The 57,671-nt window shown below is 67.3% G+C and carries 44 protein-coding genes and 1 pseudogene (2 of these 45 cut by a window edge); 9 read left to right on the forward strand and 36 right to left on the reverse strand.

Translation table 11 applies throughout. The features are described 5' to 3' along the window. Window positions 1–756, reverse strand: the beginning of a protein-coding gene (locus HBF32_RS05280; protein WP_205287705.1) for a GH92 family glycosyl hydrolase. Its footprint begins 2,607 nt before the window's first position; the window shows 756 of its 3,363 coding nt (coding positions 1–756); the start codon lies at window positions 754–756; the stop codon falls past the left edge of the window. Between the two features lie 130 nt (window positions 757–886). Between HBF32_RS05280 and HBF32_RS05285 the strand changes: the two genes are divergently transcribed. Together HBF32_RS05285 and HBF32_RS05290 are read left to right on the forward strand one after the other, a co-directional pair. Beyond that, window positions 887–1,222, forward strand: a complete 336-nt coding sequence (locus HBF32_RS05285; RefSeq protein ID WP_166698663.1) for an ArsR/SmtB family transcription factor — start codon at window positions 887–889, stop codon at window positions 1,220–1,222. Next, the gene (locus tag HBF32_RS05290) at window positions 1,215–1,673 is read left to right on the forward strand and encodes an SRPBCC family protein (protein WP_166698665.1); all 459 of its coding nucleotides are present in this window, start codon (window positions 1,215–1,217) and stop codon (window positions 1,671–1,673) included. The genes HBF32_RS05285 and HBF32_RS05290 overlap by 8 nt, the downstream gene beginning before the upstream one ends. A 1-nt stretch (window position 1,674) precedes the next feature. On the opposite strand, the gene HBF32_RS05295 is transcribed toward HBF32_RS05290, so the two are convergent. The 5 genes and pseudogenes from HBF32_RS05295 to HBF32_RS05310 form a co-directional block, all read right to left on the reverse strand. Beyond that, on the reverse strand, window positions 1,675–3,978 hold the full coding sequence (locus HBF32_RS05295; RefSeq protein ID WP_338039738.1) for a DNA internalization-related competence protein ComEC/Rec2: 2,304 nt from the start codon (window positions 3,976–3,978) through the stop codon (window positions 1,675–1,677). Between the two features lie 121 nt (window positions 3,979–4,099). Continuing rightward, on the reverse strand, window positions 4,100–4,675 hold the full coding sequence (locus HBF32_RS05300; RefSeq protein WP_193570329.1) for a hypothetical protein: 576 nt from the start codon (window positions 4,673–4,675) through the stop codon (window positions 4,100–4,102). A gap of 109 nt (window positions 4,676–4,784) precedes the next feature. After that, complete coding sequence (locus tag HBF32_RS19605; protein WP_338039805.1) at window positions 4,785–5,213, reverse strand: hypothetical protein; 429 nt, start codon at window positions 5,211–5,213, stop codon at window positions 4,785–4,787. Between the two features lie 102 nt (window positions 5,214–5,315). Then, window positions 5,316–5,714: pseudogene (locus HBF32_RS19610) on the reverse strand (histone H1-like repetitive region-containing protein); the annotation flags it as partial. A gap of 104 nt (window positions 5,715–5,818) precedes the next feature. Further along, window positions 5,819–6,424 carry a rhomboid family intramembrane serine protease gene (locus HBF32_RS05310; RefSeq protein WP_166698669.1) on the reverse strand — a complete coding sequence of 202 codons (606 nt, stop codon included), beginning with the start codon at window positions 6,422–6,424 and terminating at the stop codon, window positions 5,819–5,821. Window positions 6,425–6,549: 125 nt separating this feature from the next. Between HBF32_RS05310 and HBF32_RS05315 the strand changes: the two genes are divergently transcribed. After that, window positions 6,550–7,425, forward strand: coding sequence for a PhzF family phenazine biosynthesis protein (locus HBF32_RS05315; protein ID WP_166698670.1), 876 nt, complete (start codon window positions 6,550–6,552; stop codon window positions 7,423–7,425). A gap of 40 nt (window positions 7,426–7,465) precedes the next feature. After that, complete coding sequence (locus HBF32_RS05320; RefSeq protein ID WP_166698671.1) at window positions 7,466–7,921, forward strand: YaiI/YqxD family protein; 456 nt, start codon at window positions 7,466–7,468, stop codon at window positions 7,919–7,921. Between the two features lie 81 nt (window positions 7,922–8,002). On the opposite strand, the gene HBF32_RS05325 is transcribed toward HBF32_RS05320, so the two are convergent. From HBF32_RS05325 to HBF32_RS05340, 4 genes are all read right to left on the reverse strand, one after another. Then, a complete protein-coding gene (locus HBF32_RS05325; protein WP_166698672.1) occupies window positions 8,003–8,860 on the reverse strand; it encodes a dimethylarginine dimethylaminohydrolase family protein in 858 nt (285 codons plus the stop codon). Between the two features lie 62 nt (window positions 8,861–8,922). Further along, on the reverse strand, window positions 8,923–9,204 hold the full coding sequence (locus HBF32_RS05330) for a prefoldin domain-containing protein (protein ID WP_166698673.1): 282 nt from the start codon (window positions 9,202–9,204) through the stop codon (window positions 8,923–8,925). Window positions 9,205–9,395: 191 nt separating this feature from the next. Next, on the reverse strand, window positions 9,396–10,283 hold the full coding sequence (locus HBF32_RS05335; RefSeq protein ID WP_166698674.1) for an NAD(P)-dependent oxidoreductase: 888 nt from the start codon (window positions 10,281–10,283) through the stop codon (window positions 9,396–9,398). A gap of 14 nt (window positions 10,284–10,297) precedes the next feature. Further along, on the reverse strand, window positions 10,298–11,473 hold the full coding sequence (locus HBF32_RS05340; protein ID WP_166698675.1) for a BaiN/RdsA family NAD(P)/FAD-dependent oxidoreductase: 1,176 nt from the start codon (window positions 11,471–11,473) through the stop codon (window positions 10,298–10,300). 131 nt (window positions 11,474–11,604) lie between these two features. Between HBF32_RS05340 and HBF32_RS05345 the strand changes: the two genes are divergently transcribed. Continuing rightward, window positions 11,605–12,087 carry a YajQ family cyclic di-GMP-binding protein gene (locus tag HBF32_RS05345; RefSeq protein WP_166698676.1) on the forward strand — a complete coding sequence of 161 codons (483 nt, stop codon included), beginning with the start codon at window positions 11,605–11,607 and terminating at the stop codon, window positions 12,085–12,087. A gap of 100 nt (window positions 12,088–12,187) precedes the next feature. Here the strand turns inward: HBF32_RS05345 and HBF32_RS05350 are convergent, their stop codons facing one another. The 4 genes from HBF32_RS05350 to HBF32_RS05365 all read right to left on the reverse strand — a co-directional run bounded on the left by HBF32_RS05350 (window position 12,188) and on the right by HBF32_RS05365 (window position 19,596). Continuing rightward, window positions 12,188–15,154: a diguanylate cyclase gene (locus HBF32_RS05350; RefSeq protein WP_338039739.1), complete on the reverse strand. Its 2,967-nt coding sequence runs from the start codon at window positions 15,152–15,154 to the stop codon at window positions 12,188–12,190. Window positions 15,155–15,272: 118 nt separating this feature from the next. Then, window positions 15,273–16,820 (reverse strand): EAL domain-containing protein, encoded by a 1,548-nt coding sequence (locus HBF32_RS05355; protein ID WP_166698678.1) that lies wholly within the window; start codon window positions 16,818–16,820, stop codon window positions 15,273–15,275. 286 nt (window positions 16,821–17,106) lie between these two features. Further along, on the reverse strand, window positions 17,107–19,152 hold the full coding sequence (locus HBF32_RS05360) for a S9 family peptidase (protein ID WP_166698679.1): 2,046 nt from the start codon (window positions 19,150–19,152) through the stop codon (window positions 17,107–17,109). A gap of 153 nt (window positions 19,153–19,305) precedes the next feature. Further along, window positions 19,306–19,596, reverse strand: coding sequence for a GNAT family N-acetyltransferase (locus tag HBF32_RS05365; RefSeq protein ID WP_166698680.1), 291 nt, complete (start codon window positions 19,594–19,596; stop codon window positions 19,306–19,308). Between the two features lie 201 nt (window positions 19,597–19,797). Here HBF32_RS05365 and HBF32_RS05370 point away from each other — a divergent pair, with 201 nt between their 5' ends. Both HBF32_RS05370 and HBF32_RS05375 read left to right on the forward strand, forming a co-directional pair. Then, a complete protein-coding gene (locus HBF32_RS05370) occupies window positions 19,798–20,718 on the forward strand; it encodes a CorA family divalent cation transporter (protein WP_166698681.1) in 921 nt (306 codons plus the stop codon). A 261-nt stretch (window positions 20,719–20,979) separates the two neighbouring features. Continuing rightward, on the forward strand, window positions 20,980–22,050 hold the full coding sequence (locus HBF32_RS05375) for a GGDEF domain-containing protein (RefSeq protein ID WP_166698682.1): 1,071 nt from the start codon (window positions 20,980–20,982) through the stop codon (window positions 22,048–22,050). 92 nt (window positions 22,051–22,142) lie between these two features. Here HBF32_RS05375 and HBF32_RS05380 read toward each other — a convergent pair whose 3' ends face one another. The 5 genes from HBF32_RS05380 to HBF32_RS05400 are packed head-to-tail and all read right to left on the reverse strand — an operon-like array spanning window position 22,143 to window position 26,703. Next, window positions 22,143–22,769: an alpha-ketoglutarate-dependent dioxygenase AlkB family protein gene (locus tag HBF32_RS05380; RefSeq protein ID WP_166698683.1), complete on the reverse strand. Its 627-nt coding sequence runs from the start codon at window positions 22,767–22,769 to the stop codon at window positions 22,143–22,145. 7 nt (window positions 22,770–22,776) lie between these two features. After that, entirely contained in the window at window positions 22,777–23,307 is a 531-nt protein-coding gene (gene sodC / locus HBF32_RS05385; protein ID WP_166698684.1) for a superoxide dismutase family protein, read from the reverse strand. A 52-nt stretch (window positions 23,308–23,359) separates the two neighbouring features. Then, a complete protein-coding gene (locus HBF32_RS05390) occupies window positions 23,360–24,058 on the reverse strand; it encodes a pseudouridine synthase (RefSeq protein WP_166698685.1) in 699 nt (232 codons plus the stop codon). Next, window positions 24,055–25,113, reverse strand: coding sequence for a class I SAM-dependent methyltransferase (locus tag HBF32_RS05395; protein ID WP_166698686.1), 1,059 nt, complete (start codon window positions 25,111–25,113; stop codon window positions 24,055–24,057). Before HBF32_RS05395 ends, HBF32_RS05390 begins: the two co-directional genes overlap by 4 nt. Window positions 25,114–25,149: 36 nt before the next feature. Then, window positions 25,150–26,703 carry a protein adenylyltransferase SelO gene (locus HBF32_RS05400; protein WP_166698687.1) on the reverse strand — a complete coding sequence of 518 codons (1,554 nt, stop codon included), beginning with the start codon at window positions 26,701–26,703 and terminating at the stop codon, window positions 25,150–25,152. Between the two features lie 67 nt (window positions 26,704–26,770). Here HBF32_RS05400 and HBF32_RS05405 point away from each other — a divergent pair, with 67 nt between their 5' ends. Further along, the gene (locus HBF32_RS05405) at window positions 26,771–27,394 is read left to right on the forward strand and encodes a hypothetical protein (RefSeq protein ID WP_166698688.1); all 624 of its coding nucleotides are present in this window, start codon (window positions 26,771–26,773) and stop codon (window positions 27,392–27,394) included. Here the strand turns inward: HBF32_RS05405 and HBF32_RS19615 are convergent. The 16 genes from HBF32_RS19615 to HBF32_RS05485 form a co-directional block, all read right to left on the reverse strand. Then, a complete protein-coding gene (locus HBF32_RS19615) occupies window positions 27,379–29,055 on the reverse strand; it encodes an EAL domain-containing protein (RefSeq protein WP_166698689.1) in 1,677 nt (558 codons plus the stop codon). The two genes, HBF32_RS05405 and HBF32_RS19615, sit on opposite strands and share 16 nt — an antisense overlap. A 78-nt stretch (window positions 29,056–29,133) precedes the next feature. Further along, entirely contained in the window at window positions 29,134–30,081 is a 948-nt protein-coding gene (locus HBF32_RS05415) for a type II secretion system minor pseudopilin (protein WP_166698690.1), read from the reverse strand. Beyond that, entirely contained in the window at window positions 30,078–30,725 is a 648-nt protein-coding gene (locus HBF32_RS05420) for a prepilin-type N-terminal cleavage/methylation domain-containing protein (protein ID WP_166698691.1), read from the reverse strand. Before HBF32_RS05420 ends, HBF32_RS05415 begins: the two co-directional genes overlap by 4 nt. After that, window positions 30,722–31,129: a hypothetical protein gene (locus tag HBF32_RS05425; protein WP_166698692.1), complete on the reverse strand. Its 408-nt coding sequence runs from the start codon at window positions 31,127–31,129 to the stop codon at window positions 30,722–30,724. The genes HBF32_RS05420 and HBF32_RS05425 overlap by 4 nt, the downstream gene beginning before the upstream one ends. 153 nt (window positions 31,130–31,282) lie before the next feature. Continuing rightward, window positions 31,283–32,557: a PstS family phosphate ABC transporter substrate-binding protein gene (locus HBF32_RS05430; protein WP_205287706.1), complete on the reverse strand. Its 1,275-nt coding sequence runs from the start codon at window positions 32,555–32,557 to the stop codon at window positions 31,283–31,285. A 250-nt stretch (window positions 32,558–32,807) separates the two neighbouring features. Beyond that, the gene (locus HBF32_RS05435; protein ID WP_166698694.1) at window positions 32,808–45,644 is read right to left on the reverse strand and encodes a filamentous haemagglutinin family protein; all 12,837 of its coding nucleotides are present in this window, start codon (window positions 45,642–45,644) and stop codon (window positions 32,808–32,810) included. A gap of 58 nt (window positions 45,645–45,702) precedes the next feature. Then, on the reverse strand, window positions 45,703–46,224 hold the full coding sequence (locus HBF32_RS05440; protein ID WP_166698695.1) for a hypothetical protein: 522 nt from the start codon (window positions 46,222–46,224) through the stop codon (window positions 45,703–45,705). A 72-nt stretch (window positions 46,225–46,296) separates the two neighbouring features. Further along, window positions 46,297–46,923 (reverse strand): DNA repair protein, encoded by a 627-nt coding sequence (locus tag HBF32_RS05445; protein WP_166698696.1) that lies wholly within the window; start codon window positions 46,921–46,923, stop codon window positions 46,297–46,299. Window positions 46,924–46,932: 9 nt separating this feature from the next. Then, window positions 46,933–48,639 (reverse strand): putative porin, encoded by a 1,707-nt coding sequence (locus tag HBF32_RS05450; RefSeq protein WP_205287707.1) that lies wholly within the window; start codon window positions 48,637–48,639, stop codon window positions 46,933–46,935. Window positions 48,640–48,674: 35 nt separating this feature from the next. Continuing rightward, on the reverse strand, window positions 48,675–49,355 hold the full coding sequence (locus HBF32_RS05455) for an energy transducer TonB family protein (protein ID WP_205287708.1): 681 nt from the start codon (window positions 49,353–49,355) through the stop codon (window positions 48,675–48,677). Between the two features lie 4 nt (window positions 49,356–49,359). After that, window positions 49,360–49,767: an ExbD/TolR family protein gene (locus tag HBF32_RS05460; RefSeq protein WP_166698697.1), complete on the reverse strand. Its 408-nt coding sequence runs from the start codon at window positions 49,765–49,767 to the stop codon at window positions 49,360–49,362. Window positions 49,768–49,778: 11 nt separating this feature from the next. Continuing rightward, entirely contained in the window at window positions 49,779–51,554 is a 1,776-nt protein-coding gene (locus tag HBF32_RS05465) for a DUF2341 domain-containing protein (RefSeq protein ID WP_205287709.1), read from the reverse strand. 39 nt (window positions 51,555–51,593) lie between these two features. Further along, window positions 51,594–53,204: a ShlB/FhaC/HecB family hemolysin secretion/activation protein gene (locus HBF32_RS05470; protein ID WP_205287710.1), complete on the reverse strand. Its 1,611-nt coding sequence runs from the start codon at window positions 53,202–53,204 to the stop codon at window positions 51,594–51,596. A gap of 136 nt (window positions 53,205–53,340) precedes the next feature. Then, complete coding sequence (locus tag HBF32_RS05475; protein WP_240147919.1) at window positions 53,341–54,306, reverse strand: FecR family protein; 966 nt, start codon at window positions 54,304–54,306, stop codon at window positions 53,341–53,343. A 5-nt stretch (window positions 54,307–54,311) separates the two neighbouring features. Then, window positions 54,312–54,920 (reverse strand): RNA polymerase sigma factor, encoded by a 609-nt coding sequence (locus tag HBF32_RS05480; protein ID WP_166698699.1) that lies wholly within the window; start codon window positions 54,918–54,920, stop codon window positions 54,312–54,314. Beyond that, window positions 54,908–55,603: an STN domain-containing protein gene (locus HBF32_RS05485; protein WP_166698700.1), complete on the reverse strand. Its 696-nt coding sequence runs from the start codon at window positions 55,601–55,603 to the stop codon at window positions 54,908–54,910. Before HBF32_RS05485 ends, HBF32_RS05480 begins: the two co-directional genes overlap by 13 nt. Before the next feature lie 187 nt (window positions 55,604–55,790). On the opposite strand from HBF32_RS05485, the gene HBF32_RS05490 reads away from it, so the two are divergent. Continuing rightward, window positions 55,791–56,138: a hypothetical protein gene (locus HBF32_RS05490; RefSeq protein ID WP_166698701.1), complete on the forward strand. Its 348-nt coding sequence runs from the start codon at window positions 55,791–55,793 to the stop codon at window positions 56,136–56,138. A gap of 13 nt (window positions 56,139–56,151) precedes the next feature. On the opposite strand, the gene gspD is transcribed toward HBF32_RS05490, so the two are convergent. Further along, a protein-coding gene (gene gspD, locus HBF32_RS05495) for a type II secretion system secretin GspD (protein ID WP_166698702.1) crosses the window boundary here: on the reverse strand, window positions 56,152–57,671 show its 3' portion. The gene runs 808 nt beyond the window's last position; only the last 1,520 of its 2,328 coding nucleotides appear in the window; its start codon lies beyond the right edge, outside the window; the stop codon is at window positions 56,152–56,154.

Consider the following 57,671-nt stretch of genomic DNA (forward strand, 5'->3'; position numbering starts at 1 on the left):
GTGCGGCATCGCCACCGCGGGGAAATTGTTGCCGCGCGAGAAATTGGCGTTCGCGTTCGAGCCGCGGCGCGTGTCGACAAAGTCGGTGGGATGCGTGCTCGCCATGTCCTTCACCACACCGACGCGCACGTCGTCGATATAGCCCTCGAAGCGCTTGCCCGCGGGCGCGTCGGCGACGAGTTCGATGGAACGCACGCGGCGTCCCTTGGCGACGGCCGCGAGGTCCACGCTCACGTAGTTCCACTGGTCCGGATAGAGCACGCGCCCTTCGCCCTGCCCCTTTGCCGTGGCGGGCACACGATGCTGGTCGCGTGCGCCGCTCGCCGACAGGCGCGAGCCGTCGTCGAACACGACGTCGACGCTTACGTAGTTGGCGGGATTGGCGAGGTCGTCCTTGTTCGAACGCGGGAAGACCAGCCAGGAAAGGGTCGTGCCGTCGGTCACGCTCAGGTCGGTGTCGAACAGCTTCGCCGTCGTCGCACGACCGGTGGCGGTCCCCGCGTAGCGCAGCGAATGGGTGCCGGTAAAGCCGACGTTCGCCTTCGCGGTGAGCACCGCCTCGGGCGGCGGACCGCCAACCACGCGCACCTCCAGGCCACCGGCGGCGCTCCCGGCGAGCAGCGGCGGATCGCCTTGCTCGAAGGAACTGTCGAAACGCTGGGTAGCCGCAAGGGCCGCTCCAGAGACGAGGATGGATGACATCGCCAACGCGAGCCCCGTCTTTTTCCACACCGGCATCGATCCCGTCACGCTCATCCCCTCGTTTGCGGAAACGGCATTTAAATCGTTCTAAATTCAGGATGTCAAATGCACCGCAGCACCGCTTGACATGCAACTATTTACTTGCCTATGCTACATGCAAGTATTTACTTGCGCGTCTTCGACCATGCCCGCACGCCCGGACGACACCGATCTCCTCTTCAAGGCACTGGCCGATCCCGGCCGGCGCAGGCTCCTCGACCTGTTGCATGCGCACGACGGCCGCACGCTCAACGAACTGTGCGAACACATGGACATGAGCCGGCAAGGCGTGACGCAGCACCTGGACCTGCTGGTCGCGGCGAACCTCGTCGTCACCGTGCGGCGCGGCCGCGAAAAGCTGCACTTCCTCAATCCCGTGCCGCTGCAGGACATCTACCGGCGCTGGATCGCCAAGTTCGAAACGCCACGCCTGAAAGCGCTGGACGACCTCAAACGACGACTGGAGAACGACGATGGCTAGATCCACCTTTGTCTACGTGACCTACATCCGCAGCACGCCGGAGAAAGTCTGGTCTGCGCTCACCGACGAAGACTTCCAGAAGCAGTACTGGTTCGGCATGCGCTGTGAAAGCGAATGGACGCCCGGCGCCGCGTGGCGGATGATGTCCCCCGACGGGGTCGTCTACGACGCGGGCAGCATCGTCGAATCCGAACCTCCGCGGCGCCTCGTCATCCGTTGGCAGCACCAGAACTTCCCGGAACTCAAGGCCGAAGGCGATTCGCTCTGCACGATGGAAGTGGAAGCCACCGGGAGCGCGGTCAAGCTCACGATCACCCACGCCATCGAGCGCGAGCCGTCGAAACTGATCGACGCCGTGTCGGGTGGCTGGCCGGCGATCCTGTCCAATCTCAAGTCCCTGCTCGAGACCGGGCAGGTCGTGCTGGACCGACCTGCCGGTCCCAAATCCTGAATCATTCGCGCCAGTAGCGGTACGACGGACGACGCCATTCGCGCGTGACCGCCGGCGGAGACGCCGCGGGAAAGTCGATGCGTATCGCACCGCTGCGTGCCGTCACATGGACGTCCGTGCCCATGGCGGCATGCCGGTCGACGATGGACGGATGCGGATGGCCGAAGCGATTCCGCCAGCCGGCCGATGCGATCGAAAGCGTCGGCCGCACCGCCGCCAGCCAGGAAGGATCGGACGAATGACGGCTACCGTGGTGGGCCATCGTCGTCACCGTCGGAAGCGGTGAGACGAGATCCACGGCATCCATGCGCCGTTCCGCCTGCTTGCCGATGTCCCCGGTAAGCAGGAGACGCCCCGCGCTGCCCTCGACGACGAGGACACAGGAGCGATCGTTCGATGCCGTTTTCCTTCCGCGATCCTCGGGCAGCGCGACGACACGGAAGGAAACACCATCCCACGACCAGGATGCGCCGGCGATGCAAGGCGACGCGGCGAAGCCGAGGCGATGGGGCTCGCCCGACCATCGGGAGGCTTCCGGGTAGCGCCGCGCTACCGAGGCGGCGCCACCGGCGTGATCGTTGTCCCCGTGACTGATCACGAGCCGGTCGACGGGCGCGATGCCGAGCGCCGCGATCGCGGGCAGCACGATACCGGCCCCCGCGTCGCTTCCGCCCGCGTACCTGGGTCCGGCGTCGTATACCAGCGTATGGGAGTGCGTGCGAACCAGCACCGCCAGCCCCTGCCCGACGTCCAGCACCCAGGCGCGAAAGGCGCCGGGCATGGGTGCTTCCCGCGGTGGCATGCCGAGTGGCAGGAAAAGCCATAGGCCATAACCGCGCAGGGGGACGCCGCGTGGCGCGAACAGCCATGCCGCACCGCATGTCGCCAGGAGCGTCGTCGCCAGTCCGCCCTCCGCGACGCCGAGGTTCGCCAACGGCCACGCCGCCATGCTTTCGAGCAGCCGCCACAGCCGGCCCAGCACCCACGCGGACGGCACAAGGAACAGATCGGCCAGGAACGGCAGGCCGAGCGCTGCGCAGCCCGACAGCGTGAGCGGCACCACCACGAAACTCACCAGCGGTGCCGCGAGCAGGTTCGCGAAGAATCCGACCAGCGACGCGCTGCCGAAGAACCACAGGCACAGGGGAAGCAAGGCGATGCTCATCGCCGCCTGCGCACGCACAAGCTCTCCCAGCCAGCCGCGCCACCCCGCGGAGCGCGGAGCGACACACAGCGTCAGGAATCCCACGCCCGCGAAGGAGAGCCAGAAACCGGGAGAGAGCACCGCGAGGGGGTCCACCACGAGCACGCCGAGCACGGCGGCGGAAAGCAAGGTGGCGCCGCCTGCCGTGCGCCTGCCGATGGCGGCGAACACCACGACCGCGATCATGAGCAGGCTGCGCACCGTCGGCAGGCCCATGCCTGCCAGCAGGCCATACGTTCCCGCCACCCCCAGTCCGAGCGCGGCCTGGGCGATCTGGCGAGGCAACCTGAGCGCCAGCCATGGCAGCAGGCCGTAGAGAAGCCGGGCGAGCACGACGCCGCCTCCGGCCGCGACACCGATATGGAATCCGGAAATCGCCAGGAGATGGGAGACACCCGTCGCCCTTGCCGTGTCCCAGTCGGCCGGATCGAAACCGCGCGTGTCGCCCACGGCGAGCGCCTTGACGATGCGCGCGTCGCGTTCGCCGAGGCGCGCGTCGAGCGTCTTCGCGATGCGGTGGCGCCAGCCGTCGACACAGGTGGAGGTGGACAACCGCTCGCTGGCGGAAGCGTCGCGCACATAGCCCGTCGCCACGATGCGACGCTGCAACGCGCCACGTTCCGTATCGGCCGGCCCCGGATTCAGCACGCCACGAGGCCGGCGCAGGCGCACGGTGAGCCGCCAGCGCTCGCACGGTCGCGGCGCCACGGCGCTGCGGTACCAGGTCAGTCGCAGGCGTCCGCGCGGTACGCCGCCGTCGCCTCGCCGCCCCTCCGGCTCGAACACGAACGCGGTATCGGCGCCGCTGCGCCGTGGCAGGTCGACGACGCGTCCCGTGACGACGACATCCTCGCCGTTGCGCGACGCCGGCCACCGCGCCTGCATCGCGCAGGCGCCGTGCGTCGCTGCCCATGCCGCGAACAAGGCCATCGCGGCGAACCACCGGATGACGGAGCGCTTCCCCCGCCACAGGACGACGGCAGCGATCGCGCATGCCGACGCGGATACCATCGGCGAAGGCAGCGATGCCAGCCCCTGCACCACCGTGCAGCCGACGAGGGCGGCGACGGCGACGGAAACGAGCGAAAAAGGAACGCGCACGAAGAGCGCCGCACGATGTGACGATAACGACGCTCAGCCTATGCGCAAGCGGCGCTCGCGCGGTTCGCGACGGCGTGTCGGCGCAGGGAGCCGTTTACGACGGGTCGACGCCGATGCGGCCTCAGTCGGTGGTGCTGCGGAACCGGCTGCGATCCCGTCCGGTGCCGGCCTGACGCACGCTGGGCGCCGCGCGCGGCGTGGCCGTGGGTGCCGGACGGTGATCGCCACCCCGGTCGCCGCCGCCATGCCAGCCACCGGACGGCCGGTTGCCGCCGCCCTGCCAGTTGCCGGGGCGGTGATCGTCGCGATCCGGGCGGTTGTCGCCGCGCCAGCCGCCGCGGCCGCCGTCGCCATGCCAGTTGCCGCCGGAATGGCGGTCGTTATCGTGGCGGTCGTGCCAGTCGCCCCGCGGCGGTGGACGGCCATGCCAGTCACCGCCGCGACGGTCATAGCGCCGGCCGTCGTATCGGTCGTACCAGACGGTACCGACGCTCAGGCTCGAATAGCAGCAGGCCGGGCCGTAATCGTAGTAGCGATACCCTGGCGAATAGGCACCCGGGGATACCACGGTCTCTTCCCCGTAGTAGGCGTCCGCGCCGGTGCCGTTGCGGACGTAGCCGTAATCCGGGTCGTAATAGCATCCGGCGAGCGGCAGGCAGGCGGCCACCGCCAGGAGAAGCGAGTGCGCTCGACGCATGGGGAAATTCTCCGTGGGGACGATTCGACACTGCGCTTGTCCGATTGAACGGCCGCTAAAAAGAAAAGGCCGCCCGAGGCGGCCCTTTCCTTTCATTCAGTTTTCACGCTCAACCCTTGGCTTTCTGCTGGTCGCCACGCTCGTGCGCCATGTTCGGCTGGCTGGCTTCCGGCGACGGAGCCTTCGGGGCGGGATGGGACCCGCTGCCCGGCACCGCGTCCGGCGTACCGGCGGCATGCTGGTCGCCGGTGGGCCAATTCGGCCCCTGGCGATCGCGTTCGCGCTTTGCATCCAGCAGGGCCTGGATGTGCGCGACGGCTTCTTCCTGGGTGATGTGCTGTACCGGCGGCTCGTTGCCGGTATCGGACGTCGCGGCCCGTACCGGCTTCGGCTTCTTCGCCACCGGCGCGGTCCTGGGCTTCGTTGCCGGCCTGCTGGCGACCGGCGCGGCGACGGGCTTCTTCGCCGGTGCCGCGGCGACCTTGCGTGCCGGTGCCTTGCGCGTGGCGGTCGTGCCGGCCGTCTTGCGCGAGGCCACCTTGGACGCGGGGGCCTTCTTCGCCGCAGTCTTGCGAACCGGGGCCTTCCGGGTCGCCGTCTTTCGCGTGGAGGCCTTCTTTGCCGTAGCGCGCTTCACGGCCGCCTTCTTCGCGGTCGTCTTCCGGACAGCCGCCTTCTTCGCAGGGCTGCGCTTCGCGGCGGTTTTTTTCGCGGCGACCCGTTTCGCCGCCGCTTTCCGTACCGGCTTCCGTGCGGCAGCCTTCTTCGCCGAGGACTTCTTCACGGAGGCCCTCTTCGCGACCGGGCGCGCGCTCTTGCGTGCGGTCTTCCTTGCGGTTTTCTTCGCCGCGACCTTCCTGGTCGCCGCCTTCTTCGTCGAAGCCTTCTTCGTCGAAGCCCTCTTCGAGGCGGTCTTCTTCGTTGCCGTCTTTCGTGCCGCGGACTTCTTCGCGGCGGACTTTCGGGTCGTAGCCATGCGCTCATTCCTCCTGCGGTAGTAGCCGACGCGAACCGCCCCCCAGGGGAAACTCGCGTGCATGCCGGACGACAATCTAGGCTCGGCTTTTCGTTCCGGTCGTACGCATGATGTAACAGCTGCCGTCCGAAGTCACATATAAATCGTTCGGAATAGTCAGGTTGCCATCAGAAAAGTCGCGGCTGCGACAGCGACGCGATGAAGTTCAGCAACACGCCGGGGCGCAACGCGATGGTGAAGAGCACGCCATAGAGCGCGCCCCACAAGTGCGCGCTGTGATTGACGTTGTCGCCACCGCGCTTGTCCATGTAGACCGAGTACACGACGAACAGCACGCCATAGAGGATGGCCGGCATGGGCACGACGATGAGGTAGATCTTCGCCCACGGCGCCAGCAGGATGAATGCGAACAGGATCGCCGAGACCGCCCCGGAAGCGCCCAGGCTGCGATATCCCGCGTTGCGCCGGTTGGCCAGGTACGAGGGCAGGATCGAGAACACCAGCGCGCCGATGTAGAAGGTGAGGAAACCCAGCGGCCCCATCTCCATCGTGAAGAACTGTTCCATGATCCGGCCGGCGAAATACAGCGAGATCATGTTGAAGAACAGGTGGCCGCCGTCGGCATGGACCAACCCGTAGGTCACGAGCCGGTAATACTCGCGGCTGCGACTGAGGGCGGGAGGCCAGAGGATGAGGTCGTCCATCAGGCGATGGTTGCGGAAAGCGACGATCGAGACCACACAGGTCGCGAGGATGATGAGCAGCGTGATCATGCCTTGAAACAGCGTCCTTACACATCGAGCCAGCGCGCATCTTGGCGTTATCCCGGGACGTTGTCGAATGCCGTCCGTCCTCCGCGCGGCTATCATGTCGGCTTCCCTGTCCCCCGGTTCCACCGATGTCCCCCATCCGTTACAAGCAGCTCGACGTCTTCGCCGCCCGTCATGGCGGCGGCAATCCCCTCGGCGTGGTGGTCGACGCAGAGGGCTGGTCCGATGCGCGCATGCAGCGCTTCGCCCACTGGACCAACCTGGTCGAAACCACCTTCCTGATGCCCCCGCGCGCCGCGGGCGCCGGTTACCTGGCGCGCATCTTCACCCCCACCAAAGAGATCCCGTTCGCGGGGCACCCGACCATCGGCAGCGCGCACGCGGCCCTCGACGCCGGCCTGGTGACGCCCGATGCCGCCGGCATCGTGTGGCAGGAATGCGGCGCGGGCGTGCTGCCCATCCGCGTGGAAGGCAGCGGCCAGGCGCGCGAACTGTTCGTGCAGGCGCCCAAGGCGCGCATCGTCGGCGATGCCTCCTGCGCCGGCGAGACCCTTTCCGCGGTGCTCTACGGCGTGAGGTTGGGCGCGCTCGCTCCAGCCTGTGTCGAGGGCGGCCGCCGGTGGTGGATCGCCGAGTTCGCCGACGAGGCCGAGCTGCGTGGCTGGCATCCGGACCACGCGGCGATCCGCGCCCTCGCCATCGCCACCGATACGCTCGGCCTCTGCGTGTTCGCGCGCTCCGCGGAAGGCCTGGCCGTGCGTGCCTTCCCCGCGGGGGTCGGCATCGTCGAAGACCCCGCCTCCGGCGCCGCGAACGGCCTGATCGCCGCCTATCTCGCGGAGCGCGATACCACCGGCACGCTCGCAAAAGGTTACGTCGTGAGCCAGGGCCGCGAAGTAGGCCACGATGCGCGCATCATCATCCGCATCGACGGCGGCGCCGTATGGGTCGGGGGGCGGACGAACACCATCATCGACGGCTCGGTGGACTGGCGGGACCTCTAGGGGTCCTCCGATCGTTAATCTCATCGCGAGGTCCCCAAGCATGCGGATCTGGGTCGACGCCGACGCCTGCCCCAACGTCATCAAGGACATCCTCTTCCGCGCCGCCGAGCGCGAGCAGGTCGAGGTGACCCTGGTGGCGAACCAGTGGATCCGCACGCCGCCCTCGCGCTTCGTCCGCGCCATCCAGGTGCCCGGCGGCTTCGACGTGGCCGACGACGAGATCGTCCGCCGCCTGGAAGCGGGCGACCTGGTGGTGACCCAGGATATTCCGCTCGCCTCCTTCGCCATCGAGAAAGGCGCCCTCGCGCTGCATCCGCGAGGCGAGATGTTCACGAAGGACACCATCGCGGCACGGCTCTCGATGCGCAATTTCATGGAGGAGCTGCGCGGTGCCGGCGTGGATACCGGCGGGCCGGCGGCGATGCATCCGCGCGACCGGCAGGCGTTTGCCAATGAGCTGGACAAGTGGCTGGCCCGGCGGAAGAAGCTCTTGTAGGAGCCGCTATAGCGGCGAGAGCACTCTTGCGGCCTCGTGGCGAGCTTTCCTCGCCGCTATAGCGGCTCCTACAGCTTGCGGCTAGGCGCCGGGGATCTCGTCCAGGCGCAGGGTGAGGCACTTGGCGGCACCGCCGGACTTGATGAACTCGTCCAGCGCCACTTCCACCACCATGAAACCGGCAGCTTCCAGCCGCTCGCGCAATGCCCCGCTGGCCCGGTTGAGGATCACGACACGGCCGAGGTTAACGGCGTTGCAGGCGAAATCGAGCGCATCGCGCTCGCGCACGGGGATGCGCAGTCCCGGCGGCACATGCGTCTCGATCAAGGCGAGCGCAGGGGGATCGAACGCGCCGGGAAAATACAGGAGATACCCGTTCGCCAACGGGCAGAAGCAGGTGTCCAGGTGGTAGAAGCGCGGGTCGGAAAGCTTGACCGGCAGCACTTCGATATCGAGCAGGCGGGCCAGTTCCGGGGCGGCCTCGGCATCCGAGCGGTGACCGTGGCCCATCCACAGGCGCCGGGCGACCCCGCGATCGAACAGCGCATCGCCCGCACCTTCGAAGAACATGCCCTCGGGCAGGTCCACGATGTCGAAGCCGTGGCGGGCGAACCAGTCGCGGTCGTGGGCCTCTTCGCCCTGCCGTTCGGCGTAGCGAAAACGGCTCGGTACGAAGGCGTTACCGAAGACCAGGCCCGCGTTGGCGGTGAACGACATGTCCGGCAGGCCTTCCGCCGGCGGCTGCAGGGCCACGTCGGCGTGCCGGGAGACCGTATCGCGCAGTGCGTCCCACTGGCGGCGGGCGCGCTCGCTGGTGGTGTCATGGACGTGGTCGGTCATCCATGGATTGATGACGTAGCTGACCTCGAAGAACGTGGGTGCGCACATCAACAGCCGGGGCACGGTGCGCTCGATCATCGGGGACGTCGTTTCTGCCATGGACGGCGTGCGCCTGTATGAGATGACGAGGCCCGATCATGGCAGAAACCCGCGACATTCCGTCAGTGCAGCCTGTCACAGATATGGCTGACGGTCTCGGCGGAAAAATGCAGCTCCTTCAGGGCTTCCTCGAGCGATTCGCGCGAGTTCGCTTCGCTTTCGACCTGTTCGCCGGCGCTGCTCGGCGACACGTGCACGAAGGTTCTCCCGTCCTGGTAGGCGATGCCCTCATCGTGGACGTTCTGCTTCGTGAGCACCTTGAACGTCCCGTCGCCCGACTCCCTCACCGTGATCGAGCGGCCTTCGTGCTGGCCCTCGTACACTGTTTTCCAGCTTGCCGTCATAGCGTCCGCCCTCGTGTCGCACACAGCGTGCGGCCCGATTGTGGCCGATGCCGGGGACTAGCGATTGTGAAGAAGCGCCTCACGACCGCCGCCGATCCCTGCAGAAGCCGCTATAGCGGCGAGAGGAGTCTCGCCGCGGCGCCGCGAGGTTTTCTCGCCGCTATAGCGGCTCCTACAGAAACCGGCCGGCTTTAGACGAGGCCAGCCCTTTGCGCGGCCACTTTCGCCAGCGCCGACCAGTCCAGGTCGCCCTCTCCTGCCGCGAGGGCCTCCAGCAGCGTGTCGTGCAACACGCTGGCGAAGGGCATGGGCACCCGCTCCGCCTCGGCGGCCGCGCGAGCCAGACCGATGTCCTTGAATCCCAGGCTCATCTTGAAGCCGGCGGGAGCGTAGTTCTCCTCCGCGATCAGGCCGCCATAGGTCTTGAATACCGGCGAGGCGAACAGCGAGCCGGACATCACCTCGAGGAAATCCTTCGCCGGCACGCCATGCGCACGGACGAGCGCGGAGGCTTCGGCCATGCTCTCTATCGCCGCACCGATGAGGAAGTTGCCGCCGATCTTGACGATGTTGGCGCGCGCCGGGTCGTCGCCCATCGGCCACACCTTTCCGGCCAGCGGTTGGAGCAAGGGCAGCACTTTCGCCATCGCCTCCGGCTTGCCCGCGGCGACGATGTTGAGTTCGCCTGCGGCGGCCACGGCCGGGCGGCCGAAGACCGGGGCGGCGACGTAGCCCACCCCGCGCCGGTCGTGCGCCTCGGCCAGTTCCCGCGCCAGCGCTACCGAAATGGTCGCGTGGTTCACGTGCACAGCGCCCTTGGGCAAGGCATCGAGCACGCCGCCGTCGAGGATCGCATCGCGTACGGCGGCGTCGTTCGCCAGCATGCTGTGCAGCACCTCGACACCCGCGGCGGCGGCGCTCGCGCTCTCCGCCACGGTGGCGCCCTGCGCCGCCAGCGGCCGCGCCGCCTCCGGCGAGCGGTTCCAGACCGTGACCGCATGGCCGGCCTCCACCAGGTTCGCGGCCATGCCGGCGCCCATGCTGCCCAGACCGATGAAACCGATACGTACGCTACCCATCGCTCGCTCCACGTTCAGACGGCCAGCCCGGCGGCATGGCCGGAGGCCCAGGCCCATTGGAAGTTGTAGCCACCGAGGTGGCCGGTCACGTCAAGCACCTCGCCCACGAAGTAGAGGCCTTGCTGGCGACGGGACATCATCGTCGACGACGACACCTCGTCGGTGTCGACGCCGCCGAGGGTGACCTCGGCGGTGCGATAGCCTTCGGTGCCGCTGGCGACCACCGGCCAGTCGGACAACTGTGCGCCGATGCCGTTCAATTCGGCGTCACGGTACTGGCGCATCGGCCTGTTCGGCAGCCAGACCTCGCAGAGTCGCTCCGCCAGGCGGCGCGGCAGCAGGCCGGAGAGCACCGTCTTGAGCTCCGCCGCGGGGCGTTCGGCACGACCCTCGCGCAGCGCTTCCGCGGCGTCGCGGCCTGGCAGCAGATCGATGCGCAAGTCGGTGCCAGGCTCCCAGTGCGAGGAAATCTGCAGGATGGCCGGGCCGCTGAGCCCGCGATGCGTGAACAGCATGGCGTCGCGGAACGCGTGACCGTTCGCCCGCGCCTCCACCGGCAGGGCGACGCCGGAAAGACCCTCGAACCGCTCCTGATGCTTTCCGCTCAGGGTCAACGGCACGAGGCCCGCGCGCACCGGCAGCACGGCATGCCCGAACTGGCGTGCCACCTCGTAGCCGAATCCGCTGGCGCCGAGGCTGGGAATCGACAGGCCCCCGGTCGCCACGACCAGCGAGGCCGCGCGCACATGGCCCAGCGGCGTATCGCAGGCGAATCCGCCGGCCGCGGCGCGAAGGTGCGAGACCGCGCAACCGGTTTCCACGCGAACGCCGGCGGCCGCGCATTCGTCCAGCAGCATGCGCACGATCAGCTTCGACGATTCGTCGCAGAACAGCTGGCCCGGCGACTTCTCGTGCCACGCGATACGGTGCCGGTCGACCATCGCGATGAAGTCCCACGGCGTGTAGCGTGCCAGCGCGGACTTGCAGAAGTGCGGATTGGCGGAAAGGAAGTTCGCCGGGGAGGTGGCCGTGTTGGTGAAATTGCAGCGGCCACCGCCGGACATCAGGATCTTCTTGCCCGCCCGGTTGGCATGGTCCACGACCAGGACCCGGCGTCCGCGGCCGCCCGCGACGATGGCCGTCATCAGGCCCGCCGCGCCGGCCCCGATCACGAGGAGGTCGTATTCCATGCTCATTCCTGGTGCAAACCCACATAATACCTGTGGGAGCCGCTATAGCGGCGAGAAGCCAACGGAGCGGTGAAGCATTGCTATTGTCCCCCGCTACACTGTTTACCGCCCCCTTCAAAAGGACCTAGCAAATGCCCTCCTTCGACATCGTCTCGGAAGTCGACACGCACGAACTCACCAATGCCGTGGACCAGGCCAATCGCGAGGTCACCACCCGCTTCGACCTGCGCGGCACCTCGGCCAAGTACGAGCTCGACGAGAACGTCATCACCCAGAAGGCCGACAACGAATTCCAGCTGAAGCAGCTGCTCGACATCCTTCGCGGCCGCCTCTCCGCCCGCGGCATCGACGTGCGCGCCATGGACGAGGGCAAGGTGGAGACCAACCTTGCCGAGGCGCGGCAGAAGATCACCATCAAGCAGGGCATCGAGCAGCCCGTGGCGAAGAAGATCATCGCGAAGATCAAGGAGGCCAAGCTCAAGGTGGAGGCCCAGATCAACGGCGAGAAGATCCGCGTGACCGGGAAGAAACGCGACGACCTGCAGACGGCCATCGCGATGCTGCGCAAGGCGGACGTCGAGGTGCCGCTGCAGTTCGAGAACTTCCGCGACTGATGCGCGACTCTGTAGGAGCCGCCATGGCGGCGAGAAGCCAACGGAGCGACGAAGCGGTGAGGCAGGCGCCCTCGCCGCTATAGCGGCTCCTACAGCGCGGTTACAGTCCCGCGATGCGGGTGCGGTTGCGCCCGTCGTTCTTTGCCTCGTAGAGGGCGTCGTCCGCGCGGCCCAGCAGGGAGTTGAGCGATTCCGGCGCACGCCACATGGCCACGCCGGCGCTCACGGTGATGCGGATGCGGTAATCGCCGTGCACCATCACCATCGCGCCGAGGGCATGACGCACGCGCTCGGTGATGTCGAGGGCATGCTCGGCCAGCGCGCCGGGCAGGCACAGGATGAATTCTTCGCCGCCGAAACGGCCCGCGAGGTCGTCGGCCCGGCACATCGACGAGATCACCCGCATCGTCTCGCGAATCACCGTGTCGCCCGCCAGGTGGCCATAGGTGTCGTTCACCGACTTGAAGTCGTCGATGTCGATGAGCACCACGCTGAAGGGGATGCCGTCGGCGGCGGCACCCTGGCGCACCCGCTCCGCCTGTTCGAGGAAGCGGCGCCGGTTGAGCGAACCGGTAAGCTCGTCCGTGCCGGCGAGGTGGTCGAGGCGCTCGTTGGCCGCCTTGAGGTCGCGCGTGCGCGCGTCGACCTGGGCCTGCAGCAGTTCGGCGCGGCGGCGCAGGTAAAGCGTGCGCAGGTAGACGAGTCCGAAGAACGCCGCCACGCCCAGCGCGATGCCGAGCAGCAGCGTCCACGGGCTTTCGTACCAGCGCGGCGTCACCACGACGCGTACTGAGGTTTCCACCGTACGCCCGTCCAGGCCGCGCATCGTCGCGCGCAGGCGCAGCGTGTACGTTCCGCTGGGCAGGTTGGTGTAGATCGCGCTCGGCGGAATGCCCCGCGGCACCTCGTTCCAGGCCGTGTCCGTGCCGTCCATGCGGTAGGCGTAATGGGTTTCCATCGGCGCGCGGAAATCGAGCAGCGCGAAGTCCACCCGCAGGTTGCGGCCATGTTCGGAGAGCGCCATCTCGCCCCCGTCGCGCGGAATCTCGCGCAGCGGCAGCGGCCTGTCGTTGACCGACACCTGGGTGACCGCGAGGCGCGCGGGTCCGACCGCGGGTGCCACCCAGTACGGCCGCACGACGGTCAGGCCACCGAGGCCGCCGAACATCAGCTCGCCGCCGGGCGCTTCCGCGGCCGCCCGATGGATATAGCTGGGAATGCGCAGGCCGTCCCGGATGCCCAGGTCGGCGACACGATGGGTGGCCGTGTCCACCATGGCCACGCCGTTGGCCATCGAGGCCCAGACGCGATCGTTGCGATCGACCAGCAAGGCGTTGATCTTCGTGTTGGGCAGGCCTTCGCGCGCGCCCACCAGCCCGAAACGGAACGGTCCGCGCGGATTGAAATGGTCGAGGTAGGCGATGCCGCCGAACGTACCCAGCCAGAGGCGGCCATGCGAATCGAAGGCCATCGACCCGGTGTAGTCCTGCGGCAGGCTGTCGGGATTGGCGGGGTCGTGGAAGAGGTTCACGAACCCCGGCTCGCCGTCGTAGGAAATGCTGATACCGCTGATCGTGGCGTACCACCAGGCTCCGGGCATGCGCACGATGTAACGCACCTGGTCGCCCACGAGGCTCTTCGGGTCTTTCTCGTCGTGGCGCATCTGGATGAGCTTGCCGCTCACCGTGTCGTAGCGGAACAGCCCGTCGTAGCCACCGATGAGGATGTCGTTGCCCTCGCGGCGCATCGACAGGATCAGCCGGCCGTCGAGGCTGGGAATCATCGAACTCTTCAGCTCGAAGGTATCCGGATCGATGCGCGAGATGCCCTGGGCGCCAGCCCAGATGGAGCCGTCGGGCGCCACCACGAAGGCCTGCACGTCGCGTTCGGCCTGTTCGCCGCCCAGCTGCAGGTGGCGCATGCTGCCCTTGGCGAGGTCGAGCACATCGATCCGGCCCATGCCCAGCCCGAGCCACACGCGGCCGCGCGGGTCGACGAATACCGCATGCACGTTGGCGTTCGACAGCGTGTGCGTCTCCAGCGGCGACGGCAGCACCGAGAACACCTTGCGGCCGTGCGGATCGTAGTGCGCGGCGCCGAGTTCCGTCGCGACCCACAGGTTGCCGGCGGTATCCTGGTAGATGTCGCGCGTGATGTCGCCCGGCAACGAGGACGGCATCGCCGCGTCGTGCGCGAGCGAGCGCACGCGCCCCGTGGCAAAGTCGTAGGCGACCACGCCCGCGCCGTCCGTCGCCGCCCACAGCTCGCCCTGCGGCGTCTCGTGGAAGGCGCGCACGGTGCGGCGGCGGGCCATGCTGTCCTTGCCGGAGAAGCCCGGCACGTAGTGCCCCTGCCCCCTGGCGTCGATGTACACGGCGCCCGACTGGCCCGTGCCCACCCAGAGCCGGCCCGCGCTGTCCTCCAGCAAGGCCCAGACCTGGTCGTGGAGGATCTCGTCCACGACCGGATCGCTCGAACGCACGCGGCGGAAATGACCGCCCGGCTTGCGCACGAAGAGACCGTCGTCCACGCCGGCCCAGACATTGCCGGCCTTGCCCTCGGCCACGACGAACGTGCGCGGTACCATCCCCTTCGCGTCGAGCGGCGTTTGCGATTCGTGGGTGATCTTGCCGCTGGCCACGTCGAGGCGATCGACGCCGCGCTCGGTGGCGATCCAGAAGATGCCGCGCTGGTGGGACCGGCCGATCGCGAAGATCTTGCCGTCCGAGGTTCCCCCGGGCCCGATCGGGTAAACATGGAAGCGCATCGTCTCCGGATCGAAGCGGACCAGCCCTCCCGCGTTGGTACCGATCAGCAGCCCGCCGTCGTCCAGCGGCGCCAGAGCGCGCACATAGGAGTCGGGAAGGACGGCACCGGCATACGAGTCGGGCTCCTGTCCGAACACCTGCATGCGGTAACCGTCGTAGCGCACGAGACCGCCGAACGTGCCGATCCAGATGAGGCCGCGCTTGTCCTGCACGATCGCCGTGGTGGTCGAATGCGGCAGGCCATCGGCCACGCCGACCGTGTCGAACCAGGTGGATTCGTAGACGGCCCAGGGGTCCACGCCCGGTGTGGAAGGTTCCTGCGCCGCGGCGAGCGACGCGAACGCCAGGCAAAGTCCTCCCGCGAGGGCGAACAGACGTGCTCGGAAGCGCGGGAAACGAGCGGGCCGCGGCTGGCGGTCAGCCTGCATAGGCCGGTGTCGGAGCGAGGTACCGGGTGAACGCGTCGGCGCTCATCGGGCGCGCGAAGAAATACCCCTGGCCGATGTCGCAACCCAGGTCGCGCAACCATTCCGCCTGCGCCCTCGTTTCCACGCCTTCGGCGATCGTGCGCATGTTGAGCTTCTTCGCAAGACCGACGATGGCTTCGGTGATCTCGCGGTCGGCGAGGTTCGACGCGCTGCCGCGCACGAAGGACTGGTCGATCTTGATCGTGCCCACCGGCAGTTCGCGCAGGTGGCTGAGGTTCCAGTAGCCGGCGCCGAAATCGTCGATCAGCAGGTCGAACCCGTGCGAGCGCAGCTTCACCAGCTGACGCATGGTTTCCTCCGGTTCGCGCATCGCGGTGGATTCGGTGAGCTCGAAACGGATGCGGGTGGGGTCCACGCCGTACGAGCGCACGGCACGGTGCAGCGTGTCGACGAAGGCGGGGCGACTGAGTTCGTGCATGGACAGGTTGATGGCGACGTAATCCACTACGGTGCCTGCGGCGTCCCAGCTCTGCAACTGGTTGAGCACTTCGCGCAGCACGTATTCGCCCAGCGCGTGGATGAGGCCGGAACGCTCCGCGATCGCCACGAAGATGGCCGGCGGCACATCGCCGCGGACGGGATGCGGCCAGCGCGCCAGCGCCTCCACGCCGGCGAGGGTGCCATCGCGCAGATTGCGCTTCGGCTGGTATTCCACGGCGAGCTGCCCCGTCTGCAGCGCTTCGCGCAATTCGACGGTGAGGGCCAGGCGCTCTCGCGCCTGTTCCAGCATGCCTTCCTCGTAGAAACGGAAATCCGCCTTGCCGGTTTCCTTCACCGCATACATCGCGGCGTCGGCGTTGCGCAGGAGCGCGGCGGCCACCAGGCCGTCCTGCGGCGCCACGGCGACGCCGATGCTCGGGCTCACCGCGACGAACTGGCCGGCGACGTTCACCGGCTTGGAGACGAGGTCGAGCACCTTGCGGCAGACGCGGACGAGGTTCTCCATGCCGCCATAGGCCTGCACGATCACCACGAACTCGTCGCCGCCGAAGCGGGAGACGGTGTCGCGCTCGCGGACGCTGCTGCGCAGGGACGAAGCCACGGCGCGCAGGAAGCTGTCGCCCGCCTCGTGCCCGAGGGTGTCGTTGATGGACTTGAAGCCGTCGAGGTCGACGAACATCACGGCCAGCTGCACCTGCGGCGCGGCCAGGGCTTTTTCCAGCTCGCGCATCAGGTAGGCGCGATTGGGCAGGCCGGTGAGCGTGTCGTGATAAGCGTGGAAGGCCAGCGCACGGCTGGCCTGCTCGCGCGGATCCTCGAGCTTCGCGTGGAGGTGGCGGCGCTGCCCCACCAGCCATGCGATGACCGTGGCGGCCAGGGCGCAGACCACGATGAGCGCCAGCATCCAGCCGAGTCCCGCCCCCACGGTGCTGAAGCTGGCGCAACCGGACACGTCGACCGGTCCGAACACGGACCAGTGCGCGCACTTCGATACGGCGAGGTGCATGCCGCTCTCGACGTTACGATGTGTCAGCACGCCACGCTCCGGCCCGGCTTCCGGGACACGTCACCGGCCGGCATGGACGTCAGCCGGCCCGCGGATTCAACGAAATGTCCAAGGACGACGCCACGGATCCCGGGGGAAGGTCGGGCGCGATGCCACTTGTCCCTCGGATTATCGGCCACGCAGCCCCCGACTTTAGCCTCATGCGATGCATCCATCCGGCGTCTTCATCAGGGATGAGACGGCCGGCCCTGCCCGCATGATGCTGCGTCGGCGGAAAAACGCAATCCGTAGGGGCCCGGAGGCCCCTACGGGGCCGTCATTCGGCCGGGAGGTACTTGTCGAACCAGCCCAGGGCACGGGCCAGGACGTCGCGGCGGCTGGCCTCGCGGGCAAACCCGTGGCCTTCGCCCGGGTAGACCACCAGCGAGGTCGGCACGCCTTGGGCGCGCAGCGCATGCCAGAACTCGAAGGACTGCGGCGCCGGGCATTCCGCGTCGCGCTCGCCCACCACGATCAGGGTCGGGGTCTTCACCTGCTTGATGAAATTGATGGCCGAGCTCTTGGCGTACACCGCCGGGTCGTCGTACACGGACGCCCCGAAGAACGGCTTCATCCACTGATCGATCAGGTTCTGGCCGTAATAGCTCTGCCAGTTGGAGATGCCGGCGCCCGCCACCGCGGCGCGGAAGCGTCCCGTCTGGGTCACGCCGAACATCGTCATGAAGCCGCCGTAGCTCCAGCCGGTGAGGCCCAGGCGCTTGTCGTCCACCGGATGGTTCTTCTCGATGGCGTCCACGCCGGCCAGCACGTCGCGCATGTCGCCGTAGCCGAAATCCTTGCGGTTGGCCTGCACGAAGGCCTCGCCCTGCCCGTAGCTGCCGCGCGGATTGGGCATGAAGACGAAGTACCCGAGGGCCGAGAGCGGCGCGCCGCCATAGCCCACGCCGGGCCAGCGGGGCGAAACCATCGATGCCGGGCCGCCGTGGATCGACACGATCATGCCGTAGCGCTTTGACGGGTCGTAGTTCGCCGGATAGAGCAGCCAGCCCTGGACGTCGTGGCCTTCGTTCTTCCAGGAGATCGATTCGGCCTTGCCCCACGACGGCTTCAACCCGGCATTGAAGGAGGTGACGGTCGTCGGCATCGAGCTGCCGTCGAGGCTGGCGACCTGGACTTCGGGCGCCTTGTCGAAGGAGCTTGCCGTGAACGCGGCCACGTGGGCGTCGGCGCTCAGGGAGACGGACATCGACAGGCGGCCGTCGCCGATCGTCATCGGGGTTTCGAAGAGCGTGGTGGCCTTGGAGCCGCCCTCGCCCAGTTCGTAGCTCGACACGCGGCTTGCTCCGGCGGCGTGTTCGCCGACCAGCAGACGGCCGGGGCCGGTCCAGGCCAACCAGGCCGGCGTGGTGTGGATGCCGGGCGTGACGTCGACCGGATCGGCGCCGCCCACGGAGGGCACCGTCCAGATATCGCCGCCGTTGGACCCCTGGTCGCTCATCAGGCCGCCGATGAACGCGACCTGCTTGCCGTCGGGCGAGAAACGGGGCACCGCCATCTGGAGGCCCTTCAGGGGGCCCGACAGCTTCACCGTGTCGACCAGCATCAAGGCCTTGGCGCCGGTGCTGGCCGGTTGTACGTAGAGCTTTGCCACCCACCAGTTATTGTCGCCCGGCGGCTCGGCAGCGACGTACGCGATGCGGTCGCCGTTCGCGGAGAACGAAAATTCGTAGACGTGGAGCGCGGCGGGCGTGAGCGTGCGCACCTCGCCGCCACCGGCATCGACCATCGCGACCTGCTGCACCTCGACGCCTTCGACGCCGATCTCGCCGAGCTGCGGCTTGGCGGCGGCGGTCGCGCTGGCGCGGCGGGTGGCGTTCGGGACGTAGAGGAAGCCGAGCGCCTTGCCGTCGGGACGCCACGCCAGTCCATGGACGTAGCCCTTGAGCCGGGTGATCCGCTTCGGCGGGGTCTTCGTCGCGATGTCCACGACGTTGATGTCGTTCTGCTTCCCTTCTTCCACGCCCGGCGCCTTGCCGGCGCAGTCGGAGAGGAAGGCAAGATGGCGCGAATCCGGCGCCCAGATCGCCGCGGATTCGCTGCAACCCTTGCTCGTCGTGACGCGGTGCGCCTTGCCGCCGTCGGCGTCGGCCACTTGCAGCACCGTCTTGCCGTCCGTCTTCACCGTCCAGGCGAGGTGCCTGGCGTCCGGCGAGATCGACACCGATCCGATCGAACGGACCTTGCCGAGGGCGTCGAGGATGGCCGCGATCCGCGGGTCTTCCGGCGTCTTTGCGGGGGTGTCGGCATAGGCGGCGCCGGCGCAGGCGAGCGCGACGGCGGCGGCGATCCACTTCGTACGCATGGGTGGCCCTGGCTGTGGTGAGAGCGTGAAAGCTAACACGTACATGAACGCCAAGTAACCACTGACGGATGTCGATCCGCCTCCTTCGGGGAGCCGCTAACGCGGCGGAAGGACGTGCTCCCGCTTCACCGCCGCAGCGGCTCCCGCCGGTTCTTACGCCAGCAGGTCGGCGTACTCGGGATTCCGTTTGAACCATTGCTCGGCGTAGGAACATGCGGGACGTACCTTCCAGCCCTCGGCCCGGGCGACCTGCACCGCGAAACGGGTCAAGAGGTTCGCGATGCCCCTGCCGCCGACGGGATCGGGCACGCCGGTATGGGTGATGACCATGACCTTGCCCTCGAGGTGGTAATCGACTTCGCAGTGGTGACCGTCGACCACGACCCAGAACTCCTGCTTCGCGCGGTCGTGAAGGATCTCGAGGGGTTTTGCGATGTCGCTCATGATGGGCTCTCCGGAAGGATGGGCGAAGCATGCTCGCTTTCCGCCCCGCGTGGGAAGCACGCGAAAGGGGGTTGCCGCGAACCCGTGCGCCTGGCAGCGCCTTTCCCGCGGACAACGGAAGCGTAAACTGCCCACGCGGTCAAGCTGAGGACGATTCCGAACGTGCTGATCATTCACCAACACGGGCAACACGAGAGCCCCATGCTATGGAAGCCCGGCATGGGCAAACCCCAGGCACCGATCTGGATCGACCTCATCGAACCCGACGACGAGGAACGTCGCTGCGCCGCGGAGATCACCGGCCTGCGCGTTCCCGAACGGGGCGATATCGAGAGCCTGGCGATGTCCAGCCGGATCCGCACGGACGACGACGCGATGTATCTGTCGATCCCGTATTTCGCCGACACCGGCAACAGCGATGCGGCCCCCGTGGGCATCGTGGTGACCAACCATGTACTGATGACACTGCGCTTCGAGGCCTCGCCCGCGTTCGACCTCGCCAGCGAGAGCTGCGACGCGCACCGATGGGATTCCAGCGCGGATGCACTGGCCACGCTGATCGAAGCGATCGTGAACCTGGCCGCGAAACGCATGGAGGACGTCTCGGCCAAGCTGAAGAAGCTCTCCGACCGCGTCTTCACGCGGACCCGGATCGGCACCCCCGCGCTGCGCAATTGCATGCTCGAGGTAGGCCGCCTGGAAGGCGAACAGGCGCGCAACCGCTCCTCGATGCTGGGCGTGCAGCGCATCGTCTCGTTCGTCCGCGCCAAGAAGCCCGAGTGGATGTCCGACGACGTGGAAGTGCGCCTGCGCGTGGTGGAACACGACCTGCGTACCCTGGACGAGTTCGACGACCAGGTCACCAACAAGCTGCAGTTCCTGCTCGACGCCAGTCTCGGCTTCATCAGCACCGACCAGAACCATGTGATGAAGGTGCTCACGGTCACCTCCGTGGCGACGATTCCTCCGGTGATCCTGGCCGGCATCTGGGGCATGAACTTCAAGCGGATGCCGGAACTGGACTGGAGCTTCGGCTATCCCATGGCGATCGCGGCCATCCTGGTCAGCATCCTGCTGCCCGTGCTGTTCTTCAAATGGCGGGGCTGGCTGGAAGGCGATTGACCGGACAGCCTCCCTACGCGATTCATTCACATTTGTGAAGAAGACGAATGTGACCCCAATCACATTTTTTTACATTCTGCCGATTTCACCCTAAAGTTAGCGGCTCACCGGCCGACATACCTACGTGGGTTGCCGTGCCTGGATCGCCGGACAGACGCACATGGGGCCCGCCACGGGGGTGCGCCCCTCTCGGGGGAGGGAGTGGTCGGTGCGAATCAACAGCCCATATCGCGACAGGTCGGCGGCGGGAAACGCGCCGTCATGAAAGCTCCGTGGCACGCCCTCGCCGGTACCTTGCCGGAATCGCGCCTGCTCGCCTCCGTGGCGGAGTTCACCCATCACCGCGACATCGATGCCCTCGACCACAGCATGGTGCTGTCGCTCGCGGAGCTGGTGGCGGTCAGCAGCGTCACGCTGTGCAAGCGCGGCGAGAGCCTCCAGCATCCGGTGGATTCCATCGTCGTGTGCTCGCGCAAGCCCGGCGGCGGGTTCGTGGTCGAGGCCATCGATCCGGGCCGCGAAGGCGATCCCATCGACACCATCGTGTGCGCCATGGAGACCCTCGAAGCCATCAGCGACGTGACCGAGGACGGCACCAGCCGGCTGGTCATTCCCATCCAGCGCGAGCACGCCGCCATCGGCGCGCTGATGCTCGAAGCGGAAGACTCGCTGGACGAGGTCCGCTCGATGGTGGAAGGCTTCGCCCGCATCTACGGCAACTACATCGCCCTGCTCAACGAAAGCGAGCGCGACAAGCTCACCGGCCTGTATAACCGGCGCAGCTTCGAACAGCGCCTGCAGCGGCTGCTGAAGCTCCAGCGCCAGCGCTCCCGCGGCGCCACGGCGGCAGGGAAGGAACAGCGCCAGTCTCCCGACGACGTATCCCAGCTTTTCCTGGCGATCCTCGATATCGACCACTTCAAACGGATCAACGACACCTACGGGCATGTGTATGGCGACGAGGTGATCCTCATGCTCGCCCAGCAGATGCGGGCCAGCTTCCGCCAGGGCGACGTGCTGTTCCGCTTCGGCGGCGAGGAGTTCGTGATGCTGATCGCGGCGCGCGACGAGGAGGCGGTGCACGTGGTGCTCGACCGCTTCCGCCGGTTCGTGGCGGGGCATGCCTACCCGCAGGTGGGGCACGTGACGGTCAGCATCGGCTATGCGCGGATCACCGAAAACGACTACCCGGAAATCGTGCTGGACCGTGCGGACAAGGCGTTGTACTTCGCCAAGCAGAACGGACGCGACAGCGTGCATGGGTACGAGTCGCTGACGGCACGCGGCGAACTGGCGTCGCCGGTGGCTCTTGGCAGCATCGACCTGTTCTGAAACCAGGAAAGTGCCGGAGCCGCCATGGCGGCGAGAAGCCGACAGAACAACGAGGCGGCGAGGCAAGCTGCCTCTCGCCGCTATGGCGGCTCCTACAGGACCCCGGGCTTGCGGGAGACATAGCGGCGACCGCCGGCCTCCCCGTGAGGCCGCACACGGAACGCCAGGCTGATACGCGGACCTACCTGCGCGCGCGTCTTCGGAATGCCGTGGTCGTAATGGAACTGGGTGGCGTAGCTCATCGTGAGCAGGCTGCCCGGCTCCATGTCGATATCGAAAGCGCGCTTCGGGGCCTCCCGCTCGCGCAGCGACATCCGCCGAGTGGCTCCCAGCGATAGCAGCGCGATGGGAGCGCCTTCCGCCAGTTCCTCGAGGTGGTCGTTATGGGGTGCCACGCTGTCGCGGCCATCGCGGTAAAGGTTCAGGCCCACCGAGGTGAAAGGCACGCCGGTGTGCGCGATGACCTCCCTGCCCGCCTCGCCCAATACCGGCGGCAGATCGGGAGCGTCCAGCGCGTAATGCCGCACCAGCCGCGGCACGTCCACCTGGCGGCCATACATCGCGCGGCGTTGCGCCTCCCAAGGGACGCCGGCAAACAGGCTCGCGAACCATGCCTCGGCCTCGCCCGGCGCGACGAGCCCCGGCTCGTAAGCGAACCGCCCGTGCTCGTCGTCGACGATCACGAGCGGCTCGGCCGCGAAAAGACCGCCTTGCGCCATGGCTTCCTTACTTGATCACGCCGCAGGCGATGCGCGCGCCGCCGCCGCCGAGCGGCTGCGGCTTGTCGGAGTAGTTGTCGCCGCCCGCATGGATCATCAGCGCGTGGCCCTTCAGTGTGGCCAGCGTCTTCAGGCGCGGCGCGGTGACCGCCGTGGTGTCGGTGCCGTCGGCACCGACGACGAGCTTCGGCAGGTCGCCTTCGTGACCGGCGGTGGAATCCGGACCTTCGTGCATGCCGGTGTGCGCCGGGTCGTAATGGCCGCCCGCGGCGATCGCGGCACCCATCTTTCCGTCCTTCTCGCCGGGCGCGCAACTCGGCTTCTCGTGCAGGTGGAAACCGTGCTCTCCCGGCGGCAGGCCCTTGAGATCGGGCGTGAAGACGAGGCCTTGCGCGCTTTCGGTCACGACGATCCTGCCGACCGAGGCGCCTTCCCCATTGGCGGTGACGAGGGTCATCGGCACGGTCACGCTCTTGTCGGCGGCGTGTGCGCCGGCGCAAACGAGCAACCCGGCCATGGCAACGGCAATACGGTTCATCGCGCACTCCTGGGATTCGAGGGAACCCCGATACTACTACTCTGTAGCAGCCTTACAGGAAGATGCGGGCGGTATCTTCGATCGTCAGCGGGCGCCATTCGCCCGGAGCCAGGCCATCGAGCGTGAGGCCTCCCAGGGCCACACGCTCCAGCGTCTCCACGTGGTTGCCCACCGCCGCGAACATGCGGCGCACCTGGTGATAGCGGCCCTCGATGAGCGTGAGGCGCGCGCGGCGCGGGCCGAGCACCTCCAGCACGGCGGGCTCCAGCGGGTCCGTTTCGCCCTCCAGCATCAGCGTCCCGGCGGCGAAGGTCGCGGCCTCGTCGCCGCGCAGGTCGGCGGCCAGGGTGGCCTCGTACACCTTCGTCACCGCGGCCTTCGGCGAGATGATCCGGTGCAGCAGCTGCCCGTCGTCGGTGAAGAGCAACAGGCCCGACGTGTCGCGATCGAGCCGCCCCACCGTCGACAGCACCGGGTTGCGCAGCGCGAAGCGCGGCGGCAGAAGGTCGTAGACGAGACGACCCACGTCCTTGCGCGAGCAGGTGTATCCCGTGGGCTTGTTGAGCATGAGCAGCATGCCCTGCGGCGGATCGAGCGGTTCGCCGTCGAAACGCACGTCGGCGTGTTCGACCTTGTCGTCGGCGTACAGCACCTCGCCCGCGGCGTCGGTGACCAGGCCTTCGCGGAACATCGCGGCAACCTGCTTGCGGCTGCCGTAGCCGAGGTTCGCCAGCAGGCGGACGAGTTTCATCGGCGGGGCTCCCTGGCTTCGACAACCTTGAAACCGTCCCGCTCGACGACGGTGCGCACGCTGGCGAAGCAGGCGTCGAGCGTGGCCTCGTAGGCGAGGTGGCGATTGGCGACCATCCAGAAGCTGCCGTCTCCGGCAAGCCCCCGGGCGGCCGCCGCGATGAACGCGCGGCCCAGCGAAGGATCGTCGGCGCGTCCCTGGTGGAAAGGCGGATTCGCCACGATGACGTCGTAACCCGCGTCGATGCCCTCGGCAACGTCTTGCCAGCGCACGCTCGTGGCGATCGCGCGGCCACATCGCGCCACCGCGTCGGCGAGGTTCCTCCGGGCGGACTCCAGCGCGCGTGCTTCGGCTTCGTAGAGGTCCACGGCCGTCACCGCGTCGCATCGCGCGACGATTTCGCAGGCGAGATAACCGAAACCGGCGCCAAGGTCCGCCACGCGACCCTTGAGCGAGGCGGGCAGGACACTCGCCAGAAGGGCCGAAGCCGTGTCGACGCGATCCCATGCGAACAGGCCTCGGCGCGTCGTGAAGCGCCCGTCCGCCGTCGGAAGGGGCGCGTCCAGGGCGAGCCATGCGTCCAGCAATGCCGGCACCGGCGTCGCGCCCGGGCGCGTCCAGAAGACACGGCATTTGTGCTTCGAGAGGCAGGCGACGCCGCCGGCGAGCAGCGCGAGGTCGGCCTCGGCGGTCTTGGCGCCTTCCGCGTTGGCCACGCTGGCGACGACGACGCCGGTGGCGTCGACGTGGGACATGGCCTGCGCGAAGAGCGCGCGCGATTCTTCGCGCTGGCGCGTCGGCAGCACCATCACCATGCCGTAGCGTCCTTCCGGGATCTCCGGCACCACCGTGAAGCCGGAGCGTGCCAGGCCATCCGCCGCCGGCTTGAACGACTGCTGCAAGGTCCAGCCCGGCCGGCGCTTCTCGCGCAGCGCGAAGCCGTCGCGGGCGCGCAGCATGAGCAGCCTGCCGTCGCCGGGCAGGGTCAGTTCGCCCGTGGCGAACGGCACGAACAGCGCCTCGAGGGCGGCGTCGGAAGCGGAACCTGCGGACAACGCGAGGGCCTCGATCGAAAAGGTGGACCGGGGATTCTAGCTGCTGCAGGAAAGCATGGAGCACCCGACGCGTTCCCGCGCCCATGCCGGGCGGCGCCCCGCCAGGTGGTCCCTGCCCGGCTGTTCGTCGTACGGACGGCGCAGGGTGTCGAGCAGTTCGTGGATGCCCGCTTCGTCGCCCTGCTCCGCCCGGTCGATGGCCTGCTGGGCGAGGTAATTGCGCAGCACGTATCGCGGGTTGCTCGCATGCATCAAGGCCAGACGTTCTTCCGCGGGCGCCCCTTCGGCCCGAACCCGTTCGGCGTAGCGTCGCAGCCAGGCCTGCAACGGCTCCTCGACGGCGAGGCGTCCGGCCTCCTCGTAGAAGGCGGCACCCACGGTGCCCGTCCGCGGGTCGGCCAGGTCCAGCAAGGCGAGGTCGCGGAAAAAGATCGTCATGTCCATCCCGCCGGCCAGCAACAGGCCGCGAAGGTCGGCCACCAGCGACTCGTCGCCGCCCTGCGAGCCGAGAAGACCCAGCTTCGCCGCCGAGAAGGCCGCGTCCGTCGCCTCGAAGGTCTCCACGTAACGGTCCAGTCCCGCCTGCAGCGGTTCCACGCCGTCGAAAAGCGGCGACAAGGCCTGCGCGAGCCGCTGGAGGTTCCAGTAGCCCACCTGCGGCTGCTGGCCGAAGCGATAGCGGCGATGCATGCGGTCCGTGGTATTGGGCGTCCAGTCCGGATCGAAATCGTCGATCCATCCATACGGACCGTAGTCGATGGTGAGGCCGAGTATCGACATGTTGTCGGTGTTCATCACGCCATGCACGAAACCCACCCGCATCCACTGGGCCATGAGCACGGCCGTGCGTTCGCACACTTCCGCGAAGAAGGCGGCGTATCCGTCGACCGGGGGAAGAGCCGCGAACTGCGGATAGTGCGTGGCGACGGTGAAATCCACCAGGCGGCGCAGGAGGTCGACATCCCCGCGCGACGACGGAAGCTCGTAGGTTCCGAAGCGCAGGAACGACGGTGCCACGCGGCAGACGATGGCACCCGGCTCCGGTGCCGGATGGCCGTCGTACATGACATCGCGCAGCACGCTCTCGCCCGTGGCGACCAGCGACAGCGCGCGCGTCGTGGGCACGCCGAGGTGATGCATGGCCTCGCTGCACAGGAACTCGCGGATGGACGAACGCAATACCGCCCGACCGTCGGCGCCCCGCGAGTACGGCGTGCGGCCCGCACCCTTCAACTGGACTTCCTGGCGGCCGTGTCGGTCCGTGAGGATCTCGCCGAGCCCGATGGCGCGGCCGTCGCCGAGCTGGCCCGCCCAGTGTCCGAACTGGTGACCGCCGTAGGCCATGGCGTAGCCGGTCATGCCCGGCCAGCGCGCATTGCCGGCGAATACCGCGGCGAAGTCGGGGGCGTCAGGGTCGATGCCGAGCATGCCGGCGACCTCGCCGGATACCGCGATCGTCCGGGGTGCCGGCACCGGTGTCGGCTCCACCCAGGAGAACGCCACGCCGGCGACCTGGCGCGGCGTGTTCGAGGTCTCGGGATCGGCCGGGAGTTCGCGGACGAAGGCGTTGTCGAAACGGAGGTCGGTCATTCCTCCGATATCCGGGCGGCGCCCGGCACATGCAAGGTTGCCCTCCAACTCGTGCACACTAGCCACCATGCGCATCCTCTCCTCCACCCTGGCCCTGCTTGCGATCCCGGTCCTGTCCGCGGGTGCCGAGCCGGTGGCCGTGCCGCGCAGCGACAAGACGCTGGTGGAAATCATCAACGCCACCATGGGCACCCTGCCCAATGCCATGGACGCCTTGTCGGCCAAGCTGCCGGGCGGCCTGCATCCCACGTTCGACGCCCCGCCGCAGATCGTGCGCAGCACCCCCTTCATCACCCGGGACGGCTTCCGCGTGAGCGCCTTTGAAGCCCGCGGCATGGACGAGGGGGGCGACGTGCCCATCGTCCGCTTTACGTCCATCCAGCTCGAACAGCGTCCCTGCTTCCAGCGTTCGGGACTGGACGAGGCGTTCCATGCCCCGAAATCCGAGACCGCGCTGCCCGCCGCGCCGTCGATGCTGCCCAACCGATACCTGGTGATGCAGATGCCCTGGGGTCGGCTTTCGTTCGGCACCTCGCAGGAAAGCGGCGGCTGCGTCATCGCCATCGTCGGCGACGCCACTGGCGGCCTGCCTGGCCTGCGCATGCCGTTGCCGCAACCGACCACCGTGCCGGGCATGCCCGACCTGCGCCGCACCTGGCCCATGGCCGTCGGGGCCTACTCCTCGGAGTGAACCGCCTCGCGGACGGGCAGCCGGTCGAGCACCCGCGCGATGCCCTCCTCCGGTACCGCTTCCGAGAAGAGGTAACCCTGCAGTTCGTCGCAACCGGCATCGCGCAGGAAGACCCGCTGCTGCTCTGTCTCCACGCCCTCGGCGACGACCGAGAGACCCAGCGCCGCGCCCAGGTTGGACACCGCGCGGACGATCGCGGCGGAATCGTCGGCCATGGGTGCCATCTGCACGAACGAGCGGTCGATCTTCACCTTGTCGACGTCCAGGTCCTTGAGCAGCGTGAGGCTGGAATAGCCCGTGCCGAAATCGTCCAGCGAGATCCGCACGCCGGCACGTCGGAGGCGCTTCAGCAATCGCACCGTCGCGGCGTCGGCGTTGACGATCGCGGTCTCGGTGATTTCGAGTTCGAGCCGGCCGGCCGGCATGCCGGACGAAGCCAGCACGTCGAACACGGTGTCGGCGAAGCGGTCGTCGCGCAGTTGCACGGCACTCACGTTCACCGCCACGAAAAGGCCGTCGAACGGTGCGAGGCGCGAGCACGCGGTACGGAGCACCCATTCCCCGAGACGCCGTATCAGCCCGGTTTCCTCGGCCACCGCGATGAACTGCACCGGCGGCACCGCACCCAGTTCAGGATGGTGCCAGCGCGCGAGCGCCTCCATGCCCGTCACCCTGCCGTCGCTCGCGCTCACCAGCGGCTGGTAATGGCAATCCAGGCCCTCGCCGGAATCGAGGGCTTCGCGCAATGCCGTTTCCACCTCGCGGCGATGCGCCAGCGACGAGTCCAATTCATCGGTGTAGACCACATAGCGATTGCGCGCCCGCTTCGCCTCGTACAAGGCGCTGTCGGCCTTGCGGGCCATCTCGCCTGCCGCCACGGCATCGGCGTCGATGGAAACGACGCCGACCGAGGTCCCGATGAACGCCGTGTGGGTAGGAACGTCGAACGGCAGGTTCGCCAGCACGAGGATGCGTTCCGCCAGCCCTTTCACATCCAGCGTTCCGTTGTCTTCGACGAGCAATGCGAACTCGTCGCCGCCGATGCGCGCCACGGTGTCGCCGCCGCGGACCAGGGCGCGCAGGCGCGAGCCGAACTGCACCAGCAGTTCGTCGCCGGCATGGTGGCCATAGGTATCGTTGACCCGCTTGAAGCCGTCGAGGTCGAGATAGAACAGCGCCGACTTGCCGCCTCCGCCCGCCGCGCGGGCGATGGCCGCGTCCAGCTTCCCGAAGAGGGCCGTGCGGTTGGCAAGGCCCGTGAGCGCATCGTGGCAGGCCAGCCAGCGCACCTGGGCCTCTGACTCGCGCAGCTCGGTGATGTCGGTGACCGAGGCCAGCACATGCGGCTGGCCATTGAGTTCGATGCAGGTCTTGCGCGTGAGCAGCGTTCGCATGCGTCCATGCAGGTCCGTCACCGCCTCCTCGGTTTCGATCACCTCGTGGCCGCGCAGCACGGTCTCGTCGCCCGCGGCGAAGCGCGCCGCCTGGTCCGGCGGGAAAAGCTCCTCGTCGCGTTTGCCGATGACGTCGCTGGCGGCGACACCCATGCTCTCGCAACCCATCCGGTTCACGAACACCCACCGATGCGACGCGTCGCGCACGAACATCGGGGTGGGCATCAGCTCCAGCACTTTCGACCATGTGGCGAGGTCGTGGATCACCGGCGTCTCCCCTGAAGGTTACTCCGCCAATCTGCGACCCTTTCCGTGATGCCCGCGTATGCGTCCCGGGGGACACGCCTAGGGCGCGCCCCCGGAGCTCGCCGGGCCATCCCGCCATCGCAGCACGGTGTAGAGCGCCTCGCCCGGAACGCGATCCGCACCGGAAAAAGGGAACCTCACCGTCGCTTCGACCGTCGCGCGGCCACCGTGTCCGTCGTCGGCGTTGGCACGGAACGTCATCGTATTTCCCGGCAGCGCGCCGCCGAGCGCGATGCCACCGGGCAGGTTCGTCAGGGGCGTGCCGGGAGGAACGCTGTCGCGGGCGCGAACGATCTCCCGCGCGCTGGGCAGGTCGATACCGCGCACCGCGGCCATGGCCAACACGGAAGCGAAGTCGGGTTGTGGCGCAGGTTGCCCGGACCAGATCGTGATCGCCGGCTCCAGCCTGCTGTACAACTCGTCATCCATGCCGGGCAAGCCCTGGAGTTCTTCGATCGCCGCGAACGCCGTGTACCTGGCGGAAGGATTGCCGGCGCTGGCCACGACCGGCGACACGCCATCGACCGCTGCCGCGCCCATGGTGGGACCGCGCCATTCCAGTATGCGGCGGGTCAGCTGGTCGGCCCGGTCGACCCGACAGCCCGCTGCCACGAACAGCGCCTTCAGCGCGCGCGGCTCGGCGCTGTTGATATCGACCTTGCCGCTTTCGTCGAGCATGGCCACGGCGACATGCACGCGATCGAACACGAACGCCAGCGACCGGCCATCGCCGGGCAGGCTTCCGTCCCGTGGCGACGCGTCGCCCATCTGCACCCGCATGATCTGTTGGCGGCGCGCCTGGGCCACGACGATGGCCCGCATGATCGCGGCCTCGGCCGCATAGCGTGCGCGCTGCTGGCCGAGCGTGTAACGCGTCTGCAAGGCTTCGACACGCGCGATGCCGGCGAATCCGCCCACGAGGATGGCAAGCAGGGTACACGCCCACAGGACGACGAGCAGCGCGACGCCCCGCTGCACCCGCCTCATCGCACGAAGTCCGGCAGGCGGCGGGCGGCGCTGCGTACGTCGGTCGCGTCGGGATCCTGTCTCGGCGCCACGATCAGTGCGGGCCATGCATCGCCCCCTTCTTCCGGGACCACGGTGATCTCCACGGCACCCGGCAGGACCATGGGCTCGCCCCATCGATCCTGCCATGCCGACGAGCCGCGGCGCGAGTAACGCAGGCGTATCGAGCTTACGTGGGGCAACAGGATGTCTTGCGCGCCATCGACGACCTTCGCCTGGCTACCCGGTAACGGCGACAGGCGCGCCTCCAGCGCCCTGTCTTCCTCACCGTCCTTGCCTAACCCGATCTCGATGACCTGTGGCCCCAGCTTTCCCAGGTATCCGGGCAATGTGGAGACGAAACGTACATGCGACGCATCGCCCTCGAAAACGACGGGCGTGTTTCCGTCGAGTACTTTCCATGGCAACGCCGTGGCCGACGACAATTGCCGGCGCAGGAACTCGCGCGCGGCGCGCACCTCGTCGATCCGTGCGATGAGCGAGGAACCATGGCCGACGCTCAGCGTCGTGGAGCGCACGCCCGAATAGACGCCAAGCAGCAGGAGGGCCAGCAAGGCCAGGGCGGCAAGTACTTCCATGAGACTGAAGCCGTGCGTGGCTTTCATGGACCGGCTACCGATGTCGTCGATGCCGGCCTGGGTTCGTCCTGCACGCGCAACGTCGCGAAGTGCGCGACGCGTGCGGCGCCTCCGCCGCGCCAGGCGATATCCAGGTCGATGCGATAGACATGCAGGTCCGGCGCCTGGCCCGGAAGAGGATCCTGGGCGGTCACGACGGTCCGCCATCGATACCGTGCATCGTATGCGCCTGTCGCGGTTCCTTCGCGGAGCGGTTCGCGGTGTCCCATGGCGTCCATCGTCGTGTCGGCCAGCATCGCGATCCGATTCAGTTCCCTTGCGTGTCCCGTCAGCCCGGTCGCGGCTCCCGCGACGTGCATCACGGCGCCGAATGCCAATGCCAGCAGGAGGATCGCGGCGATCGTCTCGAGCAGGCTGAAACCTGCCGCCATGTGCCGGCGAATGTTCCTTGATCGGGCCATGAGCGGAGGCTTGCACCCCTTTGTTTCAATCGCGCGTCGGCGGGCGATCGGCGACTAAAGGAGAAAAAAGGAGCGGGCTGGCGCCCGCCCCTTCACCCGTCCTTCGTGGACGTCGAGCGCCGATCAGTCGATGAGGCAGCTATCGACCTTGGCCTGGGTCAGGCCGGCGTTCAACCAGGCGTAACCCGTGGTGGCGCGACCGATCTTGGTCACCGAGTTGCGGAAGGTCGCATTGGTGTTGTACGGCGAACCGAGGAGGCCACGGGCGGCCGCCAGGTTGGAACCGTTGCCGTGCTCGTTGCCGAGCAGGTTGGTGATCGCGATGATCGGATAACCGGACGACGGATTGGCGTAGCTCTCCGGATCCACCAGACCGACACAGGTGCCGGTGTCCGGCAGGCTGACCAGGATCGGACGGCCGGTGGTCGGATCCGGGTTATCGGCGATGGCCTTGTCGAAGGTCACCGAAACCGTCACCGCCGTCGGGCCGAAGCCGGTGAGCGGGTTGATGGTCGTGCCGGAGGTGTTCGTCACCGAGGCCATCTTGACGCCGCCCACGACACCGTTGGCGACTTCGGCGTAACCGATCGAACCGTCCGCCGGAGCACCCGAGGCGGTGCCGGCGACGACGGCGATCACGCCCGCGTTGCCGCTGCCGCCGAACGAGCTGGCGTACGACGAGAAGTACGACGCAGCGCCCGTGCCGTAGCCCTGGAGGGTCTTGAAGCTGGTGGCCGGGTGCGCGGCAACGCTCGGGCAAACCTTGCTGAGGTGGTTGAGGAACGAGAACGACGTGCCGCTGTTGTCGCTGCGGAAGGCGATGTTGATCGCGCCGCTCTGGGACGAGATGGCGCTCCAGTCGGTGATCTGGCCGGAGAAGATGCCGCAGATCTGGTCTTCGGTCAGCGTCAGCGTGTTCACGCCCGACTTCTTGAAGACGATGCCGACGGCACCGGCGATCGACGGCAGCTGGGTCGGCAGGTTACCGCTGTGACCGGTCTTGTAGTTGTTGTATTCCGTCAACGAGAACGGAGCGTCCGAACCGGCAAAGTCCGCCTGGACAACGCTCGTGGCGGGACCGAAGCCCGTCGTGTTCGGCGGATTGGCGGCGCCGCAGGTAGCGTTCACCTGGAAGTTCGACGCATCGTTGCCGGCGAGGATCTTCTTGCCGCCGCCACTGCCCGTCGGGCAATAGCTGACGGAGACACCGGAAGTGGAGGCGATGTACTGGCCAAACAGCGAACCCGCGGCCATGGTGGTGATCGGCGTCAGCGCCGACGGAAAGGTCGCGCTACCCGTGTAACCGACGGCCGGAAGCGTGGCGCCACCGGCAACGAGAGTGACGGCGCCAGCGGCAGACGCGACACACATCAGGATAGCGCCGGCAATCAACTTCATGCGCACAGTGCCCTTCGAGAACAGCATGATGTTACCCCTTTGCATAGAAGCCCCCCGAGTGGAGGCCTTGCAAGGTTCGTCGATGGTCGTTACCCCATCGTGCCATTGCGATGTCGACGATTATGATGACTTGGTGATTTCGGCAAGTTGAAACCGGGTCCGCATCGCGCTTGCATGGAACCTTCATATCGCCTGTCATGAAAGGCGAAGGGAGGGCCATCCCCTCTCTTCGCCTTCCTGCCCGCAAGGCTCACATCCGGCGAAGTGCCTTCCTCTCCGCGTCGGTCAGCTGCCTGCTCGCATCGCCGGGACCAAGGACGCGTATCGGCGAAGAACCGTCGTAGCCTGCCGCGGGGGAGGCGCTCGACGTGGTGTCGCCGTCGCGCAGTACGCGCACCGAAATCTCCGAGGGCAGCCTGTCGCGTGCATCGGCCTGTTGCTTGCGGGCGACGTCTTCGGCCGCCTGCGATGCAGCTGTCGCTGCGGCGCTGGCGGCGTTCAGGGCACCGACGTTGACGGCGGCCGTCACCGGCACGCCGATCGCCTCGCCCTTGACCTGGATATTGTCGGCGTTGGCGACGCGTGCCGCGGCGATGACGAGGTTGCCCGCGACACGAATACCCGCGTCCCCCGCGTCCACCGTGCCGCGTGGTGCGATGAGGTAGGCGTTGCCCGCCGCCGCCCCTTCGACCGTCTGCAAGGTGGCGATGCCGGCGCCGCTCACCTGGCCGCGGGCGTCGACGCGGCACCACGCATCCACGTCGCAAAGGAACGTCGGCGGCGGAATCTCGCTGCTGGTCTTCGCCCCCTGGCCCGCATTGATGTCGCCGTTGGAACTCCAGATCGTGACATCGCCACCCTGCTCCGTAAACACACGGCTTTGCGCCAGCAGCAGGCTTCGGTCGGCGAAGACGTTGACGTTGCCTTGTTCCAGCGTAAGCAAGCCCATGGAGTTGGGGCCGGCCACCACCCTGCCCTGGCTATTGACAAACTTCGACGGCGCCGACGTACTGCCGATCAGCGCCTGCCCACCCGGGCCCAATAAGGTCACATCACCGCCCTGCTGGGTCTGGATCGTCGAACTGCGGATGTCGAGGTCGCCGGTGCCCACCGTGGCCGCCGCACCGTTGAGCCCTCCCTGCCCCGTGCCGTTGGATGTATAGCCCCACGCCGCCGGGAACAGGTTTGCCAGGGCTTCATAGCCGCGCGCGTACTGGCCGGCATACGGACTCGACGCATCCTGGTAGTCCGTGCCGACCTGCGCCAGCAGCTTGAACAGCACCTTCTCGGCGAAAAGGCGCTGAACGATGTCCGGCTCCTTGTCGAACAGGTCGCGTGCCTGTTCCGGCGTCAGGGCCACCGCCACCTCGTCGCCGAGATGTCCGGTGGCCGTGGCCTTGCCGGCAATGCGCTGCTGCATGAACTGGACGAGGTCGGGCATCAGGCCGGGCAGGCCATCGGTGCCGTCGAGGTAGTGCGCGATGAAGCCTGCCGTGTTTACTCCCGGCGCGATGCCGAAATTCACCAGGATGTCCGCGCTTTCGTGAGGCAGATAGGGGTTATAGAAGTTGCCGACGGCCTGGATGCCTGTAGGCGTCGCATTCAAGCTGGGATCCCTCGGCTTTAGCGTCAGGTCCGCCTGACTCACAAACGGACCGACGTCGCGCCCCGCGTCAACCACGAAAGTTCCCGGTCCACCTACCAGCAATGCAGGAACCTTGTTGCTCCACCACGAATACAGCCCGGAGACATTGGCGGCATTGGGATAGGCCGTATCGTAGATGTCCCGCCCAGCCGACACACGTGTGATGTCCGACGCGCGCGTGTGCTGGCCTATCAGCGACAGATTCACGATATCGCGACCGGCCCGGATATCGGCTTGTTTCGACGGAAGCAGCACCAACGCATTCCAGGTGATGCCACTTGCATCCGTCAAACCACTGGTGATGTCGCCATCGGCTGCGTAGATCCGTACGGGCGTCGTGTCGTCGGCATGCAATGCGTCCGGCTCATGGAACGAGGCATTGGTCGCCGCCGATTTTTCATCCGCGCCCAGCCAGTTGCCGCCAGACATCAAGGGCTTGAGGGGCGACGGCATATCGTTCGGGGACGAATCGATCAGACCGAAAAACCTGCTCGTGAGCAGGACATTGGATGCGGTGAGTCCGATACTGTCGGCCGCGAGCAGGGTCAGGTTACCCTCAGGTGAGGGAAACAGCTGTCCATTCGTACGGATATCGATACTCCCGCCCATCGCCGCCAACGCGATGTTCGCCGCTAGCAACACGCCGGCACCGGTGTCGCCGGCACCCGTGTCGAAGGCACCGCCGAAGACCCGCCCTGGGGCCAGCAGACTGCCGAACACGACATCGCCGGCCACCGACGCCGCGTCGAAGGAGGACGCCGTCGAATATCCCTGGCTGTCCGGATGGCCCGCCGGCGACAGGACGCCATAGTACGAAGGATCGTAGACGCCGCCGATGTCGGCGCCCTGCCGTGCGCTCACCGTGGCCTGCGTATCCTGTAAGCCGAATAGCGTCGACACCGGCGTCGTGACGTCGCCGCCCGCGGACCCCGACGACACGCCCGTATCGACGTTCGCCAGCGACGGCGATACCGCGATGGCGCCATCGGCGCGCACGTCCATCGTCCCCTTGGCGACAAAGTAGGTACCGCTCAGGATGTCGCCGCCGGCGTGCACGGACAGGTCGCCACCTCCGACGGTCGCGATCGACTTTCCGTCGGTGTTCTTGTACCAGGTGGTCGGCAACGAGACGGACAGTTCGCTGATATCGCCGCCCGCGTCGACGTCCACGTTACCTCCGACGCTCATCACGCCCTGGCGGAAATTGGCGAAATCGATGGACGAACGCGACCCATCGGCGGCATTGCCGACCTGCATCCATTGCCACCAGTACTGCGCTACCGACGTACCCGGGTTGGATTTGGTCTGCGAGCCGTCGGCATCGACGACGCCCTGGATAGCCGTGATGTCGCCGCCGGCATGCAGGTGGATGTCGCCCGCATGATCCGGATTGACCAGGCCGTTCACCAACATATCCGGCTGGTTGTCGTACTTGCCGGAGAGGTCTTCCGCGGGTCGCAGGACGTCGCTTTCCGTACCCGCCGTCGTACCCTCGGCCGGCGCGCCGGCCGTGTAGATCGTGGCCGGTGCCGCCGCGTCCAGCCATTGGATATCGCCGGCGGAGACCATGTCGATGTCGCCCGTTCCCGTGCGGATCGTCGTCGGCATATACAGCGTCTTGCCGGAGAACGGGCCATTCGGCGTGACGATGGTGGGATCGGTCACGGTGTCCTTGACCGCGAAATGGCCGTCCAGGCGCACATTCGCGGCGGATGCCGCCAACGTGGAAAGCGGATCGGCTGCGCCAGTATCGGCGCCCGCCACAAAGCGGTACGACGTGCTCGGACCACCCAGCAGGGTGGCCGAAGCGAGCGATGCGGCATTGCCGTAGGACGGCATGTTGGACGGCGAATTGTTCGCCGCGGGTTTGCCATACGAAACGGCCGGCGGCGGCGTTGCGTCAGCTTGTTCGCGCGGCGCAAAGGGCGCGTAGAACAACTGGCTGTTCAGTCCATCGCCGATGAACTGCGCGAGATTGTAGTAATCGAAGTGGCCGCTGATGTATCGGGTGTAGTCGCGTGACCAGTCCGAATAATCGCTGGCGATGGGCAACAGGATCGGCGACGGCGTTTCACCCGTGGGCACGAACAGCGGGAAGGTATTGCCCAGCCAGTCGGCGTAGGCGTTGGCATAGTCGTCGTAGGTGGCGAAGCTCGCGGGCTGCGGAGCCTGCTGGGTGGTCGGGTTGTAGGTCAGGAACCCAAGGCTGTTCTGCGCCACGAAGGTCGTGGACCAGCCGAAGTTGGTCTCGTTGTCGCCGAACTCGACGATGTACTTCTGGTAATTGTTGTAATAATCGTCGGTCTGCTTCTGAAGCGGCGCAGTCAGGGGCTGGTAATACGGGTCCTTGGTGATATCGGCCGTGCCGCCGCCGGGTGTCTTGAATTCGCCCGGATCGCCGGAAGCCAGGTTGATCGTGCCGTTCCACGCACCGTTGGCATCGAGGAACAACTGGGCTTTCTGGTAGGCCGTGAGCGCGGCGGTGTAAAGCGGATTGACCGGATTGACCGGGTTCGATTCCCTGGGCGCGAAAGGCGCGTAGAACAACTGGCTGTTCAATCCATCGCCGATGAACTGGGCGAGATTGTAATAATCGAAGTGGCCACTGATATATCGGGTGTAGTCGCGCGACCAGGCCGAATAATCGCTGGCGATGGGCAACAGGATCGGTGAAGGCGTCTCGCCCGCCGGCACGAACAGCGGGAAGGTGTTGGCCAGCCAGTCGGCGTAGGCGCTGACATAGTCGTCATAGGTGGCGAAGCTTGCGGGTTGCGGAGCCTGCTGGGTGGTCGGATGGTAGGCCAGGAAGCCGAGGGCGTTTTGCGAGACAAAGAGCGAAGACCAGCCGAAGTTGGTGTTGTTGTCGCCAAACTCGGTGATGTATTGCTGGTAGTTCACATAGTAATCGTCGTCCTGGCCCTTGGACGGTGCGGTCAGTGGCTGGTAGTACGGATCCTTGCTGATGTCGGCCGTGCCGCCGCCGGGTGTCTTGAATTCGCCGGGGTCGCCATCGGCCAGGTTGATCGTTCCGTTCCAGGCATTGTTCGCATCCAGGAAAGCCTGGGCGGCCTGGTACTCCGCCAGCGCGGCGTCGTACTGCGGATCGTCTGGGGCATCGCTGGGAGGGTCGTTGAGCTGGGCGCCGTCGTTCGACTGGTAGAAGCCGTCCGTGATGCTGGCCTTGAGATCGAGATTCCCGCCGGCGCGCACCGTCAGGATCGGCGCCTCGCCGTTGTAGCGGTAGGCAAGCTGTGGCTTGCCATCGGCACCGGTCACGCCTGCGCCGAGGTTCCAGTGGGTGACGACCTCGATATCGCCGTCGTTGCCACCGTCGACCGGATTGCGCAGTTCGATACCCGGACGCACGTGGACATTGGCGATGCCGGCGAAGCGGTCGCCGAAGGTGAAGCCGGGCTGCTGCACGAAGCCCATCAGCGTGCCGGGCCCGTGCGTGGGATCGCCGTCGCGGTAGCCATAGAAGCCCGCGTGATCGAGGTTGATCGCATCGGGTGTGAAATAGTACTGGTCCAGGTAATCCGCCTGCTGGGCGGCATCGGTCGGCGGCGGCAGGACATTGCCCTTGCCGTCGGTCCAGGTGCCCGCCACCATCGTTACGCCATCCTTTTCGAACCAGCCGGCCGGATCGATCACCCCGTCGAAGTACTGCTGGTTGCTGGTGCCGTCCTTCGTGCTCCACACGGCAAACGGCTCGACGGTGACGTCGCGTGCGCCTGTGATCGACCCCGGGTTGTCGATCGTCACCGGCACATCGCCATCCGCGAGCAAGGGTGCGCGGATACTGAGCTTGCCACCGGCAAAGGCGGTATTCGCGCCGCCGGAAACATCGATCCGCGCGCCCGCGCCCACGTGAACGTAACCGGCATCCGCGCGATCGACTTCTTCGTAACCGTAAGTCGGATCGGTGCCGCCGTTGCCCGTGCCCGTCGTGCCCAGCAGCACGTCGCCGCCACGCTGCTCGGGCGTGGTCACGTGGGCATCCAGCGTGCCGTTTATGTCGACGCCCTGGCGTGCCCACACCTCGATACGGCTGCCCGCCGGCGAGCTGGCATCCACGGTGCCGTCGATACGCGCCTTGCCGCCATTGGCGTAGAGGTAGACCTTGTTCGCGGTCAACGTATGACCTGCCGACAGGGCCAGGTCGCCCTCCCCGCTGGTGATATCCACCAGGCCTGTCGAGCCGCTGGCAGCGACACGTCCGGCCAAGGTATCGAGATCGAGCGCACCGCCGGTTCCGATGGTGAAGTAACCGCCCCGATAGCCGTCTGCCGCATGACCGTCATAGCTGCCGCCCAAGGACAGCGCGCCGCCCGCGACGGCCTTGAACGAACCGGCATCGCCGGCTTCCGCGGCACCGCCGTAGCGCACATTGGCGCCATCGTCGATGGCGATATCGCCGATCGCGCTCAACACGAGGTTACCGCCCGGCGCGTACGCCGCCGTGTCGAAGAATTGGCGGGTCACGCCACCGACATCGAGCGTCGCGCCGGCATCCACGCGGATACCGCCCTGCGTCGCATCGAGGGTGAGGCCGCCCGCGGCGGCCTTGAGGTTCATGCTGTCGTCGATGCTGGCCGCACGCAGGGTGAGCGAGCCACCGAGGCCATCGCGGGAGAGCGCCGTGCCTTCGGTACCGTGCAGGCCCAAGCTGCCCGTGGTGACCAGTGTGGTGGCGGCGCCGCCATCGGCGACAAACACCGGCGCCGAAAGATTCACGGAGGCCGCACCGAAGTCCATGCCGCCCTGTGCCGCGGCGACGATGCCGGAGGTGGCGGAACCGTCGAAGGCGCCGAACCCACGCAACATGGCCTTGCCCTGGCCGAAGTCGATTTCGTTCGCATCGACGTGGAACACGCCACCGCCCGCCAGTGCGTCGCCCGCCGTGGCGCCCAGCAGGTTCGCGAAGGTGACCGTGCCGGCGTGCAGGTTCACGTCGTGACCGTCGCCCGCGAGCGCCCCCGCGCTCAGGACGAGACTGTTGTCGACAGCGACGTCCTGTGCACCAAGGAAATCGATGTTTCCTCGGCTGCGTAGCGTGACCGAATCGGAACCACGCCATTGCGCCAGGGTCGCCGCGCCGATAGCCAGGCCATCGGAGGGTGCTGTCGCGTCTGCGCCGACGAAAGCGATGCGGTTGGCCGTGGCGTCGATATGCCTGCCCGACAGCAGCGCATTGTCGTCCACGCGCACAAGACCGGTCCCATCCAGCGACAGGGCGTTGCCGCCCGCCACCGTCGCGCCGGCGTCGATCGTCAACATGCCACCCGGCGAACCGTTGCCCAGGCCGAAGCGCGAGATGGATGCGGGATCGTTCTGCGAGACACGAAGCATCGCGCCGTTGCCGTCGATCGCCGACACCGGCTTGCCGCCGGCATCGTTGCCCGCGTCGCGGCCGAAGACCAGCGGCTGGCTGGCTACCGGGTTGCCGTTCCCTCGCGCGGCGAGGACGCTGCCGTTTTCGAGGGTGATGCCGTCACCGTCGGCACCGGCCACCAGCAGGATTTCCTGGCCGGCCAACGGATGCGCGGCGTCGTTCGAAAGCAGGACGGCATCGGCGGTCACGTCGACGTGATCGCCGTCGGTGTCGCTGCGCCGGGTGCCGCCGAGAAGCAGGCTGCCCGCACCCAGCGTGGTGAGTCCGTCCGCCGAGATGCCGAGGTATCCGTCGCGCGCGGTATCGCCACCGCCAAGGATCTGGATGGCCTGGCCGGCAATATCCACCTGCGAGGTGCGGCCGCCGTCGTCCGGCGTGGCGTCCAGCGTCGCGCCGAGGTCCAGCCGATGCCCCGCGCCAATCTGCAGCCTGCCGGCATCGGCCGCCAGGGGCGGTGCCACCTGGCCCTTCTTGCCGGCGGCGGCATGGAAGAAGGTATCGGCATCGGTCAGGCGGTACTGCGAGTATTGCTGCCAGGTGTCCGCCGACTGCACCACGAAGGTCGTCGTCCGCGCGTCGTGCGCACCGGTGAGCGCGTCGCCATAGTAACCGCCGACGGCATAGCCACCGTCCGCGAACGTCGCGGCACGGCCGACGACGGCATCGCGCGACGTCGTCTGGTAGATGCGCATCGCACCCGGCAAGGTCGCGTACTGTGCCGGCAACAGCGTGTAATAACCGGCGGACAGGCCAGGCACACCGGAGAGATACACCTGGCGGCCCACGCCAGGTTGGGCCACTCCGTTAGCATCCATGGCCAGGTCGTTTGGCGCGATTGCGCCGTGGTAGCCCGGCAGGATCGCATAGACGGCTGCGCCGTTCGGCGCCGTGGCAAGCAGGTCTCGTGTGCCGCCTGTGCCCGGCACGAACTCCGCGGCCTGCAGGCCGCCACCGCCATCGAGGTCGATGGTCGCGCCCGCGTCGAGCGCCACGGCATCGCCCTGAATGTCGACCTGCTTGGCGGGCGGCGCATCGATAAGAGGCGCGGCGGTATTAGTCCTCAGGGCGTAATGCCATTCCACGCCGTCCACGGTGTTGCCGTAGGGCACGGTGAGGCCATCGAGCGACACGGAGGTCACACTGCCAGGAGCGAGATGGACGCTCTTCGTGTTGGCCAACGCCGGCAAACCGGCGGTCAGGCCGAAATCGGTGGCGCTCGCGGTCGGATCCGTCGTGCCCAGCACGAGCGTGCCCGAGGGCACGCGGATCGTTCCCTGCTGTTCGATATGGTCGGCGCTGACCAGCAGCGCGCCTCCGGCGGACAGGGGCGTGGCCGGCGCGTGGCCGGATGGAAGGAAGGTGACGGTCGTTTCGCGTGCATTGCCTGCCGCGTCGGGCAAGCCCGAGGCGTTCGCATCGATGGCGAAACGGTAGCCGCTGGTCGGATACACCTGCCCTGCCGAGAAGACCAGGTCGCCCGTGGAGAACAACATGCCTGGGACGACCTTCGAACCATCGCCCCCGGCAAAAAGAGATGGGAAGGTAAAGCGAATATCGTCGCTGGCGTTGAAACGGGCCTGTCGCCAGCCCTGCAGGTCGATCATGCCGCCCATGTCGATGTTGGCGGCGTTCACATCGAGGATGCCATCGCCCGCCACCGCTGCCGGCTTCGCCGCGCTACCGACGATCTGAACGTAGGGCGCGGCGATGCCTACATGGCCCGCGCCCTGCCCGTAGCCCGTCGGCATGCCGATGCCCGTGGCATTCGCGGGCAACGCCTCGATTCCGGATGCGTTGACGAGGACCTGGCGACCGAGATTGAGGTTGACGTCGCCGGCGAAAGCGAGCGGCAGGATCCGTTGTCCGGCCGGTGTCTCGTCTGCCGGAGGACCGAACTGCAAGGTGCTTATGCCCGAACCGTCGAGCACGTCGGCGGCAAATTCAATGGTGCCGTCCGCGCCGAAAACACCGCCGTCGATGGCGTCATCGCCAGCGAAGGCTGGCTTGCCATCCTGCGACTGACGCACGAGGATGCCGGTGGGCCTGACCTTGGCGGAATCGTCGTCCCCATCCAGCGCCACAATCTTGAGCGACCCGCCCTCCGCCGATGGCGCGCCGCCATGCGCGTCCAGCGTCGCGCCGATGTACAACCCCGCGGACGCACCGAAGACGATGCTGCCCGCATCGCTCCATACCGCCGTCGGCACCACGTCGGCCGTCACGCCGTTGAGGCGGCGCGAGGCTCCAGGCAGATCGAAGGTATCCGCCGCACCGGAGACATCGATGCGGGCACCGTCGTCGGCGATCACGAAGGTTTCGTAGCTGCCGTTCAGGGCGACCGAGCCGCCTGCGAGCACGTCGCCGACACGCGGTACCGTGCGCCCAGCCGGGCCGTTCGCCGGGACCGCCTGCGGATCCACCAGCGCGACGCCGCTGGCATCGAGCACGGCATGGCTGCCGACGCGTATACGTGAAGTCAGTCCCCCATCGGCCGTGGGGCGGGTGGTGGAAAGGTTGATCGCTCCCCCGTGCGCCACCAGGTTCCCGTCGACCTCGACGTTGTGCCTGGCCAGGATATCGATCAGGCCGCCGGCATCGACATCGACGACGGCACCCGTCCCGATCCTGGCCGATCCGGATACGCCCGGTATATCGGGCGCCTGCGGCGGGGATCCCGGATTTAACGCTACCCAGTTGAGATATTCGCCAGCCCGCACGGTGAGTCCTGGCGTCTGGTCCGCCGAAGTGCCGCGCGTTGCCCAGCGCTGCCAGTCGTCCAGGAAACCCACGCCGGTCACTGCCGGCGTATCGTAGAGGTCGGCACCGGTGGGCAGCACGCGCAGCCGATCGATGTCGCCGAGCATGTTGGCCGGCCGGACCACGACGCGCGTGCCCTCCGCCACCGTCGCATCGGTGACCGAATCCAGGTTGTAGCGGCTGAACCCCTGGCCAGAGAAGAAATCGGGCGAGAGCCAAAGGCCGTTCGGGAGCGCCATGTCCGAGGGATCGCCACCGACCTGGATCTGCGCGGCCCGCAACGTCAGTGCCCCGCCGCCGGAGAACCCCCAGCTTCGGAGCGTACCGTCCAACTCGATATGACCATGGTCCAGCGCGAGAGGCGGCGAGCCGCCATTCCAGACACCGCTGGCGCCATTCGGGCTGTATGTTTCTATCGCGACATTGCCGCCGCGCCCGCTCGGAACGCCGTGATCGAGGCTTACCCTGCCGCGCGTGTCCACGTAGCCGCCGCCGGAGACATCGATGACGCTGCCCTCCTCCAGCGCGATCGAGCCCGTACGGTCTCCGCCATCGCCGCTGCCTGGCGCAACGGCGGCCGTATAAGTGGTGAGCGTCACGTTCCCGCCGTTGATCCAGCGGCCGCCCTGTGCATGGTTCGCGTCCAGGCCGCTGTCGTTCACCCACTGGCCGCGCGCGCTGAGCGACGCGCCGTCGTGAAGCGTCATGTCCGGATCCTGGGGCGGGGACGTGGACGATTGGCCCGGAGCCGGCACCAGATTGCCTGCCGCTATCGCGATATGGCCGGAGGGAGCCTCGATACTCCCATAGATGTCGATCCGGCCTCCGGACATCGATACGCTGCCTCCCGGCTGCACGACGAGGCGAGTGCCGCTCGTTTCCTCGATGGTGTTCGCGCTCAGATCGAGCGTGCTGAAGCCCGCCTTCCCCAAAGTGTCGGCACCGATGACCATCCAGGGCGCATCGAGACCGGCCGCCACGTCCACGTCGCTCCACTGCGTATCCTTGTCGAAGCCCGGTGACAGGGATTCCAACGTACGCGACACCTCCTGCACGCGCAGGCCGCGGTTGCTTCGTCCGCCAAGAGACGACGTGGCAACGTCAAAAGCGAACGAACCGCCGTCCGGCTGCGTGCCGCTACCCGTCTGCTGCGTTCCCGGCGTGGCCTGCGCCGACATCTCGCCATCGAGCGCCAGGGCGATATTGGCGTGCACCGTCAGCTTTCCCGCGTCCGCGCCCTTGACGAAACCCTCCTGGTAACGGCGCGTACCGCCCATGACGGGCGAGTTATAGGTTTCGCTCACGCCCCATCGCGCGTGCGAGTTGGTGTACTGGCCCGCAAAGCCGACATAAGCCACGTCCGGGTCGGCCGAGGCGATGTTATAGATGCGCCCGTCCGCGCCGAGCAGGTTCGGCGTGGTGATCCAGCCCGACTGGTAGGCGAGGTAACCACCGTCCAGCGCCATGCGCGAGCCCGTGCGCGCGATGACCTCGTTGCCGTCGAGCGTGATCGATCCGCCTCGGGTAAGCATCTGGTCGATGTCGCGCGGCATGTTCTGCACGTAGCCGGCCGCGTTGAGGATCGGGCTGCCGATCCAGTCCAGACCATCCGCACGCGTACCCGACACCGTGCTGTCCAGCAGGATGTTCTTCTGCGTGTAGAGGAAGCTGTTGCGCAACAGCGGCGAATCGGCGAGTTCGTTCTGGCCGATGCGCGGGATGCTGACCAGGAGGGCGGACATCGGCAATTCGACGTCGGCCAGACCCGATACGTCGATCGTCGCGCCGCTGTCGATATAGACCCGTCCATCATTGGGTTGTGCGGTGGGTCCCCCTGTCGCTTGCGCGCGCAACGCGACGGTACCGCCAGGTGCCTCGATCAGCGAGCCGCCGTCGAGCGTGACCTTCGAGCCGGTCACCGTGATGCTGCCAGGCACGAACACCTTGTCGGCATCGGATGTGGAGGTGGTAGTGGTTCCATCCTTCTCGGGAAGGACAGCGGTTACCGACCCCGCGCCGAACTCGACGGGTCCCGTGATGTCGCCCCGCCTTGCGCCCTGAAGCGAGATAGTCCCGGGGCGCGAAATGCTGGTGGATGTCACGACCACGCCATCCTGCGCGATATGCGGGCCAAACATCGTTATCGAACCGCGGCGCGCCTGAACCAACCCGCTGTTCTCCACGCCTCCTGTCAGCGGGGCCAAGGAGGGAGCGCTGGGGTCTACTACCAGATCCAGGGCACCGGCGGCTCCGACATTGGCAATCTGGCGCGCCGACGCCAGGACCACCTCGCCATCGTCGGCAACGATCGACCCACGATGGATGACCTGTGGCGCTGCGAGAATAACGACCCCTTCGCTGCCGGCGTCGATGGACGCACCCTTTTCGACGACCACGCTATTGTCACTGGACACCGCCGCATCGGTCACGAACACGGGCATGTTGATGCGGGTTGGATCGGTGATGCCTGAAGCGAGGAATGTATCGTTACTGGTCTTCAGATCCTTCGAAAACAGATACATCGAGCTGGCCAGGAGAGAGTGCGTATCCACCTGCGCCCCCTGCCCGAAAATGATGCCGTTCCGGTTGAGCAGGTAGACCGTACCTTCGGCCTTCATCCTGCCGAGGATCTGGCTGGGGTTGGCCGACGGATCGTTGACCCGGTTGAGCGCGATCCAGTCGTTGCCGCCGCCGGTAAGGTTGCCGCCGCTCTGGTTGAAGTACAGGGTGGTGTCGCGGCCGACGTTGAAGCTGTCCCAGGTCAGGATCGCCTTCTTCGCGGTCTGCTTCACTTCGACCGTGTGCTTGCCGCCGGCCACCGTATCGGTCGGCGCATGGGCGTTCTGCCACAGCGACGGATCCGCGGCGATACCGGCGGCCGGCTTCAAGCCGCCCTCGACCAGGCCGTCGGGCACCTTGGACACCCGTTGCGCCGCGGCGGCCTGGGCGTCCTTCTGCTGCTGCATCTGCGTTGCGAGCGCCGCGGCGGCGTTGTTGAGGTTCTGGATGGAATTCTGGACGCGCCGCTGCAGGAGCGCGCTGCCCGGGGTGAAGCTGACATGGTTGCCGTTGTCGACTCCGGCGGACGGCGCCGAGGGCGGTCGTGCGCCCGGCTGCTTCGTCGCGAACCAGGCCTGGCTGAAGGCGGGCGGCGTGGTGCCCGCGTGCGCGATGCCGGTACCGAACAACGCCATGGCGATGAACTGGCACATGGCGCGGCGATGCAGCGTCGGCCGGGGCTTGATCGGATTCGGGCGGCGGGTGTCGTTGGGAGTCTTGGTACGCACGATCATGACTGACCTCGGGAAGCAGAATGCGGCGCCCTCGCGCCGCGGTATGTGTGGGCGGCGGTCACGGTGCGTTCCCGCCCGCGAAGTCACCGGTCATCGTCGCCACTTCATCGTTCAATTCGGGCAGCGCGGCGAGCTCCCTGAGCTCGTCTTCGCTGAGTTCGCGCAGCACCGCGCGGATCGCCAGGCGGCGGCCGTCGTGGAGCCATGCGTTGAGCACGCTGGCGATCGCACGGATCGTCGGCAGCGCGGTTTCGTCCAGTTGCGGCTTGCGGTGGCGCAGCCGGTCTTCCACCGCATAGAGCACGCGCGAGCCCAGGAAGGCCGAGGATTGGCGCACCAGCGTTTCCAGCGCCTCGCGCGAGCAACGGTCCATCAGCACTTCCGCCGCCCTGCCCTGGCGCGCCGCGAAAAGCTGACGAAGCATTTCGGCCAGGGCATGCATGCAGTTCATGCCGCAGATCCGCGCATCCGCCGCGGCACGGGCACGCGAGCTGCGCGGCCGCTGCACGTGATAGGCGGGCAACGACGCGGGATCATGGTCCGGATACATGGCCGACCTCGCCGGATACAGGGGACACATGGGGACCTCCGTGTCCGGTGCGGTGTCCCATGCCTTCCGTTGCGCCCCACCACTGGGCAAACCCGTCCCGTTTCATGGCGTGGCCGATGCCTGGCCGGCGCGCGGATCGAAGCGCTGCTCGTAGAGCCTGTCGCCGAAGGACTGCGCCGCGTTCTCCAGCTTCGCCCGTGCCTTCGCGGCGAAGGGCTGGCGGGAGGCGATCACGTCGCCCACGTCGAGCCTCTCGTAAGCGGAGACCACTTCCTGGCCCACGCGGTACATCCGTACGTTGCGCGCGGTACAGGCGTCCACTTGCCCTTTCGCCGTCTCAAGCTCCTTCGCCAGTCGCGCGCGTTCGGTTTCGGCGGTGCGCAAGGCGACGGCCGCCGAGCCGGCATCGGCCTTGCCGCGCTGCAGCTCCGCCTCGGCGGCCTCGCGCTTCCGGCGCTCCGCGGCGAGCTCCCGGCTGGCTTCGGGCGACAGGCCGCCCGCGCTCTTCGCCGAGGCGCGCGCCGCCTCGGCTTCTTTCCTGGCATCGTCGCGCTCCTTCTCGAGCGACGCCTTCTCCGAAGCCCATTGCGACTGTCGGGCCTGCAAGTCCTGCAACTGCGCCCGCGCCTCGCGCAGCTGGTCGCGGATGCGGCTTTCCAGGCTGGCCGTCTGCGCATGCGCCACCGGCAGGACGGACAGCCATGCGAGTGCGATGAGGGTACGTTTCATGTCGCCTCCTTAGAACCGCGCATTCATTTCGAGCTGGAAGACGTCGATCGAGAGCGGCGGGCCGAAGACTTCCTTCGCGTTGAAGTAACGCGCACTCAGCCACGCGTACGGCGAGATGCCGTAGCTGCCGCCGAGGATGAAGCCCTTGGCATTGGTGCCGCCCAGATGGAAGTCGGTGTCGGTCAGGCCGTCGAGCGTCGCATCCGGCTGCAGGTACTTGTAGGCCAGGGCCATGTTCCAGTCGCCGGCGGCGTGCGGATTCACGTCGCCGAGCGTGGCGCGGACCATCCATCCCACCGGACCGCTCTTGTACGTGTTCTCGCTGAAGTCGCCGGCGCCGAAATTGTTCACCAGGCGATTGATGCCCACGTCATCGCGGAACGCGTCGCGACGGTGGTAGGCGAGGTTGCGGATATAGTCGGCCTCGAGGCGCAAGGGAGTGTCGGCCACCTTCATGTCGAGCTGGGTGTTCGCATCGGCCACGTGGTAGTCGTACACCAGGCCCACGTACTGCGGCTGCGCATAGCTCGACGGCGAGTTGGGGTCCGGCACGATGTCGCGGATGAGGAACAGCGAATTGCCCTTCTGCATGAACGCCGACCGGGTGGCATCCGTGTCGCAGTAGGTCACGCCGAGGTAGATCGAGCACGGTGAGGACAGCTCGCCGCGCATGTGGTCGAAGCGGTAGTAGGCCAGGGCCAGCTTCCACTGCGTGTCCTCGTTGAACTTCCAGCTGCCACCGATCTGGGCGCCGGTCATCCACTTGTCGCGGCTGGAGTTCTTGATGCCCTGCTGCGACGGGAAGTCGTCCGCCTGGTACTCGATCGGGAACATGCCCAGGTTCGCGAACGTGCCGATCTCGTCGGTCACCGGCATGTCGAACTTGCCCACGATGCCGTCGAAGTTCAGGTCGTTCGAATAGACCAGGTCCGTGCTCATGAACGGGTTCGGCATGCGACCGCCAATGACCTCTGCCCAGGAGGTCGGCTTCCACGCCAGCCAGGCCTGATCGAGCCAGAGATCTTTCTTCGCGAGGCCACCGCCAAGGGTCTGGGTGGTGGAGACCGGGTTGTTGTCGTTGCCGGTGCCGATGCGGATACCGGCGCTCACGTTTTCGCCCAGGTCCACGTTCACGCCCAGGCGCGCACGGATACGCAGCGAATTCGTGCGGTTCTCGAGGGTATTGAGCAGCGGCGGCGGGTTCGCGCCGTTGAGGTCGTAGGGACCCGTGCGGTTCAGCTGCGCGAAGTCCACGACGGGATAGGCATTGCCTTTGTCGAAGTAATGGAATTCGTCGCGCACGCGCATGTCGCCTGACCAGCCGATGCGATCCAGCCACTCCGGCAGCTTGCCCGGCTCGGCCCAGTGCTCGCTCTTCGCCTGCGCCACGACTTCCTGGCGCAGCTCGTCCTTGATCTGGTTGCGCACCACTTCCGGCACGTAGGTCACGCGCACCTGACCAGGGACCGCCGGCACGGCGTTCGCCGTGCCGGCCGCTTTCCGCACCTGCGCGGCCTCGGCATTCGCCTGGGCGATGAGGCCATCGGCGTCGGACTGGGTCAGCACGCCGCGCTTCACCAGGAGGCGCACGAGGTTGATGGTGGCGTTATCGGACGGCGCACTCTGTGCATGCGCGCCGCCGGCGCAAAGCGCCAGCACGATGGCGGCCGTCAGCATGGCTCGCGCGGGGCGGTGGCGGGCCTTTCCGATGGTCATTCGAACTCTCCGGGTATGTAGTGGATTGACGGCGCTCATGCGGGACGCCTCCCGCGGATGGCGACGCGCAAGGGGAAGCGCAGGGATGAGGGTGGCGCCACGTCGATGCGCGGCATCGCGCGCAAGGCGTCCATGAGCGCCGCGTCGGTCTTTTCGTTGCCGCTGGAGCCCACCAGCTCGGCACGCGTGAGGCGGCCTTCGGCATCCAGCCACACATCGGCGCGCACGTCGAAAACGAGACGGTTCACCCGCTCGTCGCGCTGCACGGCCTGCTGGATGGCATAACCGAGATACTGGTCGTAGCTGCCGGTACCGGTACCGCTGCCGCCGCCGGAACCCATCATGCCGCCGCCGTCGCCGGCACCGATGTTGAAGGCGTCGCTGCCGGCCTGGGCATCGCCCTTGATCGTCACGTTCTTAGCGATGTCGTTGCTCGGCTTCGGCGCGTCGACCGGCTTCTGCGGCATATCCTGCGGTTTCTCGACCGGCTTCATTTCTTCCTCCACCTTCTTCGGCTCCGGCGGCTTTTCCTTCGGCGGCGGAGGCGGTGGGGGCAAGGGCGTGATCGTGGCGATGCGCGGCGCCTCGCGCCGCACGCCCACGCTGCTGCCGGCGAAGTGCCAGACGAGCGCGGCGAGCAGCAGCACGACGGCACCGCCCAGCACGGGACCGAGCCAGCGGCGCTGGCGGCGGCGATGGTATGGCTGCGTCGTCACGCGCTCATCCCTTCGGCGACTTGCCGGTGACCAGGCCGACCTGCGGCAGGTCCACGCGACGCAGCAGGTCGAGCACGTCCATCACCTTCTGGTACTGGACGGTGGCATCGCCCTTCACCACCACCGGAAAATCCGGATTGATCGCCTTGAGCGAGCGCAGGCGCTGCTCGAGTTCGTCGATGGTGACCGGATACGCGTCCAGGAATACCTGGCCCGAATCGGCGATGGTGATCGCCTTCGTCTGCGGCTTGGCCATGCTCACCGCGGCGCTGGCCTTGGGCAGGTTCACCTTGATGCCCTGCACCGATGCCGTGGTCATGATGATGAAGATGACGAGCAGCACATAGGCCAGGTCGAGCATCGGCGTGATGTTGATGTCGTCGTACGGTTTGTCGTCGTCTTGCGCGCGCATGATCCGCTCCCTCAGGCCGCGACGGCGGAAGGCTTGGACGAACGCTGCTGTTCCGCCAGGCGCGTCACGAACTCGTCCACGAACACCTGCATGTTCGCGGTGACGTTCTTGTTGCGGATCAGCAGGTAGTTGTAGCCGAACAGCGCCGGGATCGCGACGAACAGGCCAGCGACGGTGGCAAGCAGCGCCGCGGCGATGCCCGGGGCGATGGCGTTCACGTTCACGTCGCCGGCCGCGGCGATGGCCGCGAAGGTGATCATCACGCCCACGACGGTGCCGAGCAGGCCGAGGAAGGGGCCACCGGAGATGGCGATGGTCAGGAGCACCATCGACTTCGACAACGCCTGGTTCTCGCGAACCAGCACCGAGTCCATGGTGGCGCGGATGGCCTCGATCGATTCGGGAGCGATGCCGTCGTGGCCGTCGGCATCGTGGCGGCTCCACACTTCCGCGGCGCCGACCTTGTACAGCCGATAGAGCGACGCATCGCCCAGGCGTGCGGCGGCCGGATCGCGCGACAGCGCGAGGATGTTGCGGCCCTGCTGACGGAACGCATCGAGGAAATCGTCGTTCGCGCGGCTTACCTTGCTCACATACGCGGCGCGCTGCCACATCACCAGCCAGGAGATGGCGGCCATCACGAGCAGGATGGCGATGACCACCCAGGCATCCGCGGTCACCGATTTCACGATGATGCCGAAATAGCCGAAGCCCACGCCCGACTGTTTCTCGTCCGCACCGTAGGCCAGCAGCCTCGACTCGGCGCCCTGCGCCTGCGCGTCCACGGCGATGAGCGTGGCCGGCCGGGCGATGCGCGACAGGCGCACTTCGTCGAGCATGCCCGTGAACGGCACGAAGGTATCCGCCTGTCCGGCGACGTCGCCGCCGAGGGTGGCCTGGCTGGTCATCGCCGGCAGCTTCGCGTCGAGCTTCGCATAGGGACGGCCATCGACGTACAGATCGATGTCGTTACCGGTGGCGGTGAGGGCAAGGTACGTCCAGTCGCCGGCCTTGACCGCCTCGCCGGCAGCGCTGACGGCATCGTCCACCTGGACGAAGGGCACGCCATTGTCGAGCCCGACGATCAGCTTCCGGTCGCCCTGGCGACGCGCGTAGACGACGGAGCGACCTGCCGGCACCGGGTCGGGCTTGATCCAGCCGCTGAAGGTGAAGCTGCCGCCCTCGGCCACGTTCATCGACACGCTGCCCGGCAGCGTGACGATCTTCGAGCCGTCGAAGCGCGCGGCCTTGCCGATGATGCCGTCGGCCGTGAGGATGTCGTTGCCCACCGCGTTGTTGGCATAGGCCGTGGCGTCGCGCGGCGGCGTACCGGCAGGTTCCTCGAAGTGGTAGACGGCGGCGTAGTCGGCGTCGAACACCGCACCGGCCTTCTCGCCGCCCTGGGCCTTCGGGTTGCCGTAGTACATCCATATCTGCTGCTGGCTGTCCGCGCCCAGCTGCGGCAGGTCCACCCAGACCAGTGCGACGCCCAGCACCGGGTCGAAGCTCTCGATCTGGTAGTTCAGCGGGGTCTTGTCGTCCGAGGCGACGAAGCGCACGTCGGCACCGCTTTCGGACACGCCGTCGAAGGTGAAGTTGCCCGAATGCAGACGAACCAGCAGCGGCACGCGGCCCGCCGCGATGGCGACGTTGCCGCCCTTCGCGGTGGTGTCGACGGTGATGGCCTTGCGGAAGGCGAAGTCCTGGTTCCACCAGGAGGCGTCGGCATAGGCCGCCGGCATCCAGCCGAGAAGCAGCAAGCAGGTCAGTAGCAAGAGTCGAGTCACGGTAATACCCCTGGAATGTCTGAAAGTCCGACCTGCCGGTCAGAGATCCGCCTTGAGTGAAAAATGGATCCGCGTGTCGTGCGCGCGCGTCGCCTGCCCGTCCTTGAACGGATAAGCGATCTCGAACGCGCCGGTGGCGATGTTGAAGATCTGGAAACGAGTGCCGAGACCCGCGCTGGACAGGTTGTAACTGTGGATGCGCGTGCTGCCGGCGTCGGGGTTCGCCGGGTCGACCAGGGTCGGCAGCGCGTTCATCAGCACGAGGTGCGCGGCGTCGACAAAGGCGTGCAGGCGCAGGTCGTTCACCCACTCGCCGAGATGCCGGGCGATCGACGGCGAACGCAGCTCCAGCGAGCCGATGGCGCCGTGGTCCGCGGTCTGCTCGGCCTCGAGGTAACCGCGCACGGTGCTCTCGCCACCGGCCGCGTATTGCTCGCTGGAAATCAGCGAGGAATTCGACAGTTGCAGGCCGAGGCGTCCGGCGAGGGTGAAACCGCTGTCCAGGGTGCGCGTATGGCCACCGTCCACCTTCACGTAGAAGAAGTTCGCGCGCGCCTTGTAACGCTGGTTGTCGAACGCCGCTGCGCTGCTGCCGCCGGCGCGGAAGCCGACCGTGCCGCCGACGGCGACGGTGCTGGACGATTTCTCGCCGAACGACTGGCCCTGGTAGGTCACGTTCAGCGGGATGTACGTGATCGGCGACTTCGAGGTCTGGTCGGCCAGGCTGATGTCCTGGTCGAAATGCTTGCGTGTCAGGCCCATCGACAGCGACTGCGAATACTCGCTGTGCGTCGGGAGGTTGCGGATGAGGTTGAAGCCGAACGCATTGCCCTTGCCGAGCACCGTGGTCCCGCCCACGGCGTTGGCATTGCTGTTGGACTTGTAGGCCGAGGCGAGCAGGCTCCACTCCCCGCCCAGCGGAATCATGTACGACCCGGCCCAGACTTCGGCCGCGTCGCGATCCTGCGGCGCGACGATGTACGTGAGCGAGGCGGACTGACCTTCCTGGAAGAGGTTGTCGTCGCGGACACTGGCAACGGTACGCAGTTCCGGCGTGTTCACGCTGTGGTCGTTGTTGACCTCCAGGCTGGCATGCCACGGCGACGGATCGGTGACCTTGAGCGTCACGTCCATCGTCTGCGGCAGCTTGCCCGGCGTCAGCACAGGAAGCACCTGCGCCCCGCTGCGGCGGTTCACGTCGGTGAGCTGCTGCTGGGCCCGCCTGAAGTCCGGCACCTCGCCTTCGCGCAACGCGGGCACCGCGTCGCGGATGTCCTTCGGCGACCGGTACGTCGCGCCTTCGACGCGCACACGGCCGATCGTGTTCTCCGTGACCTGGAAGCGGATCACGCCACCCTTCACCTGCTGCGGCGGCAGGTCCACCACCACCGACTGGTAGCCGTGCGCCTGGTAGGCCTTCTGCAAGGCGTCGCGCGCGGCGGTCACGTCGTTCATCGACTTGCCGGGACCGAGGAACGGATAGACCGCCGTCTCGATGTCCAGGGCGTGGAGCGTGGTATTGCCGTCGACGACGTATTCGTTCACGTCGAACGACGTCGGCGCATCCTGGGCGGCCGCACCGCGCGCGAGGCCGAGGAACACGGCCAGCGCGAGTGCGCGCACCTGCCGGTGGGCCGCGATACGCATCATGCGTTCACCCGTACTGCTCTTGCTTGCACGCTCGATCCCCTGCTGTTCCGTTTGCCCACAAGACGCGCGGGCACGGGTGGCACTGAACCGTTGTCACAAAAAATTCACCGGCCGTCGGCGGCAGCCGGCGACGTGCTCAGCTCAGCAGCACCCAACCGCCGGGCAGGTGCGTCGCGTGCGCGCCGTAGGCGTCCTCGATCAGCGTGGCCACGTCGGCCATCTGGTCGAGCGTGAAGCGCGCATGCACGCGCCTTTCGCCCAGCGTGCGATCGGTGATCACGATACGGCCCGGGCGATAGCGATTGATGTCGGCGACCACGTCGGCAAGCGGCTGGTTGTCGTAGATCAGCACGCGATTGCGCCACGCGAGCGCGGTATCCGTGTTCACGGCCACCGCCGCCGCCACGCCGCCGTCGTCGAAGGCCACCTGCTGCGCGGGCTTCACTCGCGTCTTCGTGCTGCCGACGGAGAGGATGGCCTCACCGTCGAGGCAGGTCACCGCGGATTCGCTGTCGATGCAACGCACGGCCACCGACGACCCCGGAACCGAAACGACCCGGGCATCGGCAATCTCCACCACGAAGGGAGCCTTCCGCGATGCGTCGACGCGCACGACCGCCTCGCCGCCACGCAGTCGCATGCCGGTCACGGCTTCTCCGCTGCCGCGCAGGCCGATGTCCGTGGCCGTGTTCATTTCGACGGTCACGCCCGGTACGACCTCGAGCCGCCGTTGCTCGCCCACGGCCGTACGCACGCGCGAGGCATCCCCGCCGCCGACACCGAGGTCCATGCCATGCCTTCCGACGAACAACGCCGCGATCGCTGCGCCGACGGCGGTGGCGAGGAACATCCGCCGCCCCATGCGCACGCCATGCCGCGGCGGCACGCGTTCGCTCCGCTCCGGGCGATCGTGGCGGGCGATGGCGGGACCGAGGTCCTCCCACATGCGCCGCGTGCGCGCGAAGGCTTCGGCATGCCCTTCGTCGGACAGGCACCAGCGACGGAACGCCTCGGCGTCCTCGCGGGTGGCCGTGCCCGATGTGAGGTGGACGAGCCACGCCCGGGCCTGGCGCTCGCTGTCCTCGATGCTGGTCGTTCCCATATCGCTCAAGACGGATCGCCCGCGCCGGGACCGAACCGCTGGATCGAGCGGCGCCCCACTTTTGTGGCACAGGTCTCAAGAGCCTTCTTGAGTTCCTTGCCCACCATGCGCACCGATATGCCATGCCGGGACGCGATTTCCGTATGCGGCTGCTCTTCCACGCGGGCCGCGATGAGAATCTCGCGCTGGCGGCGCGTGAGGGCGTCGAGCGCCGCACCGAGCGCTTCCAGGTCCTGGCGCGAGGCCAGCACGGTCGGCGGATCGACCGGATCGTCCACGCCATGCAGCAGTTCGTCGACCTCGGCGCCGGTCAGCAGGCGGCCGGCACTTCGATGCTGGTCCACGGCCATGTTGAGCGCCATGCGGAACAGATACGCGGTGGGATTCGCGGGAAGAGGGCTTGCCGCAGACTCCATCGCGCGCGGACGCGCTTCCCACAGGACCGGGGACGATGCGTCACCCGGGGTCAGCCGTTCCACCTTCAGGTACGTCTCCTGCAATACGTCGTCGACCAGGTCGTCGGAACGCAGGCGGCGGCGCAGGCGCCTGCGGAAGTCCTCGTAGTTGTCGAGGAAGGTGCCGAGCAGCGTGGTCTCCACGGTCAACCTTCCCATGCGCCGGATTCGCTGCAGCGATGCCCGGCCGCCGGCGCGAGCAGGACGGTCACCGGACTGAAACGATGGAGCGTCGATGGAACCCGCACCGTGCGCACGGCCGCAAGGACCTTGTCGTCCCTCGCAGGGTCGTCGGACGGCGCGAGCGCGATCGCATTCGCGACCCTGCCGGCGGAGTCGATCCATACCTGCATGGCGAGACGGAACGCACCGGGGCGTGTCGCCACGCGCGCGCACAGTGCCCGCTCGAGGGCCGACTGCAGCAGGCCTGCCGTCCGGTCGTCCATCGCCGGGACATCGGCAGGCTCCGGCATGGCGGGAACATCGGTGGGTGCGGCGTCGGGCAATGCGACGGTAAAGGCGTTCATGGCCGAGAAACGCGCTTCGAGGCCGGTACCGAGCAGAACGACGCGCAGCGCATCGCGTGCCGTCGCCTCGCCGTGGATGCCCTGGCTCCGCTTGTCGGCAACAAGGGCGTCGTCGAACAGCACGGCCGTGCCCGATGCTTCGCTGAAGGCGCGCAACGCCGTGGCGAGAGCTTGTGCGTCGATGTCGAAGCGCGTTGGCGCATGCGTTCCTTCCGCCCCCTGTGGCCGATCCGCCGACGCCCGCTCCTGCGCCACCGATCCGGGTGGCGCGAGCAGGACCATGCACGCGACAAGCGCGAGGACGCTGCGTGCCACGGTCATTCCTCGTGCATGGACGATGGGACGGGAGCGGGTCTTCGGGGGGAAGGCTAGGTGCGCCAAATGACAGAACGGCGCCGGGACGGTGACATGATTAATGACAACATCATGACGTCTTTCGATTTGCTTACGGCTGCAACCGGTTACGTGGTATTCCGTAAGCCGTTGCTACGGAGGGAAGGACATGGCTATCCGCTCGTCGATCGCAGCGTTACTTGTCCTGGCGACGGCTCGCGGCGTTCCGGCGCAGGTCGTCGACCTGCCCGAGGTGCGCGCGACGGCCGACGCCGGCTGCGTCGAGCCGGCCCACGGCACATCGCCGGCCCTGTCGTATGCATGCCTCACCCGCATGATGACGGGCACGCCGTCGACCCCGACCACCGCCTTGCAGGCCGACCCGAGCCAACGGTCCAGCAACACGCTGGGCCTCTACAACGCCAGCGGCCTGCGCCATCGAATGGGCCCCAACCTGGGCACCTCGGTACAACCGTACCGGCCGAAGGTCACCTACCTCAACCCCTTGGCCCGGTAGCGGCTCCTGCAACTCAAGGCTTGTTGAGCGGCACGGTTACCGTCGGCTCGCCGCTGCCCAGCTTCGCTTCGGCGCGATACGGACGCAGGGATTCGAATTTGCGCTGGTACTCGTCGGTAACGTCCTTGGCTTCCTGGCCATTGCTGATGACGCGTGGCGTGATCAGCACGATCAGCTCCGTGCGGTCGCGGTTCCGGGAGGTTGAACCGAACAAGCGGCCGATGACAGGAATGCGATTAAGCCCCGGGATACCGGTATCGGTCACGCCTTCCTGCTGCTTGATCAGGCCACCGAGCAACACCGTCTGCCCGCTCTGCACCGCCACCTGGGTGGCGACCTCGCGCTGCTGGATGGGGAAATTGCCCGTGGTCGTGTCTTTCAGGCCCGGCGCACTCACCACCTGGTTGATGTTGAGGTAGACCAGGCCGCCCGGATTCACGCGCGGGCGCACGTTGAGGATCACGCCGGTGTCCTTGTATTCCACCTGGCCGATCGTGTTGTCCGTGTTCGCGCTGGTGTTCACGAAGGTCTGCGTGATCGGTATCTGGTCGCCGACCTGGATGTGCGCCTTCTGGTTGTTCAGCACCACCAGCGAGGGCGCGGACAGCGTCTTGGTGTTGCCGCTGGTTTCCAAAGCCTTCAGCGCCACGGAAAGCTCGTTGTTCACGAAGGAATAGAAGAACGCGCTCTTGCCCTGCGTGAAGGTGTTGCCGCCGTCACCGAGCGCCCACTGCTGGTTGTTGCCCGGCTGGCCGACACTGCCGTTGGAACCCCCGACGAGGCCCTCCAGGTACCACTGCACGCCGAACTGGAACTGGCCGGTGAGCGCCACCTCGAGGATGCGCGTCTCGATCTGCACCTGCAGCGGCACGGCGTCGAGGCGCTTGATCGCCTGTTCGATTTCCGACCATTGCGAGGGACGGCAGCGCACCATCAGCTGGTTGTTCGAATCCACCGAGGTGATGCGCACGCCTTCATCCGTCGTGACCGGCCCGCTGTGCTGGCGGCGCGACGAGGAGTCGTCGCCGAAACCGCCGCCGCTCGAACCGAACGACCCGAAGGACGAACCGCCCATGCCGGACGACGAGGACGGATACGCGCCGTTGAGCCCATTGTTGTTCGTCGTATTGAGGAGCGAACCGGACGACGACGTGTTGCCGAAGCCGCCGGTGGTGCTGCCGAGCCCGGAGCCGTCGCGGTTGCCGAGGTCGCTGTCGCCGCCGAGCGTGCCCGAACTCAGCCCCGGCCCCACCCGGCCGCCGCTGTCGCCCGAACGGCCGCCACCGGAACCGCCTCCGTAGATGTCGGAAAGGTATTGCGCCAGATCCGCGGCCTGCACATTGCGCACGTCGTACACGTACAACTGCGGTTCGTTGCCGCCGCCGCGATCGATCCGGTCGATCCAGCTCTTCACTTCCTCCAGGTACGCCGGCTGCGGACTGATCACCACGAGCGAATTCGTCCGCTCGATCGGAATGAAGCGCAGCAGGCCCGCCATGGGCGTATTGCCCTTCTCCCCGAACAACTTGTCCA

It is taken from the genome of Luteibacter yeojuensis (assembly GCF_011742875.1).
Classification (GTDB): domain Bacteria; phylum Pseudomonadota; class Gammaproteobacteria; order Xanthomonadales; family Rhodanobacteraceae; genus Luteibacter; species Luteibacter yeojuensis.

Excerpts from the sequence above, each read along its gene's own strand:
- HBF32_RS05460 (WP_166698697.1), bottom strand. The coding sequence starts at position 49,767 with ATGCGCGCGCAAGACGACGACAAACCGTACGACGACATCAACATCACG.
- HBF32_RS05415 (WP_166698690.1), bottom strand. The coding sequence starts at position 30,081 with ATGAGGCGGGTGCAGCGGGGCGTCGCGCTGCTCGTCGTCCTGTGGGCG.
- HBF32_RS05370 (WP_166698681.1), top strand. The coding sequence starts at position 19,798 with ATGCTATGGAAGCCCGGCATGGGCAAACCCCAGGCACCGATCTGGATC.
- HBF32_RS05300 (WP_193570329.1), bottom strand. The coding sequence starts at position 4,675 with ATGCGTCGAGCGCACTCGCTTCTCCTGGCGGTGGCCGCCTGCCTGCCG.
- HBF32_RS05315 (WP_166698670.1), top strand. The coding sequence starts at position 6,550 with ATGTCCCCCATCCGTTACAAGCAGCTCGACGTCTTCGCCGCCCGTCAT.
- HBF32_RS05380 (WP_166698683.1), bottom strand. The coding sequence starts at position 22,769 with ATGGCGCAAGGCGGTCTTTTCGCGGCCGAGCCGCTCGTGATCGTCGAC.
- HBF32_RS05490 (WP_166698701.1), top strand. The coding sequence starts at position 55,791 with ATGGCTATCCGCTCGTCGATCGCAGCGTTACTTGTCCTGGCGACGGCT.
- HBF32_RS05340 (WP_166698675.1), bottom strand. The coding sequence starts at position 11,473 with ATGGAATACGACCTCCTCGTGATCGGGGCCGGCGCGGCGGGCCTGATG.
- HBF32_RS05375 (WP_166698682.1), top strand. The coding sequence starts at position 20,980 with ATGAAAGCTCCGTGGCACGCCCTCGCCGGTACCTTGCCGGAATCGCGC.
- HBF32_RS05310 (WP_166698669.1), bottom strand. The coding sequence starts at position 6,424 with ATGATCACGCTGCTCATCATCCTCGCGACCTGTGTGGTCTCGATCGTC.
- HBF32_RS05330 (WP_166698673.1), bottom strand. The coding sequence starts at position 9,204 with ATGACGGCAAGCTGGAAAACAGTGTACGAGGGCCAGCACGAAGGCCGC.
- HBF32_RS05475 (WP_240147919.1), bottom strand. The coding sequence starts at position 54,306 with ATGGGAACGACCAGCATCGAGGACAGCGAGCGCCAGGCCCGGGCGTGG.
- HBF32_RS05420 (WP_166698691.1), bottom strand. The coding sequence starts at position 30,725 with ATGAAAGCCACGCACGGCTTCAGTCTCATGGAAGTACTTGCCGCCCTG.
- HBF32_RS05345 (WP_166698676.1), top strand. The coding sequence starts at position 11,605 with ATGCCCTCCTTCGACATCGTCTCGGAAGTCGACACGCACGAACTCACC.
- HBF32_RS05290 (WP_166698665.1), top strand. The coding sequence starts at position 1,215 with ATGGCTAGATCCACCTTTGTCTACGTGACCTACATCCGCAGCACGCCG.
- sodC (WP_166698684.1), bottom strand. The coding sequence starts at position 23,307 with ATGAACCGTATTGCCGTTGCCATGGCCGGGTTGCTCGTTTGCGCCGGC.
- HBF32_RS05335 (WP_166698674.1), bottom strand. The coding sequence starts at position 10,283 with ATGGGTAGCGTACGTATCGGTTTCATCGGTCTGGGCAGCATGGGCGCC.
- HBF32_RS05445 (WP_166698696.1), bottom strand. The coding sequence starts at position 46,923 with ATGAAACGTACCCTCATCGCACTCGCATGGCTGTCCGTCCTGCCGGTG.
- HBF32_RS05440 (WP_166698695.1), bottom strand. The coding sequence starts at position 46,224 with ATGTGTCCCCTGTATCCGGCGAGGTCGGCCATGTATCCGGACCATGAT.
- HBF32_RS05450 (WP_205287707.1), bottom strand. The coding sequence starts at position 48,639 with ATGACCATCGGAAAGGCCCGCCACCGCCCCGCGCGAGCCATGCTGACG.
- HBF32_RS05430 (WP_205287706.1), bottom strand. The coding sequence starts at position 32,557 with ATGAAGTTGATTGCCGGCGCTATCCTGATGTGTGTCGCGTCTGCCGCT.
- HBF32_RS05405 (WP_166698688.1), top strand. The coding sequence starts at position 26,771 with ATGCGCATCCTCTCCTCCACCCTGGCCCTGCTTGCGATCCCGGTCCTG.
- HBF32_RS05325 (WP_166698672.1), bottom strand. The coding sequence starts at position 8,860 with ATGGCAGAAACGACGTCCCCGATGATCGAGCGCACCGTGCCCCGGCTG.
- HBF32_RS05285 (WP_166698663.1), top strand. The coding sequence starts at position 887 with ATGCCCGCACGCCCGGACGACACCGATCTCCTCTTCAAGGCACTGGCC.
- HBF32_RS05480 (WP_166698699.1), bottom strand. The coding sequence starts at position 54,920 with ATGGGAAGGTTGACCGTGGAGACCACGCTGCTCGGCACCTTCCTCGAC.
- HBF32_RS05435 (WP_166698694.1), bottom strand. The coding sequence starts at position 45,644 with ATGATCGTGCGTACCAAGACTCCCAACGACACCCGCCGCCCGAATCCG.
- HBF32_RS05425 (WP_166698692.1), bottom strand. The coding sequence starts at position 31,129 with ATGGCGGCAGGTTTCAGCCTGCTCGAGACGATCGCCGCGATCCTCCTG.
- HBF32_RS05365 (WP_166698680.1), bottom strand. The coding sequence starts at position 19,596 with ATGAGCGACATCGCAAAACCCCTCGAGATCCTTCACGACCGCGCGAAG.
- HBF32_RS05320 (WP_166698671.1), top strand. The coding sequence starts at position 7,466 with ATGCGGATCTGGGTCGACGCCGACGCCTGCCCCAACGTCATCAAGGAC.
- HBF32_RS05470 (WP_205287710.1), bottom strand. The coding sequence starts at position 53,204 with ATGATGCGTATCGCGGCCCACCGGCAGGTGCGCGCACTCGCGCTGGCC.
- HBF32_RS05390 (WP_166698685.1), bottom strand. The coding sequence starts at position 24,058 with ATGAAACTCGTCCGCCTGCTGGCGAACCTCGGCTACGGCAGCCGCAAG.
- HBF32_RS05360 (WP_166698679.1), bottom strand. The coding sequence starts at position 19,152 with ATGCGTACGAAGTGGATCGCCGCCGCCGTCGCGCTCGCCTGCGCCGGC.
- HBF32_RS05400 (WP_166698687.1), bottom strand. The coding sequence starts at position 26,703 with ATGACCGACCTCCGTTTCGACAACGCCTTCGTCCGCGAACTCCCGGCC.